This is a genomic window from Bradyrhizobium zhengyangense (assembly GCF_022012435.1).
GTDB lineage: Bacteria > Pseudomonadota > Alphaproteobacteria > Rhizobiales > Xanthobacteraceae > Bradyrhizobium > Bradyrhizobium zhengyangense.
The window spans coordinates 1-43,859 of sequence record NZ_JAKLUA010000028.1; the positions used below are offsets into that span (position 1 = coordinate 1).

At 63.7% G+C, this 43,859-nt stretch carries 39 protein-coding genes, 3 tRNA genes and 3 pseudogenes; 26 read left to right on the forward strand and 19 right to left on the reverse strand.

All coding sequences use genetic code 11. The features are described 5' to 3' along the window. Nucleotides 1–70: 70 nt before the first annotated feature. Both L6637_RS38960 and L6637_RS38965 read right to left on the reverse strand, forming a co-directional pair. Nucleotides 71–448: pseudogene (locus L6637_RS38960) on the reverse strand (IS5/IS1182 family transposase); the annotation flags it as partial. A gap of 103 nt (nucleotides 449–551) precedes the next feature. Continuing rightward, nucleotides 552–764 carry a hypothetical protein gene (locus L6637_RS38965; RefSeq protein ID WP_237861324.1) on the reverse strand — a complete coding sequence of 71 codons (213 nt, stop codon included), beginning with the start codon at nucleotides 762–764 and terminating at the stop codon, nucleotides 552–554. Nucleotides 765–1,443: 679 nt separating this feature from the next. On the opposite strand from L6637_RS38965, the gene L6637_RS38970 reads away from it, so the two are divergent. Both L6637_RS38970 and L6637_RS38975 read left to right on the forward strand, forming a co-directional pair. Then, on the forward strand, nucleotides 1,444–1,611 hold the full coding sequence (locus L6637_RS38970) for a hypothetical protein (RefSeq protein WP_237861325.1): 168 nt from the start codon (nucleotides 1,444–1,446) through the stop codon (nucleotides 1,609–1,611). Between the two features lie 165 nt (nucleotides 1,612–1,776). Beyond that, nucleotides 1,777–1,941, forward strand: coding sequence for a hypothetical protein (locus tag L6637_RS38975; RefSeq protein WP_237861326.1), 165 nt, complete (start codon nucleotides 1,777–1,779; stop codon nucleotides 1,939–1,941). 1,447 nt (nucleotides 1,942–3,388) lie between these two features. Here the strand turns inward: L6637_RS38975 and L6637_RS38980 are convergent. Both L6637_RS38980 and L6637_RS38985 read right to left on the reverse strand, forming a co-directional pair. Beyond that, on the reverse strand, nucleotides 3,389–4,588 hold the full coding sequence (locus L6637_RS38980) for an IS256 family transposase (RefSeq protein WP_237861327.1): 1,200 nt from the start codon (nucleotides 4,586–4,588) through the stop codon (nucleotides 3,389–3,391). 780 nt (nucleotides 4,589–5,368) lie between these two features. Beyond that, the gene (locus L6637_RS38985) at nucleotides 5,369–5,665 is read right to left on the reverse strand and encodes a helix-turn-helix domain-containing protein (protein WP_237861328.1); all 297 of its coding nucleotides are present in this window, start codon (nucleotides 5,663–5,665) and stop codon (nucleotides 5,369–5,371) included. 53 nt (nucleotides 5,666–5,718) lie between these two features. On the opposite strand from L6637_RS38985, the gene L6637_RS38990 reads away from it, so the two are divergent. Further along, the gene (locus L6637_RS38990; RefSeq protein ID WP_237861330.1) at nucleotides 5,719–5,910 is read left to right on the forward strand and encodes a hypothetical protein; all 192 of its coding nucleotides are present in this window, start codon (nucleotides 5,719–5,721) and stop codon (nucleotides 5,908–5,910) included. After that, nucleotides 5,891–6,958, forward strand: a pseudogene (locus tag L6637_RS42900) (recombinase family protein); the annotation flags it as partial. The gene L6637_RS38990 and the pseudogene L6637_RS42900, both read left to right, overlap by 20 nt. A gap of 565 nt (nucleotides 6,959–7,523) precedes the next feature. On the opposite strand, the gene L6637_RS38995 reads toward L6637_RS42900, so the two are convergent. Together L6637_RS38995 and L6637_RS39000 are read right to left on the reverse strand one after the other, a co-directional pair. Then, a tRNA-Thr gene (locus tag L6637_RS38995) sits at nucleotides 7,524–7,598 on the reverse strand. 165 nt (nucleotides 7,599–7,763) lie between these two features. Next, the gene (locus L6637_RS39000) at nucleotides 7,764–8,216 is read right to left on the reverse strand and encodes a hypothetical protein (protein ID WP_237861332.1); all 453 of its coding nucleotides are present in this window, start codon (nucleotides 8,214–8,216) and stop codon (nucleotides 7,764–7,766) included. A 304-nt stretch (nucleotides 8,217–8,520) separates the two neighbouring features. Between L6637_RS39000 and L6637_RS39005 the strand changes: the two genes are divergently transcribed. Both L6637_RS39005 and L6637_RS39010 read left to right on the forward strand, forming a co-directional pair. Further along, nucleotides 8,521–9,006, forward strand: a complete 486-nt coding sequence (locus L6637_RS39005) for a hypothetical protein (RefSeq protein WP_237861333.1) — start codon at nucleotides 8,521–8,523, stop codon at nucleotides 9,004–9,006. A gap of 41 nt (nucleotides 9,007–9,047) precedes the next feature. Then, nucleotides 9,048–9,548, forward strand: a complete 501-nt coding sequence (locus tag L6637_RS39010; RefSeq protein ID WP_237861334.1) for a hypothetical protein — start codon at nucleotides 9,048–9,050, stop codon at nucleotides 9,546–9,548. Nucleotides 9,549–9,610: 62 nt separating this feature from the next. Here the strand turns inward: L6637_RS39010 and rlmB are convergent, their stop codons facing one another. Next, entirely contained in the window at nucleotides 9,611–10,441 is an 831-nt protein-coding gene (rlmB, locus tag L6637_RS39015; RefSeq protein WP_237874037.1) for a 23S rRNA (guanosine(2251)-2'-O)-methyltransferase RlmB, read from the reverse strand. A 207-nt stretch (nucleotides 10,442–10,648) separates the two neighbouring features. Here rlmB and L6637_RS39020 point away from each other — a divergent pair. After that, nucleotides 10,649–10,734: transfer RNA gene (locus tag L6637_RS39020), tRNA-Tyr, on the forward strand. A 114-nt stretch (nucleotides 10,735–10,848) separates the two neighbouring features. Here L6637_RS39020 and L6637_RS39025 read toward each other — a convergent pair. Beyond that, a complete protein-coding gene (locus L6637_RS39025; RefSeq protein ID WP_271605984.1) occupies nucleotides 10,849–11,172 on the reverse strand; it encodes a GNAT family N-acetyltransferase in 324 nt (107 codons plus the stop codon). Here L6637_RS39025 and L6637_RS39030 point away from each other — a divergent pair. Together L6637_RS39030 and L6637_RS39035 are read left to right on the forward strand one after the other, a co-directional pair. Further along, a complete protein-coding gene (locus tag L6637_RS39030; protein ID WP_237861336.1) occupies nucleotides 11,121–11,528 on the forward strand; it encodes a hypothetical protein in 408 nt (135 codons plus the stop codon). The genes L6637_RS39025 and L6637_RS39030 overlap by 52 nt on opposite strands. Before the next feature lie 75 nt (nucleotides 11,529–11,603). After that, nucleotides 11,604–12,386 carry an efflux RND transporter periplasmic adaptor subunit gene (locus L6637_RS39035; protein ID WP_237861337.1) on the forward strand — a complete coding sequence of 261 codons (783 nt, stop codon included), beginning with the start codon at nucleotides 11,604–11,606 and terminating at the stop codon, nucleotides 12,384–12,386. Between the two features lie 58 nt (nucleotides 12,387–12,444). Here L6637_RS39035 and ppk2 read toward each other — a convergent pair whose 3' ends face one another. From ppk2 to L6637_RS39055, 4 genes are all read right to left on the reverse strand, one after another. Further along, complete coding sequence (ppk2, locus tag L6637_RS39040) at nucleotides 12,445–13,578, reverse strand: polyphosphate kinase 2 (protein ID WP_237861338.1); 1,134 nt, start codon at nucleotides 13,576–13,578, stop codon at nucleotides 12,445–12,447. Nucleotides 13,579–13,663: 85 nt separating this feature from the next. Continuing rightward, nucleotides 13,664–14,695: an LLM class flavin-dependent oxidoreductase gene (locus L6637_RS39045; protein ID WP_237861339.1), complete on the reverse strand. Its 1,032-nt coding sequence runs from the start codon at nucleotides 14,693–14,695 to the stop codon at nucleotides 13,664–13,666. Between the two features lie 96 nt (nucleotides 14,696–14,791). Beyond that, complete coding sequence (locus tag L6637_RS39050; RefSeq protein ID WP_237861341.1) at nucleotides 14,792–15,772, reverse strand: NADPH:quinone oxidoreductase family protein; 981 nt, start codon at nucleotides 15,770–15,772, stop codon at nucleotides 14,792–14,794. A gap of 56 nt (nucleotides 15,773–15,828) precedes the next feature. Next, nucleotides 15,829–17,886 (reverse strand): ATP-dependent helicase, encoded by a 2,058-nt coding sequence (locus L6637_RS39055; RefSeq protein ID WP_237861342.1) that lies wholly within the window; start codon nucleotides 17,884–17,886, stop codon nucleotides 15,829–15,831. Between the two features lie 138 nt (nucleotides 17,887–18,024). On the opposite strand from L6637_RS39055, the gene L6637_RS39060 reads away from it, so the two are divergent. Then, entirely contained in the window at nucleotides 18,025–18,615 is a 591-nt protein-coding gene (locus L6637_RS39060; RefSeq protein WP_237861343.1) for a TMEM175 family protein, read from the forward strand. A 15-nt stretch (nucleotides 18,616–18,630) separates the two neighbouring features. On the opposite strand, the gene L6637_RS39065 is transcribed toward L6637_RS39060, so the two are convergent. Further along, nucleotides 18,631–19,017, reverse strand: a complete 387-nt coding sequence (locus L6637_RS39065; RefSeq protein WP_237862547.1) for a YciI family protein — start codon at nucleotides 19,015–19,017, stop codon at nucleotides 18,631–18,633. Nucleotides 19,018–19,222: 205 nt separating this feature from the next. Between L6637_RS39065 and L6637_RS39070 the strand changes: the two genes are divergently transcribed. Then, complete coding sequence (locus L6637_RS39070; protein WP_237861344.1) at nucleotides 19,223–19,402, forward strand: hypothetical protein; 180 nt, start codon at nucleotides 19,223–19,225, stop codon at nucleotides 19,400–19,402. Between the two features lie 22 nt (nucleotides 19,403–19,424). Here L6637_RS39070 and L6637_RS39075 read toward each other — a convergent pair whose 3' ends face one another. Beyond that, on the reverse strand, nucleotides 19,425–20,138 hold the full coding sequence (locus L6637_RS39075) for a substrate-binding periplasmic protein (RefSeq protein WP_237861345.1): 714 nt from the start codon (nucleotides 20,136–20,138) through the stop codon (nucleotides 19,425–19,427). Nucleotides 20,139–20,472: 334 nt separating this feature from the next. Here L6637_RS39075 and L6637_RS39080 point away from each other — a divergent pair, with 334 nt between their 5' ends. The 3 genes and pseudogenes from L6637_RS39080 to L6637_RS42505 form a co-directional block, all read left to right on the forward strand. Continuing rightward, nucleotides 20,473–22,878, forward strand: a complete 2,406-nt coding sequence (locus L6637_RS39080) for an ATP-binding protein (RefSeq protein WP_237861346.1) — start codon at nucleotides 20,473–20,475, stop codon at nucleotides 22,876–22,878. Between the two features lie 348 nt (nucleotides 22,879–23,226). Beyond that, nucleotides 23,227–23,300 (forward strand) — tRNA-Gly (locus L6637_RS39085). 130 nt (nucleotides 23,301–23,430) lie between these two features. Further along, nucleotides 23,431–23,601: pseudogene (locus L6637_RS42505) on the forward strand (HlyD family type I secretion periplasmic adaptor subunit); the annotation flags it as partial. 88 nt (nucleotides 23,602–23,689) lie between these two features. Here L6637_RS42505 and L6637_RS39090 read toward each other — a convergent pair. From L6637_RS39090 to L6637_RS39105, 4 genes are read right to left on the reverse strand one after another with little or no spacing between them, the layout of a single operon-like run. Further along, nucleotides 23,690–24,679, reverse strand: a complete 990-nt coding sequence (locus L6637_RS39090) for an ABC transporter substrate-binding protein (RefSeq protein WP_237861347.1) — start codon at nucleotides 24,677–24,679, stop codon at nucleotides 23,690–23,692. A gap of 33 nt (nucleotides 24,680–24,712) precedes the next feature. Beyond that, nucleotides 24,713–25,834, reverse strand: coding sequence for an ABC transporter permease (locus tag L6637_RS39095; RefSeq protein ID WP_237861349.1), 1,122 nt, complete (start codon nucleotides 25,832–25,834; stop codon nucleotides 24,713–24,715). Then, on the reverse strand, nucleotides 25,834–26,757 hold the full coding sequence (locus L6637_RS39100; RefSeq protein ID WP_333909341.1) for an ABC transporter permease: 924 nt from the start codon (nucleotides 26,755–26,757) through the stop codon (nucleotides 25,834–25,836). Before L6637_RS39100 ends, L6637_RS39095 begins: the two co-directional genes overlap by 1 nt. Beyond that, the gene (locus L6637_RS39105; protein WP_237861351.1) at nucleotides 26,747–27,580 is read right to left on the reverse strand and encodes an ABC transporter ATP-binding protein; all 834 of its coding nucleotides are present in this window, start codon (nucleotides 27,578–27,580) and stop codon (nucleotides 26,747–26,749) included. Before L6637_RS39105 ends, L6637_RS39100 begins: the two co-directional genes overlap by 11 nt. Before the next feature lie 198 nt (nucleotides 27,581–27,778). On the opposite strand from L6637_RS39105, the gene L6637_RS39110 reads away from it, so the two are divergent. From L6637_RS39110 to L6637_RS39140, 7 genes are read left to right on the forward strand one after another with little or no spacing between them, the layout of a single operon-like run. After that, on the forward strand, nucleotides 27,779–28,657 hold the full coding sequence (locus tag L6637_RS39110; protein ID WP_237874040.1) for an FAD binding domain-containing protein: 879 nt from the start codon (nucleotides 27,779–27,781) through the stop codon (nucleotides 28,655–28,657). Beyond that, on the forward strand, nucleotides 28,647–29,138 hold the full coding sequence (locus tag L6637_RS39115) for a (2Fe-2S)-binding protein (RefSeq protein ID WP_237874042.1): 492 nt from the start codon (nucleotides 28,647–28,649) through the stop codon (nucleotides 29,136–29,138). The genes L6637_RS39110 and L6637_RS39115 overlap by 11 nt, the downstream gene beginning before the upstream one ends. Then, nucleotides 29,135–31,480, forward strand: a complete 2,346-nt coding sequence (locus L6637_RS39120) for a xanthine dehydrogenase family protein molybdopterin-binding subunit (RefSeq protein WP_237874044.1) — start codon at nucleotides 29,135–29,137, stop codon at nucleotides 31,478–31,480. The genes L6637_RS39115 and L6637_RS39120 overlap by 4 nt, the downstream gene beginning before the upstream one ends. Beyond that, nucleotides 31,477–32,592: a cyanuric acid amidohydrolase gene (gene atzD / locus L6637_RS39125; protein ID WP_237874046.1), complete on the forward strand. Its 1,116-nt coding sequence runs from the start codon at nucleotides 31,477–31,479 to the stop codon at nucleotides 32,590–32,592. The genes L6637_RS39120 and atzD overlap by 4 nt, the downstream gene beginning before the upstream one ends. After that, nucleotides 32,593–33,795 (forward strand): FAD-dependent monooxygenase, encoded by a 1,203-nt coding sequence (locus L6637_RS39130; RefSeq protein WP_237874047.1) that lies wholly within the window; start codon nucleotides 32,593–32,595, stop codon nucleotides 33,793–33,795. A gap of 12 nt (nucleotides 33,796–33,807) precedes the next feature. After that, nucleotides 33,808–34,314 (forward strand): VOC family protein, encoded by a 507-nt coding sequence (locus L6637_RS39135; protein WP_237861357.1) that lies wholly within the window; start codon nucleotides 33,808–33,810, stop codon nucleotides 34,312–34,314. Between the two features lies 1 nt (nucleotide 34,315). Further along, entirely contained in the window at nucleotides 34,316–35,695 is a 1,380-nt protein-coding gene (locus tag L6637_RS39140) for an amidase (protein WP_237874048.1), read from the forward strand. Nucleotides 35,696–35,745: 50 nt separating this feature from the next. On the opposite strand, the gene L6637_RS39145 is transcribed toward L6637_RS39140, so the two are convergent. Further along, nucleotides 35,746–38,121, reverse strand: a complete 2,376-nt coding sequence (locus L6637_RS39145) for a glucose/quinate/shikimate family membrane-bound PQQ-dependent dehydrogenase (RefSeq protein ID WP_237874049.1) — start codon at nucleotides 38,119–38,121, stop codon at nucleotides 35,746–35,748. Nucleotides 38,122–38,373: 252 nt separating this feature from the next. On the opposite strand from L6637_RS39145, the gene xylB reads away from it, so the two are divergent. The 5 genes from xylB to L6637_RS39170 form a co-directional block, all read left to right on the forward strand. After that, complete coding sequence (gene xylB / locus L6637_RS39150) at nucleotides 38,374–39,819, forward strand: xylulokinase (protein ID WP_237874050.1); 1,446 nt, start codon at nucleotides 38,374–38,376, stop codon at nucleotides 39,817–39,819. Between the two features lie 124 nt (nucleotides 39,820–39,943). Beyond that, entirely contained in the window at nucleotides 39,944–41,467 is a 1,524-nt protein-coding gene (locus L6637_RS39155; protein WP_237874051.1) for a sugar ABC transporter ATP-binding protein, read from the forward strand. Beyond that, the gene (locus L6637_RS39160; protein ID WP_237861362.1) at nucleotides 41,460–42,500 is read left to right on the forward strand and encodes an ABC transporter permease subunit; all 1,041 of its coding nucleotides are present in this window, start codon (nucleotides 41,460–41,462) and stop codon (nucleotides 42,498–42,500) included. The genes L6637_RS39155 and L6637_RS39160 overlap by 8 nt, the downstream gene beginning before the upstream one ends. Nucleotides 42,501–42,594: 94 nt before the next feature. Next, complete coding sequence (locus L6637_RS39165) at nucleotides 42,595–43,542, forward strand: ABC transporter substrate-binding protein (protein ID WP_237861363.1); 948 nt, start codon at nucleotides 42,595–42,597, stop codon at nucleotides 43,540–43,542. Between the two features lie 171 nt (nucleotides 43,543–43,713). Then, nucleotides 43,714–43,859, forward strand: a 146-nt coding sequence (locus L6637_RS39170) for an NAD-dependent epimerase/dehydratase family protein (RefSeq protein WP_237874052.1), incomplete at its 3' end; no start/stop codon positions are given.

Genomic DNA, 43,859 nt, shown 5'->3' on the forward strand with positions numbered 1-43,859 from the left:
ATGACCAAGACCTCCTGCGAGCGTTGCTGTTGTCCTGGTCCGATGCGCTGGCTAAATGCTGGCGGCGATCTCGCTCAGCGACCGCCTCGAGTTTGTCCACTTCGAGCACTTCTTTGGCTTGCTTCGACATCCGAGCAAGCTGCCCACGGTCGTTGCCGACGTTTATGACCTCATGCGTAACAATCAGATGGTGTTCGGTGTCCACCGCGACCTGGACATTGTAGCCGACGACACCCGATCCGCGTCCGCTGGTGGCCATCGAACGGGCATCCGGGTCGGTCAGCGATATCTGTTGATCCGGCGTGTTGCGCATCTGCGCATCAAGCACTTCCAGGCGGCTCATCTCCTGCTTCAGCCGAGCGATCTTTTTCTTGATCCTCGTCGTCTTGATGCTGATCGCTTCCGATGGCTCCTGCCGATCGGCGCTATCGAGTTGGCGCAGATACCGCAGATGAATTCTTGCGTTACCTTCAGGACCTCGCTGATGGGGCGCCGGATTCAGTCAAAGCCTGTGCTAGTCGCATTTATGGAATTTTGTAAGTCGTTAAGATTCAATCGTACCAATCTTTTCGGTCACGCGGCAGCACGCGACCACGCGCGTAGCCTGGCGAAGCAAGCTCCTCTAGCCGCCGCTCAAGAAATTCGTTGGCAACGATCAAGGCTTTGACAGCTTCACGCGCGTCTCCGCCGCAAGCTTCTATCGCCTGATCGGCCGCGGCTTCGAGGTGGTCGGAATCGGGCTGGCTCGAAGCGGAAACAGGCATCCGAGGAGTGTACCAGTTTTGTTCATGTTCGCAATATGTTCTTATGAGAGGTGGGGCGCTGGCCTATTTCCGAGCGCAGTGATCTGCCTCACGGCACGTTGCGCGGTGGGGCATCTAGTCTCCTCAACCTAACGAGGCGGGTGGTCGCTTCGTTGAACAACAGGAGACAGAGACATGGAACGCGAAATCAATCTGCTTTCGTGCGACGAACTGGAAATGATTTCGGGCGGGGAACCGAATCTTCTCCTCCAGATCCATATTCCTGGGTTTGATTTCAAGTACTATGATAACGGGTCAGGAATAGGCTATTCGTGGGGGCATGTGTGCGCCACCAACGGATCAAGCATAAGATGCGATTAGCAGATAAATGGGCGCTGAAAGAGGCCGCCTCAGTTGGCGGCCTCTTTCACTTAAAGACGACTGATTTATCCGCGCGCAAAACAAAGGCCCCGGTACTCGCGATAGCCGGGGCCTTATCCGCGAGTGGGGGTTGAGAGCATCCCACCCGTCCCCGGACAGCCTGAGGCTAGCCGTCGTCTCCTAATTTCAGGTTATGAATGCTGCGTGGTCGAAGGACGAGAGGGTGTTGGCGCGAAGAATCTGCGTCTTACTACGGATTGCGCGTCTGTCTACGAGCGGTTCATCGTTTGCTTTTTTCATGGCAACTGGATTGCGCCATATGAGCGTGAAGGCGATGCTGGCCAAACTTCTTGAAAGCGAGCTTGCCGCACGTGGCGTGAATTCGCTCGCTCCATCTGATTGCGAAGAAATTGTAGAGCGGCTGATCGAACGGCTAACCGATTTGGAGCTAAGTCTGGCGGCCAACAAAATCAACGGCGAGTCGTGACCTGATGTCGGCATCCAACTCGCGAGCATTTGCAGGAAATACAACTAACGGATAAATGACGAAAATTTGTGCGCCAATGCTGTGAATTGCTTCACAGCGACTTGGCAGACCAAACCTAAAATGGTGTGGCGCAACGAAGCGCCATTTCAGACAGGGAATTTGGTCATGGCAATTGCACACACCATTCCGTCTTCTGTTCGCAGCCACGATGGCTTGATTATTCTCGGCTACATCGCATTCGCAGGAGTTCTACTCGCCGCAATCTATTTTGCATCGGGCGGTCCAAGCTTCAGTGATGCCGATCTGTCAGTAATGGCGATGGTGCCGTGATACGATTGGCAGCGTGGACCGTTTTCAGCGCGCTTGTCTTGTCCCTCGCTATCTGGGCTCTAGTCGGCCCGCCAGAGGCCGACGCGACAAGCGTGCTTCCGGTCATTGCAAGATTGCGCTGAGCAGGGGTCGCGACGCTGTAGCGAGGTTCTTACGTACCAAAGTGCACAGTCGATCCGAAGGATTCATCTGCCGGTAGGAACGACGGCGGCGCTCGTCCTGTTGGGCGGTTGGTGCGCTAGTGTATTCGAGTTGGCGCGCTCGCGGCGCCGGCGTCCCCGTTCCTCTGCCCCTCGCGGCGCTGGGGGCCGTCGCGCTTACTTGGTGACGATATAAACGATGTCCCCCTGCGCGTTCATCACGCAAGCGCGTGTTGCCTTCTTACGCTCGGCTAGAAGGGTGTGCGCTGTCTTGCGCGCTGCGAGTGGGTTGTTGGCCCAAACGGTCGTTCGGTGAATAAGCCACTCTGAACCGTCTAAGGCAGTCCCGTAGATTTCGACCGTGAACGTCATTGACGTGAACGGGCCCATGCTGAACTGGTTCCCGGGCCAAGTCAGGAGCGCGCGATCTGTCTCGGCAGGGATGGCAATCGTGTCGACCCTCCGACAGGGCAAGCAGCGATACGCGTAGGGCTGCAACTCTATTTGACCCTTCGTCGAAATTGACAAGTTCATTCGGCTTCGTGCAAGCCGAGAGGGCTGGGGGTGCAGATGGGATGGATTGCGAATTGGCTTCGCCTGCCGGATGTCGGAGTGAGGCCACGGAAAGGCGCGCAGGTAGACCTGCTACGCTCTCCAAGCGCGGCGGCCGATGGCTAAAGCACAATCTTTTTCGTTTCCCAGGTGCGGTGTGGTCTCGCAAGCGCGGCTGCTTAGAATTGGCAGAGGGCGACGTGATCGCGCTTCATCTTGTCGTCGAGCGGCTGCGGGAAGCTGGGGTACGAGTGCGGTTCGACGGACGCCTGCGACGCTGGGACGGTGCGTCACCTGTTTGGACGTTGCTTGTGCGGGGAAAGCGCTAACGAAGAAGAAAGGGCCGCCTGATCGGACGACCCTTTCCGCTGGTCAAAATGATCGGTCTTAAATCCAGCCCCGGGTGAAATACGTTTAAGGATGAAATCTCGCTCCCGGACGTACGGATTGAAGCGGCAGATTGTTTCAGGATGATTTCGTCGCACATTAAATCGTTGTTCCGTCAGAGGAACACACGTCGGTGTGGCGATTTTAGCACGCCGCTGAATTACTAGCTGTACGGCATTGCTCTCGATTCCAGACTCAGACTTCTTTTGGTTGGGGTCGGAATTGGGGGGACTCGCGTGCACGGCGAAGCCGGATGCATCGTTTGCTGCCGAGCCAGAGCGCTGATTGCGCTTTTTCCGATGATCGTGTCCCGTTGCGTGGTGTAGCTGGCGTCGGGGCACCGCATTCACCGGCAGGAGCCGGGCAGGTCAGCTGGCGATCGCCGGAAGGCTGACGGTTGGATCATCGCTCAATGGCGCGATGGTTTCCAGTGTCATGTAGCGGGCTCGCTGGACGGCCCATTCATCGTTCTGCTCGAGCAGGATCGCGCCGATCAGTCGCACGATCGCATCTTCATTGGGGAAGATGCCGACCACCTCGGTCCGCCGCTTGATCTCGCCGTTGAGGCGCTCGATTGGGTTAGTCGAGTGCAGCTTGGTTCGATGCTGCGGCGGGAAGGTCATATAAGCGAGCACATCGGTCTCGGCCTCATCGAGGAAGCTGGCAAGCTTGGGCAGCTTGGGGCGGAGCTGATCGGCGACCTTCCGCCATTGCGCCCGGGCCGCCTCGGCATCGTCCTGGGCAAAGGCCGTGGCGATGAAGGCTGAGACGACGCGTCGTCCGCTCTTGCCGGCATGGGCCAATGCGTTGCGCATGAAGTGCACGCGGCAGCGTTGCCAGCTGGCATTGAGCACCTTGGCGACGGTGGCCTTGATGCCCTCATGGGCGTCGGAGACGACCAGCTTGACGCCGCGCAGGCCGCGGCGGGCGAGCTTGCGCAGGAACGCGGTCCAGAACGTCTCGGCTTCGGACGGGCCGATATCCATGCCGAGAACCTCGCGCCGGCCGTCACTGTTGACGCCGACGGCGACGATCACTGCGACCGAGACGATGCGGCCATTCTGCCGCACCTTCACGTAGGTTGCATCGATCCACAGATAGGGCCAGTCGCCCTCGATCGGACGGGCGAGGAAGGCCTTCACCTTGTCGTCGATCTCGCCGCACAGCCGGCTGACCTGGCTCTTGGAGATGCCGGTCATGCCCATCGCCTGCACCAGGTCGTCCACCGAGCGGGTCGAGACGCCCTGCACATAGGCTTCCTGCACCACGGCGGTGAGCGCCTTCTCGGCCATGCGGCGCGGCTCCAGGAAGCCCGGGAAATAGGAGCCCTTGCGCAGCTTGGGGATGCGAAGCTCGACCGTGCCGGCCCGGGTCTCCCAGATCCGGTCGCGGTAACCGTTGCGCTGGGCCAGACGCTCGGGGTTCTTCTCGCCGTAAGCCGCCCCGGTCTGGCCTTCGACTTCCAGCTCCATCAGGCGCTGGGCAGCAAAGCCAATCATCTCGCGCAAGAGATCGGCATCAGGGGTCTTCTCCACGAGCGTGCGCAGGTTCATCATGTCGTCGGTCATCGGTGGTTCCTCGGTTGCGTTGGCGTGTCGCAACCCGATCCTACCGGAGAACTGCCGGTGACCACCGCAAAGCCGCCCGCCCGCTACGGCGCTATTTGGGGGCGCGCGTCCGGGCGGCTTTGCTCTACCCAGCTACACCACCCTCGGGGACACGACCTTTTCCGATGGCTGAAGGATGCGAGCTAAAGCTCTATGAATGTGCTGGCTGTGCTAGCAGCATGTGGCTAATCACTAGAGCATCGACGCCGAAGCGCGCGAGAGCAGAAGTGCAGTTCACGACAATCGACGCTGCGTTCGAGGCAGCGGCCTTCCAAGTACGCAGAAATCCTACCGCGCTGGTATAGGGATCGTGTCGACCCTCAGGCAGGGCAAGCAGCGGTAGGCATACACAGCCGGCAAACCTGCAATCTTTGGGAGTGTCGCAAGGTACTCCATGGGCCGCCTGCATTGCCTGCAAATGAGAATAGGAGGATCGGCCCGCCTCATTCAAATGCCCTTAAAAAGCGGGCACCTTAAGGTTTTGGAATTCCGAGCGCACCTCCGGTCGAATACTGCCGATTATCGAAAATTGGCAGCATCTGCGGGGTCCGGGCTTTGCGCTCTGCGCATAGTAACGATGAGTTAGCTTGAACGTGGAACGTGAGAGAGTGCAGGCGCGTTCTGCTGGCCCCATCCTGCTGAACGCACCTTCTGGAAATGAAGCCCTAGCTCTGGCCGGAGCTAGGGTTTTTCCGTTTTCGGTTTGGCGTGGTGTCTCGGGACAGGCCGTCCTGCAGGCGATCACTTCTTCTTCGGGTTCTTGATACCGGCTGGCACATAAGCCTTCGGCGGCCACTTCCGAAACTCAACGCCTGTCTCTGTGAAGACGACACCCGCTGCGGCTAGCTCGCTCATTAGAACCAACAGCGTCGCTTCATGCGGCTCGCGCTTGCCAGTTTCAAGATCGGCTAGCGTGCTGCGATGTATCTTGCAGCCTTTGGATAGGTAATCCTGCGACCAACCAAGCAACCCGCGCGCGGCCCTAATCTGCGCTGCCAACAGGGAGAAATCTCGCTCAACCATTATTTCTGCGGACACATTGAAATCCGACCAATCGTCGGATAATGAATCGGACGATTATTGGAGAAAATATGCAGCCAAATCAATTGCCGACACCGGCCAATAACAATGTTTCTCCGGCCTTTTTGTTTGCCGGGAGCGCCGTCTTAGATGCTCACCTGGAAACCGCGTTGGATCAGTTCGTAATTGCGCTCGCCCGCAACCAAGCCCGTATCGACCACCTTCAGGCAATGAGCGCAGCCGATGACAACACGATCCACTAAGCGGGCCGCGATCTACTCGCGTTATTCGTCTGACTTGCAAAACGATAGGTCTATCGAAGACCAAATTGCTGTCTGCGAAAAGTTTGCAGCGAAGCAGGGCTGGAAGGTCGTAGGAAACTTCTATGATCGCGCCGCGTCGGGTGCTTCGATTTTTGGTCGGCCCCAGTTCGCAAAGATGGTCAGTGAAGCGCACGCAGGATCGTTCGATATTATCCTATCGGAAGACCTAGACAGACTGTCGCGTAGCCAGTCGGATATTGCACAGCTATTCGAAGATATGAATTTCGCGGAAGTGGAGATTCATACGATGGCTGACGGTCTGATCAATGAAATGCACATTGGTGTCAAAGGCACCATGAGCGCCTTGTTCTTGAAGGGGCTTGCTCAGAAGGTTAGGCGCGGACTCGGTGGCGTAGTTCGTCAGGGGCGTAGTGCGGGCGGCGATCTATACGGCTACACACCACGAAAGGGCGAAGCCGGCGTTCTCGATATCAATCCGGAGACCTCCGCAATCGTGCAGCGCATCTTCGAAGAATACGCTGCCGGTTCGTCGCCGCGCGCCATAGCTGCAGGGCTGAATGCGGACAACATTCCCGCGCCTCGTGGCGGTAAGTGGAACGCTTCCACGATCAACGGCAACACCGCGCGCGGGCAGGGCTTACTTCTAAACGAGCGGTACGTGGGTCGTGTGGTTTGGAACAAGAGGCGGTCGATTAAAGACCCAAAAACCGCGCGACGCGTGACCCGAACCAATCCTGAAAGCGAGTGGGTTGTTCAGGAGGTGCATGCGTTGCGCATCCTTGACGACGAACTGTTCGACGCGGTCCGAGCACGACGCCTTGAGGCTGGAACGCCTGCCTCTCGCAGGCGGCCTAAGTCTACCCGCCTTCTGTCTGGTTTGCTCTGCTGCGGTGCCTGCGGTTCCGGCATGTCGTTGATGGGCCATGACCGCTCCGGCCCGCGCGTCCAATGCACGCGCCATCGGGAAAGCGGTTCCTGCGACAACGGCACGCGGTACTATGTCGAGAAAATCGAGGGGCTTGTTCTTACCCGGCTGAAAGCGCAGATCGACAACCCCAAGCAAATGGGCAAGTTTGTCGAAGCCTATCTCGCCGAGAGGAGGGCGCTATCCGCGAGCGCGCGCCGCGATAGGACAAAGATCACGGCGCAGATTGTGGGCTGTCAGAAGGCAATCGACAACTTGATTGCCGCCGTCGAGAAGGGGCTCCTCGGAATGGAGGAAATTGCTTCTCGGCTGGAGCCTCAACGCGCTGAGAAGGCGCGGTTAGAGCGGGAGTTGGCAACGGCAGACGAGAAGATCGTTTCGGTAGACCTGCATCCCACTGCCGTGGCTCGCTTTAGGCAGAATTTGGAGCAAATCGCCGGTGCTGGGGATCGCGCAGACCCTCAAATCGCGGCCAGCTTTCGGGAGCTAGTTGAAAGCGTCGTGGTGCTGCCCAGAAAGCCCGGTGAGCCTTACACAGTGGAAACCCGTGGCCGGCTGGCAGCATTGATTGGGGCGCCCGTTGGGCGCCCTGAGGCCGTGCAGGCGGCCTTAACTATGGGGGGCAGATCGGCCCGCATAGGTAAGTCCGTTGTGTCGGCTAAACCAATGGTGCCGGCTGAGGGGATTGAACCCCCGACCTTCGGTTTACAAAACCGCTGCTCTACCGCTGAGCTAAGCCGGCGACGCGCTTGAGGAAGCGGGCAGGGGCCAGCATGTGCCGGGCCGCCCGTCCGCGCGTCGCAATACCAGACTTGTTTGCCAAGTGCCAGAACCCGCGGCGGCGATTTACCCGGCATGAAACAGGCGGCCCCTCGGCCGCCTGAACCATTTCGCCTGACATCGGGCCTTACTGGCAGAGGTGCTGCCGGCCGTCATCGCCCTTGAACCAGGTGCCGGGTCTGCACACGATGCCGTTGCGGGCGGCATAAGCGTTCCAGTCGCCGTACCAGGCAGGTCCGCCGCGGTCGTAGCTCGCGTAGGAATTGCCCCAGCCCTGGAACGGGGCGCTGGCGACCGCTGCCGCGGTACCGACGGCAGCGCCGGCCACTGCATCCGCGGCGTCGAGCGGCGCGAATCCCGATTGTGTTCCATCATTCGGATTCATCTGCCGATGCGCCATGTGCCGGCGGCGATAGGCGCGGTCATTGGCGGGATGGCCTGGACCGAGATTCTGGCAGCTGGGATCCTGGAAGAGACCTGCGCAGCGGGCCGCATTGTCAGCCGCGGTTTGCGCGAGGGCTGGCGTCGCCAGCGCAGACGCGACGATTGCGGCCAAGCCAACTAGCTTCAGGCTCGTCATGGCACTTCCTCCACGTTTGTTGAGATCAGTGCTAAGTACGACCTGCGGTAGTCGTTCCGCACCTTCTTCGCAGCTGGGGTCACATCGACGTGAGCGCGCCCAGGATGTGAAGTCTATGCCGCGCAACTGCAGGCACATCGGCGCCGGGATGGCGTGTCCCGTTAACACTTCGCTAGTGCGCGTCACGGCATTTGAGCAGTGCGAGATCCTTACGCGTTAGGCTTACCTGAATTTGGTCAGCTGTCCTTAACCCTCTCTGCGTCGCGATCGGATAGTTTGCGGGCCGGATAACCGGGACTCTTTCATGCGCGCATCCGCGCTCGCAATCTTTCTGATCGGACTGCCCGCGACGGCCTTTGCCGGCGGCGGCTTCGACATCGTCGTGCCCGGCCGTCCCGGCGTGCCCATCATCATCAACAATATCGATGCGTCCTACGCCGTGGTCGAAGGTGTCTGGGGCCTGGGCAAGAACGTCCAGGTGCAGCCCACGATCTATGGCGGGGTGTACGTCCCGGAACGGCAGCCCTCCGACGTCGGCCATTATTATCCGAGCCTGGGCCTGCAGCCCGGCTACGGCCGCCTCGAGGTCGAGCCGCCCGCGAACCGCAAATTGCCAAAGCCCGCGGAGAACTACCACCAGAGCTGGGGCGCATCGTCGGCGCCGCTGCCGCCACAGATGGATGTGCCGGTCAACCCGCCGCCGGTGATCCTCGCGCCGGAGATCAACGACCAGCCGCGACCACCACGGCCACGGCCGCGTACAGGAATGCCCGGCAGGCCGCCGGGTTAAGAAACGTCAGACAACAAGACGGAAATCAACAGGAGAGAGTAATGCGTCAGATGATTTCAGGACTGGTCGCGGCAGCTGCCGTGATGTTTGTGGGCGCTGCGCCCGCGATGGCCTGCGGCTTCAACCCGTGCCAGCCGGTTGCCCCGGTCTATTCCGGCTGCAACACCGGTTGCGGCGGTTATGGCTACGGCGCCGGCTATGGTTATGGCTATGAGCGCCTCGCCGAGCCGACCTCGCAGTATTACTACGTCAACCAGGGCCCGACCTACACCGGTCCGGGTGCCTTCGCGCCGACCCCGACCTACCAGGAAGACGCGGTCGTCGCGCCCGCCAATTATGGCTACGGCTATGGCTATCGCGCGGCTGCCGTTGCGCCGTACGCCTATCATCACCGCCCGTACTACCGTCCGTATCGCTACGGCTACGGCCCGCGCTACGGCTATCTGCCGCGCCCGCATTACGGCTACGGTCGGCGCTATGGCTACGCCCATCGCTACGCGCCGTACTATGGCGGCCATCGCGTGCTGCGCCGCTATTACTGATCTCTGATCGGCTGAGCCAACGAAGCGCCCGTTCGCGTGGATGCGGACGGGCGCTTTGCTTTTTAGCGCTTCATCAGCCCCAGCCTGACAGCACCGACATAAAGCGAAAGCACGGCGGCATTCGAGACGTTGAGGCTCTTGATCTCGCCGGGCATGTCGAGCCGTGCCACGACGCTGCAGGTCTCACGCGTCAATTGCCTGAGGCCCTTGCCCTCGGCGCCGAGCACCAGGGCGAGCGGCTCGCGCAAGGTCACGTCAGAGAGATCCGCGCTGCCCTCGCTGTCGAGGCCGACGGTCTGGAAGCCGCGCTCGTTCAGGGCGGTCAGCGCACGGGCGAGGTTTTGCACCGTGACCATGGGCACCAGCTCCAGCGCGCCGGAGGCGGCCTTGGCGAGCACGCCGGTTGCTTCCGGACTGTGACGCGCGGTCGTGACGATCGCCTTCACCGCGAACGCCGCGGCCGAGCGCAGGATGGCGCCGACATTGTGCGGATCGGTGATCTGGTCGAGCACCAGCACCATGCCTTCCTGCTTCAAAGTCTCGATGTCGGGCGAGGGCAGGGGATCGGCCTCGGCGAGCAGCCCCTGATGCACGGCATCGGGCGAGAGCAGGCGGTCGATCTCCTGGGGACGGACGATCTCGGGCGCGATCCGGGTTTGGATGTTTTCATCGGCCAGGCGCCGTGCGGCGTTCTCGGTCAGCGTCAGCTTGCGGATCCGCCGCTGCGGGTTTGCGAGCGCCATGGTGACGGTGTGCCAGCCGTAGAGAATGACGGGCCTATCGGGGTGCGAATCGCGCTCGCGCCAGGCCGGCCGGCCAGCCGATTTTCCTGTTCTGTTGAAGGGCTTAGCCCCGCCACGGGGCCCCCTCGGGGCAATCTTTTTGTCCTTCATGGGCTCGCTTGTGTCACGGGTGCCGGAATATGGCAATTTGGGTGCCTTCAAGGGCGATTTTAGCTGTTCGCCTCGGTTGACTTTGCCCCACCGCATCGCCCATAAACGCGCCCGGTCGCGCCCCCATCCGGGCTGTCGCGGCCTTCACGTTCCATGGCCGTCTTCGGTCCGCCGGCAAGGTCCGGCCCGATTGTGCTGCCGTCGAGCGGGGGAGTGTCCCGAGTGGCAAAGGGAGCTGACTGTAAATCAGCCGCCTCATGGCTTCGCAGGTTCGAGTCCTGCCTCCCCCACCAGCCTTCGCTCGCTTCGCGAGCTACGGCTCGGCAGGCCAGCCCAGATGCTCGTCGCGAAGCTAGCGAAGGCTGCCGCGCCGTAGCCCGAAGGGCGCAGGCGGGCTGTGTACCGGCTCATTCTACCCTTCGTTGCGATCCGTCGACGCTCCATGCGAGCTCGGTATAGAGCGGAAGCGCACCGACCGGCGCGAAGCCGAGACGCAGATAGAGCCGCAGTGCCGCGGGGTTGCTGGATGCGACCTTGAGGCGGATCTCGCGGTTTGTCTGTCGCGCTTCCTCCATGAGGGACTGCAGGATCGCCGTGCCGATGCCGCGGCCGCGCATCTCTGGCACGATCGCCCAATCGACGATCGCGATATGATGACCAGCACGATCGGTGACCAGCCGTGTTCTCTGAACTGCGGCGGTACCAGGCCTATGCCGAGGCGCAGGCTGCACTCGGACGCATCTATGCGACGCTGGGCGTCGATCCGGTGCCGAGCGCGGCCGCTTCCTATGACGTCATCGAGCTGTCCAGGGAGATCAGGCGCGGCATGCTGGAATGGCAGCGCGGCCAGATCGCTGAGCCGGTGGCGGATGCAGGGCAGGGCGCCGCGCCGTCCGACGTTGCCAGCACGGCAACCGCCAAGACTGCAACGACCAAGCCGGAAACCGCCAAGCCGGAAGCGGTGAAGTCAGAAACGGTCAAGTCGGAGACCGCCAAGACCGTTCCGCCGAGCGCCGCGCCATCCAGCGTCGCCACCGCCACCACGGCTGCACCTCCGGCGTCCGATCAGAAGACCGGCGTCAACTGAGCAGGGGCGATGCCGGCGCATGAGCAGAAATGCGGGGCAGATCGAGCAGTCAATCTGCCCACGCGACGCCGCGGCGTGAAGCGCCGCTTTGCTCGGCTCGCTGCACTGGCGGTCCTCCTCGGCGTCTCGGCACCAGGCGCGCGTGCCCAGGCTCTGCCTGATGGCCCGGATGCTGCCGTGCTGGAATCGGGCCAGGAAATTCGCGCCCAGCTCACGCCGCGCCAATACACCACGCTATCGAGCGAGATGGCGGCGCGGATCGATCGCATCGCGACCCGGGTCGGCGAGCGCTTCAAAAAGGGCGATGTTCTCGTGGCTTTTGACTGTGCCGCCCAGAAGGCGCAGCTGGCGCATGCCCAGGCGGTGCTGACCCAGGCTGAGAAAACCTTCGTCATCAACCAGCGGCTGATGCAGCTGAAGTCGACCGGCCAGCTCGAGCTCGATATCGCGGCCGCGGAGGTCGAGAAGGCCAAGGCCGATCGCTCCGCCGCCGAAGCCGCGGTGGCCAAATGCACCATCATCGCACCCTTCGACGGCATTGCTGTGGACCAGAAGGCGCGCGAATTCCAGTACACCAATGCCGGCCAACCTCTGCTCGACATCCTCGATGACCACGGCCTCGAGGTCGAATTGATCGCGCCGTCGCGCTGGCTCGCCTGGCTCAAGCCCGGCATGGCTTTCAAGGTCGAAATCCACGAGACCGAGAAATCCTATACCGCAAAGGTGACGAGGCTCAGCGGGCGGGTCGACCCCGTCAGCCAGACCATCAAGGTGATCGGCGAGATCTCGCAGACCGCGCCGGAACTGATGGCCGGCATGAGCGGCCGTGCGGTGATCGCCCCACCGAGCGGGCAGTGAGGCGCGGCAAACATTTGCCGTTCGCTCGCTGTTACGCCGAATATCGGCCGTTCTCTTCCTATCTTGCGTGCTCTTCGCGCTCGTGGATCACGTTGGCGCGCCCGACCAGGAGATCGTCGACCATTCCGATCCGCTTGGTGTCCTTGCCGGCATAGGGCATCGCATGCAGCACGTAGCGCATCGCATTGAGCCGCGCGCGCTTCTTGTCGTCGGACTTGATGACGATCCACGGGCAGTCCGCCGTGTCTGTGTGGAAGAACATGCCTTCCTTGGCCCGCGTGTAGTCGTCCCATTTGTCGAGCGAGGCGAGATCGATCGGCGACAGCTTCCACTGCTTCAGCGGATGGCCCTCACGCTCCTTGAAGCGGCGCCGCTGCTCCTCGCGGCTGACGGAGAACCAGAACTTGATGAGATGCAGGCCGCTGCGAACGAGGTTGCGTTCGAATTCCGGAACCTGGCGCAGGAATTCATCGTATTCCGTCGGCGAGCAGAAGCTCATGACGCGCTCGACGCCAGCACGATTGTACCAGCTGCGGTCAAACAGCACGATCTCGCCGGCGGTCGGCAGATGCTGCACATAGCGCTGGAAATACCATTGCCCGCGTTCGACATCGCTTGGCTTTTCCAGGGCCACGACGCGGGCGCCGCGCGGGTTGAGATGCTCCATGAAACGCTTGATTGCGCCGCCTTTACCGGCCGCGTCGCGGCCCTCGAACAGAAGAACGAGGCGTTGCCTGCTCTCTTTCATCCAATTTTGCAGCTTCAACAACTCTGTCTGAAGAACGAACTTCTGCTCTTCGTAGTCGCGGCGGTACATCCGGGACTTGTAAGGGTAGCCGCCAAACCGCCAGTCGTCGGCCAACTCGTCGCTGGTGGTCCGCTTGGCACGCTTGGCTTCCTTGCCAACCAGAAGCGCCTGCAGATGCTTCGCATCGTCGGGCGCCGCGCCCGTGAGAATGGCTTGTACCGGCTCGCTATCCGGTCCGAGGGCCGGCGGCCCCGTCAAGACGCTGTCGAGTGCGGCCATCTCGGCCTGCAATGCGCCGGCGGATGATTGCTCGGCGAAGGAGCGCTCGATCGGAGTAAGCTCGATCGCTTGCGTCCGCGCGGCCGCTGATTTGGCCCGCCGGACCGGCTTGACGTCATTCTTTCGAGCGCGAGCCTGCCGGGACTGCCGGGGAAGAGATGTCATTCGTCTGCCTGCCCTGAGATGCGCCGGAATCCGCTTCTACCCGGAAATCGCCCGCATGCGGCTTGACGTGGATCAAACGGGAGCTTCAGGCGAGCATCTCCCTGACCATCGGCACCACCTTCCGCCCGTAAAGCTCGATGCCCTTCATCAGCTTTTCGTGCGGCAGCGGCCCCGCCGAATATTTCAGCTGAAACCGCGCAATGCCGAGCGCCTTGGCCGTCTTCGCGATCTTGCGCGCCACCGTTTCCGGTGAGCCCACATAGAGCGAGCCGTGCTCGGCCTCGCTGACGAACTCGTCGCGACCCATCGGCGGCCAGCCGCGCTCGCGGCCGATGCGGTCGCGCATCGCCTTGTAGTCGGGCCACAGCTCCTCGCGCGCCTGCTCATCCGTTTCGGCGACATAGCCGGGCGAATGGACGCCGATCGACTGCGCCGGACGGCCGAACTCCTTGAAGGCACGGTGATAGAGATCGACGTAAGGCGCGAAGCGCTCTGGATCGCCGCCGATGATGGCGAGCATCAGGGGCAGATCGTAATGCGCGGCGCGCACCACCGATTTCGGACTGCCGCCGACGCCGATCCAGGTTTTGAGCTGGCCGTTCTCGACCGGCGGATAGACCAGCTGCTCCTTCAGCGGCGGGCGCAGCTTGCCTTGCCACGTCACCGGATTCTGCGCCAGCAATGCGGCGAACAGATCGAGTTTTTCCTCGAACAGCTCTTGGTATTTGCGCAGGTCGAAGCCAAACAGCGGGAAGGACTCCGTGAACGAGCCGCGGCCGAGGATGACCTCGGCGCGTCCATTGGAAAGTGCATCCAGCGTCGCAAAGCGCTGGAACACGCGGATCGGATCGTCCGAGCTCAGCACCGTTACCGCTGAGCCGAGATGAATGCGCTTGGTGCGCGAGGCGACCGCCGCGAGCACGGTCTCCGGCGAGGAGATCGCAAAATCAGAACGGTGGTGTTCGCCGAGGCCGATGAAGTCGAGGCCGAGCTCGTCGGCCAGCACTGCCTCGTCGACGACGTTGCGGATCACCTGCGCATGCGGAAGCATGTTGCCGGTGGCGTCCTTGGTGACGTCGCCAAAGGTATCCATTCCGAATTCGAGCGGTGCGGTCATCGATCAGGTCTCTGTGGGGAGGATCGACCAGATTTAATTGATAGCCGCGACGTCACAAGGCTGCATTCCGGAAATGCTCGGTTTCCGTTTGTGCGTCTATTTCGAGATGCGCACGACCATCTTGCCGAGCGCCCCGCGTGTCTGCATCGTCCTGAACGCCTCGCGAAAGTCTTCCAGCGAGAAGACGCGGCCGACGACGGGCTTCAGCTTGCCGTCGGCGAGCCAGCCGGTCAGCTGCGCCATCAGGCGCTTCTGCACATCGGGCTCGCGTGTGGGGATCTGCGCGAGGTCGACACCCAGCAGGGCGCCGCCCTTCAGCAGCGGCAGATTGAACGGCAGCGCGGGGATCGCACCGCCGGCAAAGCCGACCACCAGGTGGCGCCCGCGCCAGGCGATCGAGCGAAAGGCCTGCACCGAGATGTCGCCGCCGACGGGGTCAAAGATCACGTCGGCGCCATGTCCTGACGTCAATTCTTTCAGCGTGTCGCGCCAGCCGGCCTGCGTGTAGTCGATGACAGCATCGGCACCGTGCGCCAGTGCGAATTCGCGCTTCTCCGGCGTCGACGCCGCTGCGATCACGCGAGCGCCGAGCAGCTTGCCGATCTGCACCGCCGCGATGCCGGTGCCGCCCGCTGCCCCCAGCACGAGTAGCTGCTCACCCGCGACGATTGTGGCGCGCGCACTCAGCGCATAGAGCGCCGTCAGATAATTGGCGCGAAACGAGGCGGCGACCTCGGCGGCAACGCCGTCCGGCAGAGGATAGACCGCCGACGGGTCGACGACGATTTCCTCGGCAAGTGCGCCCGACCGCGTCATTCCCACCACGCGCATGCCGGGCTGAAAGCCGCCAGGCCTGCCCGGAGCCTCGGCCACGACCCCAGCGAATTCAGTCCCGGGAGTGAAGGGCAGTGGATCCTTGGTCTGATAGCGTCCCTCGATCTTCAAGCCGTCGACAAAGCCGATTCCGGCTGCTTCCACCCGAATGCGCAGCTGCCCGGGCTCCATGATCGGGTACGGGATGTCCTTCAGCTCGATTTGATCGATGGGCGCGTATTGCTCGACGACGACAGCTTTCATCTCGGACCTCAGTTGTTCCAGTCATCCTAGCAGATCCCGAGACCAGCCTCTTGCGTCTACCGCCACATCCCCCGCATCCGCGCCCCGATGTCAATCTTCGGCCCCTGTGATCCGGTGCGCGCGGCTCCCGCAGCGGCCTTCGGCCAGGCGGTACGCTCGAACAGATAGACGAGCTGCTCCGGGATGAAGCGGGTGCGCGAGGCGTAGACATGACGATCGCCCTTGGCGGCCTGGCCGTGCACGAAGAAGCGCTGCGGCACGACGAGATGCAGATCATCCTTGGCGCGGGTCATCGCGACATAGAGCAGGCGGCGCTCTTCTTCCAGCTCGGCGCTGGTGCCGGCGCCGAGATCGGAGGGCATGCAGCCGTCGACGACGTTGAGCACGTACACCGACTTCCATTCCTGGCCCTTCGCTGAGTGAATCGTGGAGAGGATCAGATAGTCCTCATCGCGGAGCGGAGGTCCGGATTTGTCGCTGGTCGCGTCAGGCGGATCGAGCGTGAGCTCGGTCAGGAATTTCTCGCGCGAGGAATAGCCGCTCGCGATCTGCTCGAGCTGCATCAGATCGGCGCGTCGTGTCTCGGAATCCTCGTGGATGCGATCGAGATGCGGTTCATACCAGAGCCGCACGCGCTCGAGATCCACAGGCCATTCCGAGTAGCGCAAATTCTCGACCGTGCGGACGAAGCTGGTCCAGTCATCGCCGGTGCGCGCCGGCACCGGGAGATGGGCGAGCGCGTGCAGCGGGTCCATACTCTCCGCCATCTGGTCGAGCACGCGCTGCGCGGTGGCTGGGCCGATGCCCGGCAATAGATGCAGGATGCGAAAACCGGCGACGCGGTCGCGCGGATTTTCGGCGAAACGCAGCAAGGCCAGCACGTCCTTGACATGCGCGGCGTCGAGGAATTTCAGCCCGCCGAACTTCACGAACGGAATGTTGCGGCGGGTCAGCTCGATTTCGAGCGGGCCGGAGTGCGAGGACGTCCGGAACAGTACCGCCTGGTGCTTGAGCAACGCACCTTGCTCGCGGTTCGCCAGCACCTGCTCGACGATATAGCGCGCCTGGTCGGCCTCGTCATGGACGGTGACGAGCTGCGGCTTTTGCGTGGAGGTGCGGTCGGTCCAGAGGTTCTTGGTGAAGCGCTCGCGCGCGAGGCCAATAACGCCGTTTGCCGCCGCCAGCACGGGTTGCGTCGAGCGGTAGTTGCGGTCGAGCGTGATCATTTCCGCGCGCGGCGAGAAGCTCTGCGGAAAGTCCAGGATGTTGCGCACGGTCGCAGCGCGGAAGGAGTAGATCGACTGCGCATCGTCCCCGACGACGGTGAGCCCGCGGCCGTCAGGCTTGAGCGCCAGAAGGATCGAGGATTGCAGGCGATTGGTGTCCTGATATTCGTCGACCAGCACATGATCGAAGCGGCCGCCGATCTCGTCGGTGATCAGCGCATCGCTCATCATCTGCGACCAATAGAGCAGGAGGTCGTCGTAATCGAGCACGTGCTGCGCCTGCTTGGCCTCGACGTAAGCGGCGAACAGCCCCTTCAATTCGGCCGCCCAGCCCGCGCACCAGGGATAATGCTGACCGAGCACTTTCTCGATCTCCATCTCGGCATTGACGCAGCGCGAGTAGATCGACAAGCATGTGCCCTTGGCCGGGAAGCGGCTCTCGGTCTTCGACAATCCACGCTCGTGCCGGACCAGGTTCATAAGGTCCGCGGAATCCTCGCGGTCGTGGATGGTGAAGGCGGGATCGACGCCGATGCGCTCGGCATATTCGCGCAAGAGCCGCGCGCCGATGCCGTGGAAGGTGCCGGCCCAGGTCAGCGCGTCGCGCATGATCGCGGCATTGTTCTCGCCCAGCACTTTTCGGGTGATGCGCTCGACGCGTCCGGCCATCTCGGCCGCGGCGCGGCGGGAGAACGTCATCAGTAGGATACGGCGGGGATCGGCGCCGGCGACGATCAGATGCGCGACACGATGGGCGAGCGTATTGGTCTTGCCGGAACCGGCGCCGGCAATGACGAGCAGGGGTGCGCCCACGGTCGCGCCATCGGCCACGCCATGCTCTACGGCGCGGCGCTGCTCCGCATTGAGCGTGTCCAGATATGACGTCACGAATCGCCCCGATGAAGTGGTCAGAATCAACGATCCCCCGCCGAATCGCAATGCGGCTGGACGCCAGTCGCCTGAGGATTTAGGGGAGAGGGCAGCTCAAGTTCCAGTCCGGACGGATTGCAGACGCGGATTGCAGACATGGCCGATCCCACGCCCGACCTTTTCGAGATGCGCCGGCTGGAATCGCTGAGCAACACCATCTTTGGTGTGGCGATGACACTGCTCGCCAACGATCTGCCCAAGGCCGGCGAGTTCAAGGCCATGCCCACCTGGAGCGATCTCGCTCAGCTTTATTCCGGGCGCCTGACCGGATTGATCCTGAGCTTCATCATCGCGGGCGTGTTCTGGATCAGCCATCACCGCCGGCTCGCCCGCCAGCCGGAGGCGGGCCGCCATATTGTGCTGCTCAACCTTTTGTTCCTGCTGTCGATCGTGCTCTTGCCGGTGACCAACGGCCTTTACGGCAATTACGGCGCAAGCAGCGCCGTGGCCGTGCTGTTTGGCCTGCATCTCACTGTCATCGCCGGCCTCAATGCCGCCCTGTGGTGGCTCGTGATGCACGGCTTCCGCCACCAGCTGATCGCAGCCCTGTTTCCGCTGGCCGTATTTTTGCCGGGAACCATCGTGGCTGCGTTTGCCCCGCAATACGCATCCTATTTCTGGTTCCTGGCTTTTGGCGGACTGCTGATCCGCCGCCGCCTGGATACGGCGGCGGCCGGCAAGACCTGACGGCGCGGCTGTCGGTCATCCCTTTGACGGTGTCGCACCGAACCCGTCGGCCGGCACGTAAAGCTTGACCGGCCGGATCTCGTAGACCGCACTCGGGTTGACCTCACGCAGCTTCCGCGCCGCCGCGATCGCCTCTTCATCCGTGTCGTAGTTGACGAGGTGGAAGCCGAGAAGCTGCTCCTTGGTCTCGGCAAACGGGCCATCCAGCACCATGCCTGCGCCTGGGCCGCGCAAGGTCCGGGCCTTTTTGGTGTCATCCAGACGAGCGGCCGGCCCGAGATGTCCGCTGGCCCGCAAGGGTGCCTGAACCTCGATGACCTTGGCGACGACCGCGGCGTCCTGCTGCGGCGTCCATGCCGAAAGCTCGTCTTCCACGTGGTAGGCCAGGATCGCGTAAAGCATTCTCACCTCGCTTGTTTTTTTGGCGCGCAACCGGAAGGATGTATCACCGCCGCCGATGCCGGCAATGGCCGGTGCGCAAAATATTGCGTCACGGCGATGCTGACGAAACCATTCTGAAACCCGATTGCGGCCCGGCACCGTGAACGCCGGCCAAACGCGGGGCGACTGATGGCCACCAAGAGCAATCAAGGACTCGGAGGCGGCCATGTCGACCATCAAGATCATCTGCGACGCGCGGCGGGCGGGGAAGTCGGAGCCGGCTGATCTGCATGACCAGGCAGGCCATCACCGCTACTACGGCAGCTCGGTCGAGAACGGCGGCGAACGCATTGTCGAGAGCCGCCGCGGCAAGCGCGCGTCCGTGCTCGCCATCTTCGGATTTTGAATCGCGCTTTCAGCCGGCATCGTCAGGGCGTGTTCAGCACCTGCTTGACGAGCGCCTCACGCAGCGTCGCCAGCTCGCCGCTCGCCTCCATCTGCGCAATCACCTGTCCAACCTTCGGCACCAGGTCGCGGTGGCTTTCGTGCAGATAATGGAAGATGCGGATACGCTCCAGCGGCGGCGAGAGCGGATAGATTCTCGCTTGCAGATTGAGCTTGCGGACCGCGACCAGCCCGCTGAAGAGGTCGGTGACCATCACGTCGAAACGATCCGCATCCAGCATCGTGATCATGTTCTCGATGCCGGTGGTTGCCGTGACGCGGTCCATGCCGCGCGTGCCGGCTTCCGACGAGCCGACGCCGCGGACGATGCCGATGCGGTAGTCCCGGATCGAATTCCAACCGTCCACGACGAAATGGAGTTTGGTGGTGAACACGGCCGGCTCGATGTAGTTGATCGAGGGCGTCACCTGCAGCAGCGTCGGGTAATCGCGCGACAGCGTTCCGATGCGCTGGATTTCGCCGTCGACCTCGCCGGCGCTAGACAGCGCGAGCGCCCGCTTGCCGGGGACGTCTACGAATTCGAGCTTGATGTTCAGCTTGGCGTAGACGGTGCGCAGCATTTCGCCGCCGACATATTGATCCGGGATGTCGGCGATCCGGGCCAGCCGGATCACCGACTGCGCCTGGGATGCGCCGGCTGCAAACAGCGACAGGCAGACGACGATGATCCGCCACATTAGCGCCTCTCGGCCGTTCCTTGCTACCATTGAGTTCTGATACGAGCGCGATCTACCGGAGATGGCGGCGGCGCGGAGCCACAACGCTCACCGCTCGCCCGCCATGCGCGCGAATCCCTGATATCACCAATGTCATTCTAGCACGCGAAGTGGTAGTTTGCGCGAATATCCTGCTGCTGGGCGCGAGATATGACCCCGCCGACCTCAGATCGCCCAAGGGCCGACAGGATTGCTGCGCGCACCGCGTGCTGAGGAAGATTCAAAATCGTCGAATCGCGTGCGGCTGCGACCAGCAGGCCGAAGAGGAGTGTCGCCATTTTTCGGGGCGGGGTTCATGGGCAACGCAGGTAAAGAGAGTCCCGATCGCAGCCGCGCTGTTGCGCCAGCGGCGGCGAAGCAGGATTTGAGTGGCATCGGAGCTGCGTTCACGTCCCCGATGCTCGCGAGCCTGTCGTCGCGGGCATTCAACTGGTCGCGCAGCGGTATCGGGCCACGCCTGCTTGCGGCCGTGCTGCTGTTCTCATCGATCGTGACGCTGACCCTGACTGCGCTCCAGCTCTATCTGGACTACGATCGCGAAGTCGGCATGATCGAGACAAGGCTCGGGGAGGTCGGCCGCAGCACTACGGGCAGCCTCGGCGAGAGTCTGTGGAGTCTCGATCAGAACCAGCTCAAGCTTCAGCTCGAAGGAATCCTGCGGCTACCTGGTCTGCGCGCCGCCGAGGTCCGCGAGATCGCCGATCGGCCCAACCCTATCAGTGTCGCCGTCGGCGAACGAGGTCGCCGCTCGGTCGTCACGCGCGACTATCCCCTGATTTACACGGTTCAAGGGACCGCACGCCGAATCGGCGTGCTCCATGTCGAGGCGACGCTCAGCGACGTCTATCAGCAATTGCTGAACCGGGCCCTCGTCATCCTGGCAAGTCAGGCCGCAAAGACGTTCCTCGTCTCGCTGTTCATCATCTATATGTTCCACGTTCTGGTGACGCGACACCTGGTCGCCATCGCCGAGTTCGTCAGCAAATACAGTCTGGCGCGGCCGCCTCCTCCATTGCATCTGGAACGCCGGCCCCCTTCCGATCCCGACGAGCTGGACAAGGTAATCGACGCGTTCAACGGCATGTGCACCAACCTCGAGCGTGCCTATGGCGAGCTGCGCGAGGCCAATGCGAATCTCGATCGTGATCTGAACATCCGCCGGCGCGCCGAAGAGGATGCGCGCGCGAGCGAGCAGCGCTTTCGCGACTATGCCGAGACCGCCTCCGACTGGTTCTGGGAAACCGGACCGGATCACGTCTTCACCTACATCTCCGAGCGGGCCGATGCCTTCGGAATGGACCGCCAGGCCCTGATCGGCAAGCGACGTCCGGATGCCGCCTTCGACCAGAACGCCGAAGTGGAGAAGTGGCACGACCACATGGCGACGCTGGACCGCCACGAGCCGTTCCGGAAGTTCGAGTATCGCGGCCGCGACGGGGCCGGGCGTCTGCATTGTTTCAGCGTCAACGGCCAGCCGGTGTTTGGCGACGGCGGACATTTCATGGGCTATCGCGGCTCCTCCACCGATCTCACCGCGCAGCACGAGACCGAGGAGCGGCTTCGCCAATCCCAGAAGATGGATGCGATCGGCCAGCTCACCGGCGGCGTCGCGCACGACTTCAACAACGTGCTGACCGTCATCACAGGCACCATCGAGATCATCCAGGAGGGGCTCGCGGACAAGCCCGAGCTCGCCGCGATCGCCCAGCTGATCGACGACGCGGCCTCGCGCGGCGCCGAGATCACCTCGCAACTCCTGACCTTCGCGCGGCGCCAGCCGCTGGAGCCGCGCGAGATCGATGTCAACGCTCTCGTCGCCGAGACGGCGAAGCTGTTGCGGCCGATCCTCGGCGAGCATGTCGAGATCGTGACCCGGCTCGCTGACGATGCGTGGCCAGCCATGGCCGATCCGTCGCAGCTTTCGTCGGCGATCGTCAATCTCGCGGTCAACGCACGCGATGCGATGCCGGGCGGCGGCAGACTGACGCTCGAGACCGTAAACCGGGAATTCAACGGCACCGACAATGGTGAAGGCGAAGCGGGCTCTTACGTCATGATCGCGGTGGCCGACACCGGTCACGGCATTCCTGCCGAGATTCGCGACCGCGTGTTCGAGCCGTTCTTCACCACCAAGGGGGTCGGTCGCGGTACCGGACTTGGATTGAGCATGGTCTACGGCTTCGCCAAGCAGACCGGTGGCACCGTCGCGATCGAGAGCGAGGAGGGGCGCGGCACGGTGATGCGGCTGTTCCTGCCGCGATCGGCGGGCGAGGCGACGGCGCGGACGGAGCCGGCTCCGACGCCGGCGCTGACGCGTGGACACGAGACCATCCTCGTGGTCGAGGATGATCCGCTGGTGCAAGGCTACGTCATCGCCCAGCTCGGCAGCCTCGGCTATCGCACGCTGACGGCCAGCGAGGGCGCAACCGCGCTGGCGTTAGTCGACCGGGGAGCGAGCTTCGATCTTCTGTTTACAGACATCATCATGCCCGGCGGCATGAACGGGCGGGAATTGGCAGAGTCCGTCCGGCTCCGCCGGCCGGACGTGCGGGTGCTCTACACCTCCGGCTATACCGACAACGCCATCGTTCACGAAGGGCAGCTCGATCCCGACGTGGCGCTGCTCCGCAAGCCATACCGGAAGGCTGACCTGTCGCGAAAGATCCGAGAGGTGCTCGGGGGGCGGGGGCGCTCTGAGTGAGGGGCGCGATATCAGCGAAAATGGCCTGACCAAAGAAAAGGCGCGGCGGGGAGACCCCGTCGCGCCCGATTTCTTGCTCGCTGGTCCAGGGCTGAGAGCGCCCCGATGCCAAGCCCAATCCAAGGCTTAGCGGGCGATCCCAGCGAGGTGACAGCGCTTGGTAAAAGACACTGGATCACCTCCTTTCGTTGATTGCGGGAGACCTCAATATAGGGCGGAAGTCCGTACCTGTTAAGGGGGCGGCAGGCCGAGCGGAACCGGCTCCTGTGCGCAAAGGGCGGAAAGCCCGCGAAAGCCGTCCTGGGGGCAGTTGAGACCGCCGCCCGGCCGTGTTAGGGAGCCCCTGTCGCGGGTGTAGCTCAATGGTAGAGCAGCAGCCTTCCAAGCTGAATACGAGGGTTCGATTCCCTTCACCCGCTCCAGACTTTTCATAGACTTCGCTCAAAGACTTGGCGGGTGGTCGGATTTCATTCTGACCACTGGGCCGCTTGACGCGTTCTGACGCGTCTTTCCCATTGCGTGTTTTGCGTGTCGCTTGATGTATAATCCCGCTCAGCGCGCGTCTCGCTCGACCGAACCCAGATGCAGGTTGACGAAAACATGGTCAACCGGTCACTAGGCATGGCCGTCACTGTTGAAATCAAGACCGGCTCGCGCGCCGTCATCACACATCTGCTCTCGCCACTCCTGCGACGTAAGCAGAAGGCCTTGCGTGAGAGGTAATAGCGACTTGGTGTCGGCTCTCGACTGATCCCACCACATCCCAATTGATCTGGAGGACGGGACGCCGCGCGCCCGTCCTCCCGTTGGGTTACTTCTTCATCGCTTCGATGACGGCGAAGCTGTAGGCGCCTTCGGGCTTCTTGGTGATGACGGGATCGGAACCGCCCGACATCAGCGTGGCCACGGTACGCTCATAGTCCTTGACGTCGAGCTTGCCGTCGGTGTCCCCAAGCAGCTTGCTGATCTCGCCCATCATCCGCTTCTGATCCTTCTCGGTCTTGGCGCCGGTCGTGTCGGCGGCGAGGATGATCTTCACGGCCTCGTCCGGGTGCGCCTTGGCATATTCCCAGCCCTTCATCGAGGCCTTCACGAACTTCGCCATCTTGGCGACGAAGGCCGGGTCCTTAAGGTTCTTCTCCAGCACGTAGAGGCCGTCCTCCAGCGTGGCGACGCCTTCGTCCTCGTACTTGAAGACGACGAGCTGGCTCGGCTTGTAGCCGCCGTCGATGACCTGCCAGTACTCGTTGTAGGTCATCGTGGAGACGCAGTCGGCTTGCTTCTGCAGGATCGGGTCGACATTGAAGCCCTGCTTGATCACCTTGACGCCGCCCGCCGAGCCGTCGGTCTTGAAGCCAAGCTTCGACATCCAGGACAGAAACGGATATTCGTTGCCGCCATACCAGACGCCGAGCGTCTTGCCCTTGAGGTCGGCCGGCTTCTTGATGCCGGTGTCGGCGCGGCAGGTCAGCTCCAGGCCGCTCTTCTTGAAGGTCTGCGAGATATTGACGAGCGGCACGCCCTTCTCGCGCGAGGCGAGCGCGGACGGCATCCAGTCGACGGTCACGTCGGCGCCGCCGCCGGCGATCACCTGCGGGGGCGCCACGTCGGGGCCGCCCGGCTTGATGGTGACGTCGAGGCCGGCCTCCTTGTAGAAGCCCTTGTCCCTGGCGACGAAGTAGCCGGCGAACTGCGCCTGGGCGACCCATTTGAGCTGGATGGCGACGGGTTCGGCTGCTTGTGCGTTCGAAAGCGTCAGGCCGAGCGAAAGAGCTGCGGCCAGTGCCAATGCGTGCTTCATGCAAGACTCCAATTCAACGTGGACCTCGCCGACCTAGGTCCGATAGGACGGATGCCAGAACGTTGTCGCGCGTTCGGCCAGCGTGACAATGCCGTAGAAAGCCATCCCGGCGAGGGCGGCCAACGCGATCTCCGCCCAGACCATGTCGATGGCCATGCGGCCGGCCTCGGTGGAAATGCGAAATCCGATACCCTGCGTCGGAGTTCCGAAAAATTCTGCAACGATCGCGCCAATCAGGGCAAGCGTGGCGTTGATCTTGAGCGCGTTAAAGATGAAAGGCAACGCGGCGGGCAGATGGAGCTTGGTCAGCGCCTGGGCATGGGTGGCGCCGTAGGAGCGCATCAGGTCGCGCTCGATATGGCCGGCTGCATTCAGCCCCGCGATGGCGTTGACCAGCATCGGGAAGAAGGTCACGAGCACGACCACGGCGGCTTTCGACGGCCAGTCGAAGCCGAACCACATCACCATGATCGGCGCGACGCCAACGAGCGGAAGCGCCGAAAAGAAGTTGCCAAGCGGCAACAGGCCGCGGCCGAGGAAGGCGTAACGGTGCGCCAGGATCGCGACAAGAAGCCCGGCGCCGCAGCCGATGACATAGCCCGCCAGCACGCCGCGCACGAAGGTCTGGACGAAGTCGGCCCCGAGGATCGGCAGCGAATGGATGAATTTGGTCGCCGCCGCGCTCGGTGACGGCAAAAGCACGGCTGGCACGCCGAAGCCGCGCACCGCGACCTCCCAGAGATAGAACACGGTGAGGCCGAACAGGAGCGGGACCAGCAGATCGACCGCGCGCCGCCGCCTACCCCGGGCTTGATGCGTCCCGGCGAGATTGACCACGCCAAGTGCCGCCGACAGCCAGCACGCCATCACGATCATCCAGAAGCTGGCACGTGCGGTCCCCGCCATGGCCGGATCCTCCAGCAGGATGAGTGAGGCGGCGGCGGCGAGGATCGCGCCGGCAAGACCGAGAATGGTCGCCCGCTGATCCGACAGCCAGGCCGCCAGCAGGAACAACAAGCCGGCTGCGCCGACGACGGGCCAGAGGGCGGGGCGAGCCGACAAGGGCAGCGATTGCGGCGCGAGCGGAAGGGCGAAGGCGAGCGCCAGAGCGGCGGTTGCGGCGATGAACCCCAGCCTCAGCTTGCGCGGATCCATCAATGCACTCCCATGCGCCGGCCGACGGTTCGTTCGATCAGTCCGATCAGCGCGATCAAGGCGGAGGAGAGGACGGCGGCGGCGACCAGCGCGGACCAGAGTTGGACCGTCTGGCCGTAGTAGGAACCCGAGAGCAGCCGCGCGCCGATGCCGGCTTCGGCGCCGGTCGGCAATTCCGCGACGATGGCGCCGATCAGCGAAATCGTCACGGCGACCTTGAGGCTCGCAAACAGATAAGGCACCGAGGCGGGCCAGCGCAGTTTCCACAACACCTGGCGCGGCGTCGCCGACCATGTCCGCATCAGTTCGAGCTGGAGCGGATCGGGCGAAGCAAAGCCCTTCACCATCCCGATCGTGATGGGAAAGAAGCACAGATAGGCCGAGATGATCGATTTCGGCAGCAGTCCGTGCAGTCCCAGCGCCCCCAGCACCACGATGAAGATCGGCGCCAGCGCCAGCACCGGCACCATCTGCGAGCAGATGATCCAGGGCAGTAAGCTCCGCTCCAGCACCCGGCTGTGCAGGATCAGCAGCGCCAGCACGATCCCGAACAGCGCGCCGAGCAGGAAGCCAAGCAAGGTCGCCGACAATGTCACCAGCGAGTGGTAGACCAGGCTGCGCGGCGCCAGCGGCGGATAACCGAATACGGAATCGAGGAACGCGGCGGCGATCTGGTGCGGCGCCGGCAGCAATGGCCGCTCGGCATCCATCGTGCCCGCGAGCACGTCGCTCATGGTATAGGGCGTCTCTTCGCGCTCGAAGCCGTCGCGGACCAGCGACCAGTTCATGGCAACGGCCGCGACGTACCAGATCGCGACCAGCGCCAGCACCATGGCGAGAACCGGCGCGTAACGCGTGACCAAGGGATGGTCCCGAAGCGCGCGCGAGGGACGCAAGGGCAGGGCGAGCGTGCTACTCGTCATAGGAGTGCCCGGCGCGCAGGCCGTTGCGGACGCGCTGCGCCACCTTCAGAAATTCCGGCGTCTCGCGGATCTCCAAGGATCTCTCGGTCGGGAAATCGCAGTCAATGACATCGATGATGCGGCCCGGGCGCGGCGACATCACGACGATCCTGGTCGACAGGAATACGGCTTCCGGAATCGAATGGGTCACGAACAGCACGGTCTTGCCGGTCGACTTCCATAGCTGGAGGAGTTGCTCGTTGAGGTGATCGCGCACGATCTCGTCGAGTGCACCGAACGGCTCGTCCATCAGCATCAGCGCCGGATCGAACGACAAGGCGCGCGCGATCGAGACCCGCTGCTGCATGCCGCCGGAGAGTTGCCAGGGGAACTTACGCTCGAAGCCGGTGAGGTTGACCATCGACAGATAGCGCTCGACCCGCTGCTGCTGCTCGATCTCGGAATAGCCCATGATCTCCAGCGGCAGCTTCAGGTTCTTCTCGATGGTCCGCCATGGGAACAGGGCCGGCGCCTGGAACACATAGCCATAGCTGCGGGCAAGGCGCGCCGCTTCCGCGCTCATGCCGTTCACCGTGAGCGTGCCGGAGGAGGGCTGCTGCAGATCGGCGATCACCCGCAGCATCGTGGTCTTGCCGCAGCCGGACGGCCCGATGAAGGAGACGAACTCGCCCTCGGCGACTTGCAGGTTGACGTCGGAGAGCGCCTCGACCCGGCCGTCGGCCGTGTCGAAGGTCAGCGAGATGTTTTGGGCGTCGACGACGAGCCGCCCCGGTCGGGAGTCGGCGAGCGGTTCGTCGGGTACGGAGAGACTTGGCTTTGGCATGGCGATGCGAAATATTGTCGCAAAAGCGGATTGTCGTGGCGCGCCCAATGTTTGCGCAGGTGAGGCGCATAATAAGCAGGTTCTTGTCCGATTTCGAAGCAATTGACGCGCGGGTGGCTTTTGACTTGCGTTGTTCACAGCAGATAGTTTCGTGTTCGCTTTCGCAACAAGCGCGCGAGCCCTCGATATGCGAGCCATATGAAGCCTGCTCCGTTCAAATATGTCCTGGCGTCGTCGCTCGACCATGCGCTTGCGCTGAAGGCCGAACATGGCGACGAAGCGCGCTTTCTCGCAGGTGGCCAAAGCCTTATCCCGGCAATGAATTTTCGCCTGGCGCGGCCTTCGGTGCTGATCGACATCAACGGGCTCACCAGCCTCGCCGGCATCGATCGCCCGGAAGCGGGGCAAGTCAGGGTCGGTGCTCTGATGCGCTACCGGGCGCTCGAGCGGGATGGCGAGTTTCTCAGGAGCTGTCCGCTGTTTGCCGACGCGCTGCCGCATATCGCGCATCCCCAGATCCGTAACCGCGGCACCATCGGCGGCAATCTCTCCCACGCCGATCCGGCCTCGGAGCTGCCGGCGCTGGCGGTCGCCATGCAGGCGAAGATGCGGATCAGGTCGGCAGCGGGCGGGCGAACGGTGGCGGCGTCCGACTTCTTCGCCGGCCTGCTCACCACCGACCTTGCCAGCGACGAGATGCTGGTCGATATCACTTATCCGGTCCTGGCCCCGCGCAGCGGCGCCTGCTTCATGGAAGTCGCGCGCCGCCGCGGCGATTTTGCCATCGCCGGCGTTGCGGCTGTCGTGACCTTGGATGAGGAGCGCCGCTGCGCGAGTGTCCGGCTCGCGCTCTGCGGTGTCGGAGAGACGCCGGTCGATGCCGGCGCGGCAGCATTGCCCATGGTCGGCAGCCGCGTGACGGGCGAGTCGATCGACGCAGTCGCCGCGGGCGTGCGGGAGCTGATCGCGCCGTCCGGCAATGTTCACGCCAGCGCCGACTACCAGCGGCATGTGGCCGGCGAGCTGGTCCGGCGCGCCATCCGCACCGCTCATCAACGGATCAGCCATGCAGCCTGACCAGCACGAGATTGAGCTCACGGTCAACGGCACCCGATATCGGCGCACGGTCGAATCGCGCATGCTGCTGTCCGATTTCCTGCGTCACGAGCTCGGGCTGGCTGGTACCCATGTCGGCTGCGAGCACGGCGTCTGCGGTGCTTGCACCATCCTTCTCGAAAGTGATCCGGTTCGCTCCTGCCTGATGCTCGCGGTGCAGGCCAATGGCCGCGCGCTCGCGACGGTCGAGGGGCTGGCGTCTGCGGACGGGGAGCTGCATCCGGTGCAGCAGGCAATGCACGCGCATCATGGCCTGCAATGCGGCTATTGCACGCCCGGGATCCTGATGACCATGACGGCCTATCTGACCGAGCATCCGTCCCCCTCGGAGGACGAGGTGCGAGAGGCGCTATCAGGCAATCTCTGTCGCTGCACCGGCTATCAGAATATCGTCGACGCGATGATGGACGCGGCCGCGCGGATGCGGGAGGAGGCGTCATGAGCACCCGCTTCTTCGGCGCACCGGTCAAGCGCAATGAGGACAGGAAGCTCCTGACCGGGCAGGCGCTGTTCATCGACGATGTCGAGCTGCCGGGTATGCTGCATGTCGCCTTCCTGCGCAGCCAGGTCGCGCATGCCCGCCTGAAGCATATCGACGTATCGCGCGCGCGGAAGCGGCCGGGCGTCGTCGCGGTCTATGTGGCCGAGGACTACGGCGACTATTGGCAGCCCTGCCCGCTTCTGGTGCAGCCGCCGCCGATTCCGGGAAGCACCTTCAATCCGCGCACCCAGGTGCCGCTCGCAAGGGACAAGGTGCGTTATGTCGGCGAGCCACTCGCTGTCGTCGTCGCGGAAAGCCGCTACCTCGCCGAGGATGCACTCGACGATATCGACGTGGAGCTGGAGTCGTTGTCCGCGGTCGTCGACATCGAACGGGCGCTGAAATCCTCATCGGCGCGGGTCCACGACGATCTCGGCTCGAATATCGCGGCGCATGTTCACCAGATGAAGGGCGACTATCGCAAGGCCGCCGCGAACGCGCAGATCATCGTCAAGCGCCGCTTTCGCTATGAGCACGGCATCTCGTCGCCGATCGAGACCCGCGGCGTGGTCGCGCACTGGAATGCACGGGGCCAGCAGATGACGATCTGGGACACGACCCAGGCGCCGGTCTTCATCCGCAACGGCCTTGCCGCCATGCTTGGCCTCGGCGAGCGGCAGGTGCGCGTCATCGCGCCCTTCGTCGGCGGCGGCTTCGGGCCGAAGATCATGATGTTCTATCCGGAAGAGGTGGCGCTGCCGTGGATCTCCATGCGGCTCAACCGTCCGGTCAAATGGATCGAGGACCGGCTCGAGCATTTCGTTGCGACCACGCACGAGCGCGGTCAGATCCACGACGCCGAAATCGCGCTCGCGGCCGACGGACGGATCCTCGGGGTCAAGGACGTCTTCCTGCACGACACCGGTGCCTACAACACGTACGGCCTGACGGTGCCGATCAACAGCCAGTGCACAATGCTCGGGCCCTATGTGATCCCGGCCTACGACAGCACGTTCACGGCCGTGTTCACCAACCTGCCGATCGTCACGCCCTATCGCGGCGCCGGCAGACAGCACGGGGTGTTCGTGATCGAGCGGTTGCTGGATCTCGCCGCACGGGAGCTCGACATCGATCGCGCCGAGATCCGGCGGCGCAACCTGATTCCGCCAGACGCCTTCCCGTACAATAACGAGATCATCTTCCAGGACTTTGCCCCGCTCAGCTATGACAGCGGCAATTACGAGCCTGTTCTCGCCAAGGCGCTCGACGCGATCGGATATCAGCGCTTCCTGAAGGAGGAGCAGCCGAAGTTTCGCGAGGAAGGACGCTGTGTCGGCATCGGCATCGCCTGCTACGTCGAGGGGACCGGCATCGGTCCCTATGAGGGCGCCAAGGTGCAGGTGCAGGCCAACGGCAAGGTCAATGTGGCGACCGGCATCGGCACCCAGGGGCAGGGGCATTTCACGAGCTTCGCGCAGATCGTCGCCGACCAGCTCGGCATCGATCCTTCCGATGTCGATATCGTCACCGGTGATACCGACCAGTTCTACTGGGGCGCCGGCACCTTTGCCAGCCGCGGCGCGGTGGTGGCGGGCAACGCCGTCAACGAGGCGTCGGCCGCGGTCAGGCGGAAAGCCCTGAAGCTCGCGTCCGACGCCTTCGAATGCGCCGAGGAGGACCTCGTTCTTGCCGACGGAAAGGTGTCTATCGCGGGGATTCCGGGAAAGTTCATCCGCCTCGGCGAACTTGCGCAGCGCGCCAATCCGATGCGCGGTGCGGTGAGGCCGGGCACCGAACCCGGTCTCGAGTCCACGCAATATTTTGGCCCGCCCTCAGGCGCCACCGCCAACGGTGTTCATGCTGCGATCGTCGAGATCGATCCGCTGACCTTCGAGCTGAAGGTGCTTAGATATGTCGTGGTCCATGATTGCGGCACGGTGATCAATCCGATGATCCTCGAAGGCCAGATCCACGGCGGCGTCGCGCAGGGCATCGGCAATGCTTTCTTCGAGAAACTTGCTTTCGACGATCAGGGCCAGCTTCTGAACGCGTCGCTCGCCGACTATCTGCTGCCGACTGCGCTCGACGTCCCGCGCATGGAGCTCGACCATACGGTGACGCCGTCGCCGCTCAACCCGCTCGGTATCAAGGGCGCCGGCGAGGCGGGAGCCATTCCGGTCGGGGCCGTGTTTGCACAGGCGATCGAGGATGCGCTGCAGCTCACCTCGCGCAAGATCGAGCTGTTGGAGATTCCGCTGAGCCCGAGTCGGCTGTTCGAGCTGACCCGACAGGAGGGCACATGAGAACGGCGCGCGTGTTTCGCCTGTCAATGGCCCATCCCGGCGACCTCTCCGAGCTCGACGAACTGATCGTGCGCGGCACGATCAAGGCGGCCGATGTCGCGGCCATCATCGGCAAGACCGAGGGCAATGGCGGCGTCAACGATTTTACCCGCGGCTACTTCACCCAGACGCTGATGGCGCTGCTGTCGAAGCATCTCGGACGGCCGGCCGCCGAGCTGATCCGCGAGGTTCCCTGCGTGCTCTCCGGCGGCACCGAGGGGGTGATGAGCCCGCATTACAGCGTCTTCTGTGTCAGAGAGGGGGAAGCCGCAACGCGATATCCGTCCGCGCTGGCAATCGGAACCGCCTTCAGCGCGCCGGTGCCGGCCGAAGAGGTTGGCCGACGCGCCCATGTCGAGAGCGTGGCGGCGACCGTGCGCGCCGCCATTGTCGATGCCGGAATTGAGAAGCCCGAGGACGTACACTTCGTCCAGGTGAAATGCCCCTGCGTGACGGTGGCGCGTGCGGCCGCGGCTATCGCAGCCGGCAAGGCGCCGCTCACCAGCGATCCCAACAAGTCGATGGCCTTTGCGCGCGCCGCCGGTGCCTTTGGCGTCGCGCTCGGGCTGTCCGAGATCAAGCCGGATGACTTCTCCGATGCCTCGCTGCTCGCCGATTTCTCGATCCAGTCGCCGCGTGCCAGCATTTCTTCGGGCGTCGAAGTCGAGAGCAACGAGGTCGTGGTGCTCGGCAATAGCCCGAGCTGGGCGGGCGATTTGCGCATCGCGCACCGGCCCATGATCGATGCGCTCGACATCGGTGCGGTCGTCGACGTGCTCGCCGATCTCGGCATCGCGGCCAGCCCGCAGGTGTCCGCCGCGGACTCGGAGCGCATCGCTTCGGTTCTGGTCAAGTGCGAGCCGGACCGTCGCGGCCGGATCCGCGGCCGCCGCCACACCATGCTCGACGACACCGATATCAACGCGCAGCGCCATATCCGCGGCGCGGTTGCCGGCCTCGTGGCCGGCGTGATCGGCGATGGACGGATTTTTGTGTCGGGCGGCGCCGAGCATCAGGGGCCGGATGGCGGCGGCCTGATCGCCGTGATCGCGTCGCAGGAGGGGGCTGGCTAGATGCGGATTGTCATCATCGGCGCCGGCGTCGCGGGATGCGTGATGACACGCAAACTCGCAGCTCTCGACGGCGTCGAAGTCGTCTGCCTCGAGCGGGTCAGCCGCGACGACCATTCCGAGGCCGGCACCGGGCTCAATGTCGGGCCGAATGCGGTGAAGGCGCTCAGCGCGGTCGATCCGGAGCTTGCCGCGCGCATCACCGCTGCGAGCTTTGTCTGGGCGAATTGGCGCATCTCGCTGACCGACGGCACCGTGCTGTTCGACCTGCCGCTCAAGGACGTCGCCGAGGGGCCCGGCTGGCGCATTCGCTGGTCGGAGCTCTATCGCGTTCTGCGCGAGGCGGCCGGTGAGCGCGTTGCCTATGGCTGCGAGATCACGCATATCGCACGCGATGCTACCGATCCGCGCAAGACGGAAGTCGCCTGGCGCCAGGATGGCCGCGAGCATCGGCTCGACGGCATTGATCTTTTGATTGCCGCCGACGGTCGTTACTCCGATGTGCGGCGGACCATCTCCGGCGAGGTGCCGGTGCGCCTCACGGGCGTTGCGATCTCGCGCCTGCTGGTGCCGGACAGCTCGCGCGGCCTGATCGATGACTATGAGCAATGGTTCAACGGGCCGAACCGGCTTTTGGCGTTCCGCGTGCCGCCGGATCACGTCTATCTGGCCGGCACGTTCCCGATCGAGTCCGAGATCCCCGAAGCCCGCAAGGCGCCCGAGGCGCTGCGCGCCGCCTATACGCCGGCTCAAGCGCCGCCGAGCGATCAGGCGCGCTGGCTGATCGACCAGCTCTGCAGTGGTGTCACTGATACGCATTGGGCACGGATGCAGGAGCATGATTTGCTTTACCGCGCCGCCGACTGCAACGTGTTATATCTTGGCGACGCCGCCCATGGCATGGTGCCGACGCTCGGCCAGGGCGCGACCCAGGCGATCGAGGATGCGGCTTGCGCTGCTGCGCTGATCACGCAACGTCACGAGGTCGGCGCCCGTGACGTCGCGCGTTGGCTGAGCGAGATCGAGGCGCTGCGGTCTGATCGTATGCGCTTCGTGATGGAGTTTTCGCTGGCCGCGAGCGACACGATTCTCGCCGGCGGAAATCCGGTCGCGGGGACGCGCAAGAAAAGCGACGAGCCGTTTCGCAGCAATCTGAAGGCGCTGTATCGTCAAATCGGCCTGCCGGTCGACGGCGGCCAAGCGTGAGGAGATATTGAGATGACCGATCTGCCGCTCGCGACCGTCCATGGTCTCTATCACATTGCGATCAAGACCGATGATCTCGCAGCGACCCGGACGTTCTGGACCGCGATCATCGGGCTGCGCGAATTTCCTCGGCCCGATTTCGGCTATCCCGGTGCCTGGCTCGGCTGCCCCCAACCGGGCGGGCTCGGCATCATCCATGTCTATGCCGGCGGTCCCGCGCTCGGGCCCGAGGGCAAGGCGCCGGCCGGCACGGCGGCGATCGATCACGTCTCGCTGTCCTGCTCGGGCTATCGCTCCTATGTATCGCGCTTCAAGGCAGCCGGTCTCGACTGGCGCGAGTTCATCGTGCCCGGAACCTCGCTGTGGCAGCTCTTCGTCTACGATCCCTCCGGTGTGCAGCTCGAACTGACGTTCGAATGCGGTGGCGAAGGCGAGGAGAAGCCGGATATGTCGCCGGGCCGCAAATATGTCGCGGGCGCGAGCTTCTTCGACAAGGCGACCTATCCGAAGCTCGCTTGAGATGGACGATCGCGCTCCGCTCTGGGCGATGTCGGCGTGTGAGTTCGCGCGTGCCTTTGCGGATGGCCTTTCGCCGCGCGCGGTGATCGAGGCGACGCTCTCGCATATCGCTGCGACCAATCCGCGCGTCAATGCGATAGTCACGCTGGATGCTTCAGGCGCGCTCGCTGCGGCCGATGCAAGCGCGAAGCGTTGGCGCGACGGCCGCCCCGCAAGCGCACTAGACGGCGTGCCTGTTACGGTCAAGGACAACATCCTCGTCGCGGGGCTACGTGCGACCTGGGGGTCAAAGCTCTATCGCGATTTCGTGACCGGCGAAGACGAATTGCCGGTGCGTCGGCTGCGCGAGGCTGGCGCCATCATCCTCGGCAAAACCAATGTGCCTGAATTCACCGTGCACGGTTACACCGACAATGCGCTGTTCGGTACCACCGGCAATCCCTGGGATCCGGCTCTGACGCCAGGTGGTTCGAGCGGCGGTGCGGTGGCAGCGGTCGCCAGCGGCATGTGCGCGCTTGCGCTCGCCACCGACGGCGGCGGTTCGATCCGGCGCCCGGCCGCTCATACTGGCCTCGTCGGCTTCAAACCCTCACGCGACATTGTGGCGCGCGGCAAGGGCTTTCCGGCGATCCTGGGTGAGTTCGAGGTCATCGGCCCGATCGCGCGCTGCGTCGAGGATATTCGCGCTGCTATGGAGGTGATTGCTGCGCCTCTGTGGTCGCGCCTCATGGCCGAGCCGACCCTGCCGCGGCTGCGCATCGCCTATGTGCCGACATTCGGCGATGCGCCCGTCGACCCCATCATTCGCGACGTGATCGAACGCACGATCGTGCAGGCTCGGGCCCTCGGCCTCGACGTCGAGACCGTCGCGCCGTTCACACTGGCCGATCCGCTTGATGCTGTATGGCCCGTGATCAGCCAGACCGGTATTGCCTGGCTCCTGGAACGGCATCCGGGTTGGCAGGGCCAGGTTAGTCCCGCCATCGTCGAGATGGAGGCGGCCGGGCGCAGCTTGTCAGCGCGCGACTATCTCAATGCACTTGACCAAGTCGCGGCGTTGCGGCGGTCTTTCGATGCGTTGTTCGCCCAGTACGACTTCCTGATCACGCCGTCCACCGCGGCGATGCCGTGGCCGGCTACCGAATCCCATCCCGCCGTCATCGACGGCCAACCGGTCGGGCCGCGCGGCCATGCCGTGTTCACGGCGATCGCAAACGCGCTCGGCCTGCCTGCAATATCTCTTCCCTGTATCATCCCGGACGGTGCACTTCCTGTCGGACTGCAAGTGATCGCGGACCGCGATCATGATGGCCGGCTGATCAGGTTTGCCCGTGAATACGAAGGCCGGTTGTTCGTCCACCGATGGCCGAGTTCACCCTGATGGCTGCTGTGTAACGGCGTGGTTCGGCAGTCTCCAGACGCCCCGGCGGGTCAATCCTTCAACGCGTAGGCGATGACGTAATCACCGCGCTTGGTACCGAACGAGCCGTGACCGCCGGCTGCGGTGACGACATATTGCTTGCCGCCCGCCTCGTAGCTCATCGGTGTCGATTGGGCGCCGGCGGGCAGGCGGTCTTCCCAGAGCACCTTGCCATTGCGCACGTCGTAGGCCCTTATCGTGTACTCGTAGGTCCCGGTGTAGAACGCGACCCCGCCGGCGGTCGTGATCGGCCCGCCCAGCATCGGCACGCCCATCCTGAAAGGCAGCGGCAGCGGCGTGGTGTCCCGGATCGTTCCGTTGGGATGCTGCCAGACAATCTTCATCGTCTTCAGATCGATTGCGGCCATCGAGCCCCATGGCGGCCGGTAGCACGGCACGGAGAGGGGCGAGAGGAAGCTCTGGATATCCACGCCGAACGGCGTGCCATACATCGGCTGGGTGCCGACCTCGCTGCCGACAGGCTTATCGGCCGTCGGCGCGGGCGGATTGCCGGGGCCGCGCGGAATGAGCTTCGAGACGAAGGGCAACGACATCGGATTGGCAATGGCGATCTGTCTCACCGGATCGATCGCGATGCCGCCCCATTCGAACATGCCGAGATTGCCGGGAAAGACGAGCGTGCCCTGCAACGATGGCGGCGTGAACGTGCCCTCGTAACGCAGCCGGTTGAACATGATCCGGCACAGAAGCTGGTCGAAAATCGTGCCGCCCCACATGTCCGCTCCGGTCAGCTTCGCCTCGGGGCGGAATGTCAGCTCGGAGAACGGCTGCGTCGGCGCAGTACGGTCGCCGGGCGCGGGGCCTTGCGGCACGGGGCGCTCCGGCGCCGGCACGATCAACTCGCCGGTCCGTCGATCGAGCACGAAGATGTTGCCCACCTTGGTCGGCTGAACGATGGCGGGAACAACGCCCCTGGCCGTGGTGACATCGACCAGACTCGGCTGCGAGGGAACGTCCATGTCCCAGAGATCGTGATGCACCGTCTGGTATGACCAGACGCGTTTGCCGGTGTTGACGTCGAGTGCAACGATCGAGCTGGAGTAGCGCTCGACCAGCCCATTGCGATTGCCTCCCCAGATGTCGGGCCCGTTATTGCCGGTGGGGATGTAGACGAGGTTCAATTTCGGATCGAACGAGGCGGTGATCCACGAATTCGGCGAGCCGTTGGTGTAGTGACGCGTCGGCGACGGCAGCTCATTTTCATCGGCTGCACCGGAGTCCCAGGCCCAAACCAGTTTGCCAGTGTAGACGTCGAAGCCGCGGATGACGCCCGACGGCACGTCGACCGCATAATTGTCAATCACAGCGGCGGCGACGACCAAAATCTTGTCGCTGACGACCGGCGGCGATGTCGGCTCGAAGAAGCCCGCCGTCTTGATCCCCATGCCTTGCTGGAGGTCGAGGCTGCCATGGTCGCCAAAACTCTCGCACAGCTTGCCGCTGTCGGCATCGAGCGCGATCATGCGGCCGTCGTTGACCGGCAGGAAAATCCGGCGAGGGCATTCGGCGGGGGCTGGAGCACCGCCGCTGTCGACGGCGCCTGCCGTGGTTTCGTGGTAAGAGACCCCGCGGCAGGTCATGTGCTGGAACGTCTTGTTGAACACCAGCTTGGGATCGTATCGCCAACGTTCCTTGCCGGTGCTGGCGTCGAGCGCAAACAGCACCTGGTGCTGCGAGCAAAGATAAAGCGTGTCGCGCACCTTGATCGGCGTAACCTCGAAGGTCGTTTCGCCGGAATCCTCTGGCGTCGGCACGTCGCCGGTGCGGAAGGTCCAGGCGACCCGCAGCTTGCCGACATTGTCGGGCGTGATCTGCTTCAGCGGTGAGTAGCGCTGTCCGAATTGTGTGCGTCCATAGGCCCGCCAATCGCTATCCGGTTGAGGGTCGGCTTCGCTTTGCGGCACGGCCGATGCTTGCTCGGCGATCGTGCCGTTGACGTCGTGATAGCTGGACACAAGTGCGATGATAAGGACGACGGACGACGCAGCAACGGCGACCCAGAGTGGCAGCGTCGCGCTTCGATACGACACCGGCTGGTCTCGCAGCAGCCCGCGAACGATCACGGGCATGAGCAGCCAGAGCGCCATGGCGAAGACGATGTCGCCGCGCGATGCCAGCGGCCACCAGTCGAACTGCACTTCCGAGATGGCCCACGCCACGGTGCCGACCAGCACGATCGCAAACAGCCATAGCGACTGACGGCGCTGCGCCAGCAACAACGCGGCCGTCGCGAGAACGCCGACACCGAGAACAATATAGAAGATGGATCCGCCCAGCGCGGCGAGCCAGAGGCCGCCCCCCGCGATCACCAGACCGATCAGAGCATAGACGAGACCTGTGACAAAGACGGCCGTGGATCGCTGCATGGCTGCTCCGGTGCGGCAAGAAGATCGAGCACTGTCAGGTGCAAACGCAGCAGACGGCGCTGAGTTGCAGTCACTGTGGTCCAGTCAACCAGGGCTGGCAACCTTCAACTGCTGCGTCGATGCAACATCTGCAGGCAAAAACTTGCGATCCGATGTGATAAGTCTTTGTTCGGAATTGCGCGCTCGTTGAATACCATCATTGTTGCGCATCGCGTCCTCAGGACTCGCACCACCCCGGGAACCACATTAGTCATGTATCTGGGCATCGATCTCGGCACCTCCGCAGTCAAGACCGTTCTCGTCGACGGCGCGCAGCGCGTCATCGCGAGCGAGAGCCGGGCGCTGACGATCGCCTCGCCGCAGCCAGGCTATTTCGAGCAGGATCCGGCGCAGTGGATCGAGGCGACTTTTGTCACGCTGGACGCCCTGAAGGCCTCGCATGGACAAGAGCTGGCGAGGGTCGAAGGCATCGGGCTGTCAGGCCAGATGCATGGCCCGACGCTGCTCGATGCCAACGACACGCCATTGCGGCCCTGCATCCTCTGGAACGACGGACGCTCTGCCGGGGAGTGTCGCATTCTGGAGCAGCGCTGGCCCGCCTTGCGCGCGATAACGGGCAACAAGGCGATGCCTGGCTTCGCAGCGCCAAAGCTGCTCTGGATCGCAAAGCACGAGCCCGGGATCTTTGCGGCGACGAGGCGCGTCTTGTTGCCGAAAGCCTATCTGCGCCTCGTTCTATCGGGCGAGGCAGTCGAGGACGTCTCCGACGCATCGGGATCGCTATGGCTCGACGCGGCGCGCCGGGACTGGTCGGATGCGGCATTGGCCGCGACCGGCTTGTCACGCGCGCACATGCCGCGTCTGGTTGAGGGGTGCGCGTTGGCGGCCACGTTGCGCAGCGAGCTTGCGCAGCGTTGGGGCATGGTTCGCCGGCCGATGATCGCAGGCGGCGCTGGCGACAATCCGGCCGGCGCCGTCGGCATCGGCGCGATCAGTCCGGGGACCGCGTTCATCTCGCTGGGAACCTCGGGCGCATTGCTGGCGCCGACCGACCATATTGCCGCCAATCCGGACCGCGTGGTCCATACCTTCTGCCACGCAATCCCACGCATGTGGATTCAGGCCGGCGCCATCCTCTCGGCGGCGTCGTGCCTTGCCTGGGCCGCGCGCCTGTTCGGCGTCCCGGAAGCGGATCTGCTGTCCCCGCTGGGGGCGCACCCGCAGGCGCCGTCGCCGGTGCGCTTCCTGCCATATCTTGCGGGCGAGCGGACGCCGCACGATGATCCCGTCGTGCGTGGCATGCTCGATGGGTTGAGCCACGGTACCGACCGCACGGCGATCGTGCAGGCCGTGCTGGAGGGTGTTGCCTTCGCGCTGGCCGATTGCCGGGACGCGCTTGGCGATGCCGGCATTGCAGTGACGGAAGCCGATGTCATCGGCGGCGGTTCGCGATCCAGGTTCTGGCTGTCGGTGCTATCAAACGTTTTGAACGTTCCGATTCATCGCTTTGCCGAAGGCGAGACTGGTGCCGCGTTCGGTGCGGCGAGATTGGGGCGGCTTGCTGTCACCGGCGAGGCAATCGAAGCCGTCTGCACGCCACCGCAACGCGTCGAGACTTTCGAACCCGATCGCGTGCTGGTGCAGGCCTATGCCGAGCGGCTTCCCGCCTGGCGCCAGCTATATCGGCCACGCCACTAACATCGCTTTGGTTGCGCATTTCTCCCTGTTCGCTGTTGCCCTGCGCGATGGCCTTTTGTTTAATGGGCGAACCGCGCCTGAAATGAAACGCGGACAAGAAATGCATTGTGCGCCGGGAGGCACGATGAACGATCCAATCCTCGAGATGCGAGGAGTGTCAAAATCCTTCTTCGGCATCAAGGCGCTGCGTGCCGTTGATCTGACCGTCTACGCCGGCGAGGTCCATGCCTTGATGGGCGAGAACGGCGCCGGCAAATCGACCCTTATGAAAATCCTGTCGGGGGCCTACCGGCCCGATCCCGGCGGCGAGATCCGCATCGAGGGCAAGCCGGTGCGGATCGAAGGTCCGCTCGGAGGCCGCGCCGCGGGCATCTCGATCATCTATCAGGAACTATCTTTGGCCCCCAATCTGAGCGTTGCGGAGAATATTTATCTCGGTCGTGAGATGTCGCGTTCAGGTTTGCTGGCGCGCGGTGCCATGCGCGAAGGTGTTGGTCCGATCCTGGAACGGCTGGGCGCGGATTTCCTGCCGTCGACATTGGTGGCGCATCTCTCGATGGGGCAGCGCCAGCTCGTCGAGATTGCGCGTGCACTGCACGCGCGCTCGAAAATCTTGATCATGGATGAGCCGACCACGGCGCTGTCCGCCGGCGAGAGCGAGCGGCTGTTTGCGCTGATCCGGCAACTTCGCGCCGAAGGGCTTGCCATCATCTACATCTCGCACCGCATGGACGAGGTCTATGCGCTCGGCGACCGCGTCACCGTGCTGCGCGATGGCCGGCTGGTCGGTTCGCTCGACAAGCAGGACATCCGCGCCGACGCTATTGTTCGCATGATGGTCGGACGCGACGTCTCCTCCTTTTACAAGAAGGATCACGATCCCGAGGCCGGGAAGGGGCATCCCGTGCTCACGGCCACCGACATGGCGGATGGGCAGCGCGTCAAGGGTTGTTCGCTCACCGTCCATGCGGGCGAGGTGGTGGGGCTTGCCGGATTGATTGGCGCCGGCCGCACCGAACTTGCGCATCTCATTGTTGGCGCCGCACCGAAGACGTCAGGCCATCTCGAACTCGAAGGTCAGCCGATCGACATCCGCACGCCCGGCGAGGCGCTCGAGGCCGGCATTGCCTATCTGACCGAGGACCGCAAGGCGCTTGGCCTGTTCCTCGACATGTCGTGCCTAGACAACATCAATCTCGCCGTAATCGGACGCGATGCCAAGCTCGGCTGGTTCCTGGATCGCGACAAGGCGCGCGAGCGCGCCGACAGGGCGTTTGCGGGACTCAGCATCCGCGCCGCCAATGCCGGCGTACCCGCAGGAGGCCTGTCCGGCGGCAACCAGCAAAAGGTCCTGTTGTCGCGGCTGCTCGCCATTGCACCGAAAGTACTGATCCTCGACGAGCCGACGCGCGGCGTCGACGTCGGCGCCAAGTCGGAGATCTATTCCATCATCGACAATCTCGCCAAGGCCGGCACCGCAATCCTCGTCATCTCGTCCGATCTGCCAGAAATCATCGGTATCTGCGACCGCGTCCTGGTGATGCGGTCGGGGCATATCGCAGGCGAGGTCAGGCGAACCGAGACAGCGCCTTTGACTCAGGAAGACATCATGGCCCTCGCCACGGGGACGGAGCATCTCGATGCCTGACAACGGATCGACGCAGGCGAAGGCCGCGACTGCAAACGGCCTTGCCGCTGCCCAGGAGACAAAACGTCAGCGCATCAGGCTCCTGATCCGCGCGGCCGGCATGTTGCCGGTGCTGCTATTGCTATGCATCGGCTTCCACTATCTGTCGGAGGGCCGTTTCTTCACCGGACAGAATCTCGGCATCGTCCTGCAGCAGGCTGCCGTCAACACCGTGCTCGCCGCGGGCATGACCTTCGTCATCCTCACCGGCGGCATCGATCTCTCGGTCGGCTCGATCCTGGCGGCGTCGGCAATGGCCGGCCTGACGATGTCCAAACTGCCCGAGTTGAGCGCGCTCTGGCTGCCGGTCGCTGTGCTCACCGGTCTTGGCTTCGGCATCGTCAATGGCGCGCTGATCGCGCTGTTGCGCCTGCCGCCCTTCATCGTCACGCTCGGCTCGCTCACCGCCGTGCGCGGACTGGCGCGGCTGCTCGGCGCCGACACCACGGTGTTCAATCCGTCGATTCCCTATGCCTTCATCGGCAACGGTTCGCTCACGCTGATCCCCGGCGTGGCCTCGATTCCCTGGCTGTCGGTCATTGCGCTGCTCGTCATTTTCGTTTCGTGGGTGGTGCTGCGCCGGACCGTCCTGGGTGTGCACATCTATGCGGTCGGCGGCAATGAGAGCGCGGCGCGGCTTGCCGGCATCAAGGTTTGGGCCGTCCTGATCTTCGTCTATGGCATCTCGGGATTGTTGGCCGGATTGGGCGGCGGCATGCAGGCGGCGCGGCTCTATGCCGCCAACGGCTTGCAGCTCGGACAAAGCTACGAGCTCGACGCCATCACCGCGGTCATCCTCGGCGGCACGTCTTTCGTCGGCGGCATCGGATCGATCTGGGGGACGCTGGTCGGCGCACTGATCATCGCGGTGCTCTCGAACGGGCTGATCCTCGTCGGCGTCTCCGACATCTGGCAATATGTGATCAAGGGCCTGGTGATCATCGGCGCGGTGGCGCTGGATCGCTATCGGTTGCAAGGCTCCGCCAGAACTTGAACGGTTCTGCGCGCATCTGAGCGCGCGGTGTGAAATTCGGTTGCGGCAACTGGTCTGCCGTACCGTCTTTGAAAACAGACCAGGGAGGAAGACAATGTTGAAGATGACCATGCTCGCCGGCGCCGCGATGGCGCTTGCCCTCGCCACCGCACCGGCCTCTGCCAAGGAGCTCAAGTCGATCGGCGTCTCGCTGGGCTCGATGGGCAATCCGTTCTTCGTCGCGCTGTCAAAGGGCGCCGAGTTCGAGGCCAAGAAGACCAATCCCAATGTGAAGATCACCACCGTCGGCTTCGAATACGACCTCGGCAAGCAGGTCACCCAGATCGACAATTTCATCGCCGCTGGCGTCGACCTGATCCTGTTGAACCCCGGCGACCCCAAAGCGATCGGGCCGGCGATCAAGAAGGCGCAGGCGGCGGGCATCGTCGTGGTCGCGGTCGATACCGCGGCCGAAGGCGCCGACGCCACGGTGACCACCAACAACGTCCAGGCCGGCGAGATCTCGTGCCAGTACATCGTCGACAAGCTGGGCGGTAAGGGCGACGTCATCATCGAGAATGGGCCGCAGGTCTCCGCGGTGATCGACCGCGTCACCGGCTGCAAGAACGTCTTCGGCAAGAATGCCGGCATCAAGGTGCTGTCCAGCGACCAGGACGGCAAGGGCTCACGCGAAGGCGGCCTCACCGTCGCGCAAGGCTATCTGACCCGCTTCCCCAAGATCGACGCCATCTTCGCCATCAACGACCCGCAGGCGATCGGCACCGATCTCGCGGCGAAACAGCAGAACCGCAGCGGCATCATCATCACCGCGGTCGACGGCGCGCCCGACATCGAGGCCTCGCTCAAGGATGCCGGGTCGCCGCAGATCCAGGCGTCGGCATCGCAGGACCCGTTCTTCATGGCACGGCGCGCGGTGCAGGTCGGCGTCGGCATCCTCAATGGCCAGAAGCCGGCCTCGACCGTCGAACTGCTGCCCTCGAAGCTCGTGACCCGCGACAATATCAAGGATTACAAGGGCTGGACCTCGGACCGTTCGCAGTAGCGCCTCCGCAGCTTTCGCGGGCTGCGGTCCAATTCGACAGTGGCGCCCGGGAAACCTGCCCGGGCGCTTCTGCGAGGTTGACCTCAGCGATCGATATGTCAAAGAAGGAGGGAATTTTGACAGTGGGGCGACCGTATGGGCGCGCCCACAGGTGCTATCGGGATATTGTGAATGGCAAGCGGACCGTTTGAGCTGAAGGGCAAAAGCGTCTACGTCGCTGGCCATCGCGGCATGGTCGGTAGCGCGATCGTGCGCCGGCTGGTGCGGGAGGACGTGAATCTCGTCACCGTGGACCGTCGCGAGGTCGATCTCTGCAA

Coding starts and splice junctions, on each gene's coding strand:
- L6637_RS38965 (WP_237861324.1), bottom strand. CDS start 764: ATGCCTGTTTCCGCTTCGAGCCAGCCCGATTCCGACCACCTCGAAGCC.
- L6637_RS38970 (WP_237861325.1), top strand. CDS start 1,444: ATGAGCGTGAAGGCGATGCTGGCCAAACTTCTTGAAAGCGAGCTTGCC.
- L6637_RS38975 (WP_237861326.1), top strand. CDS start 1,777: ATGGCAATTGCACACACCATTCCGTCTTCTGTTCGCAGCCACGATGGC.
- L6637_RS38980 (WP_237861327.1), bottom strand. CDS start 4,588: ATGACCGACGACATGATGAACCTGCGCACGCTCGTGGAGAAGACCCCT.
- L6637_RS38990 (WP_237861330.1), top strand. CDS start 5,719: ATGCAGCCAAATCAATTGCCGACACCGGCCAATAACAATGTTTCTCCG.
- L6637_RS39000 (WP_237861332.1), bottom strand. CDS start 8,216: ATGACGAGCCTGAAGCTAGTTGGCTTGGCCGCAATCGTCGCGTCTGCG.
- L6637_RS39005 (WP_237861333.1), top strand. CDS start 8,521: ATGCGCGCATCCGCGCTCGCAATCTTTCTGATCGGACTGCCCGCGACG.
- L6637_RS39010 (WP_237861334.1), top strand. CDS start 9,048: ATGCGTCAGATGATTTCAGGACTGGTCGCGGCAGCTGCCGTGATGTTT.
- rlmB (WP_237874037.1), bottom strand. CDS start 10,441: ATGAAGGACAAAAAGATTGCCCCGAGGGGGCCCCGTGGCGGGGCTAAG.
- ppk2 (WP_237861338.1), bottom strand. CDS start 13,578: ATGACATCTCTTCCCCGGCAGTCCCGGCAGGCTCGCGCTCGAAAGAAT.
- L6637_RS39045 (WP_237861339.1), bottom strand. CDS start 14,695: ATGACCGCACCGCTCGAATTCGGAATGGATACCTTTGGCGACGTCACC.
- L6637_RS39050 (WP_237861341.1), bottom strand. CDS start 15,772: ATGAAAGCTGTCGTCGTCGAGCAATACGCGCCCATCGATCAAATCGAG.
- L6637_RS39060 (WP_237861343.1), top strand. CDS start 18,025: ATGGCCGATCCCACGCCCGACCTTTTCGAGATGCGCCGGCTGGAATCG.
- L6637_RS39065 (WP_237862547.1), bottom strand. CDS start 19,017: ATGCTTTACGCGATCCTGGCCTACCACGTGGAAGACGAGCTTTCGGCA.
- L6637_RS39070 (WP_237861344.1), top strand. CDS start 19,223: ATGTCGACCATCAAGATCATCTGCGACGCGCGGCGGGCGGGGAAGTCG.
- L6637_RS39075 (WP_237861345.1), bottom strand. CDS start 20,138: ATGTGGCGGATCATCGTCGTCTGCCTGTCGCTGTTTGCAGCCGGCGCA.
- L6637_RS39080 (WP_237861346.1), top strand. CDS start 20,473: ATGGGCAACGCAGGTAAAGAGAGTCCCGATCGCAGCCGCGCTGTTGCG.
- L6637_RS39090 (WP_237861347.1), bottom strand. CDS start 24,679: ATGAAGCACGCATTGGCACTGGCCGCAGCTCTTTCGCTCGGCCTGACG.
- L6637_RS39095 (WP_237861349.1), bottom strand. CDS start 25,834: ATGGATCCGCGCAAGCTGAGGCTGGGGTTCATCGCCGCAACCGCCGCT.
- L6637_RS39100 (WP_333909341.1), bottom strand. CDS start 26,757: ATGACGAGTAGCACGCTCGCCCTGCCCTTGCGTCCCTCGCGCGCGCTT.
- L6637_RS39105 (WP_237861351.1), bottom strand. CDS start 27,580: ATGCCAAAGCCAAGTCTCTCCGTACCCGACGAACCGCTCGCCGACTCC.
- L6637_RS39110 (WP_237874040.1), top strand. CDS start 27,779: ATGAAGCCTGCTCCGTTCAAATATGTCCTGGCGTCGTCGCTCGACCAT.
- L6637_RS39115 (WP_237874042.1), top strand. CDS start 28,647: ATGCAGCCTGACCAGCACGAGATTGAGCTCACGGTCAACGGCACCCGA.
- L6637_RS39120 (WP_237874044.1), top strand. CDS start 29,135: ATGAGCACCCGCTTCTTCGGCGCACCGGTCAAGCGCAATGAGGACAGG.
- atzD (WP_237874046.1), top strand. CDS start 31,477: ATGAGAACGGCGCGCGTGTTTCGCCTGTCAATGGCCCATCCCGGCGAC.
- L6637_RS39130 (WP_237874047.1), top strand. CDS start 32,593: ATGCGGATTGTCATCATCGGCGCCGGCGTCGCGGGATGCGTGATGACA.
- L6637_RS39135 (WP_237861357.1), top strand. CDS start 33,808: ATGACCGATCTGCCGCTCGCGACCGTCCATGGTCTCTATCACATTGCG.
- L6637_RS39140 (WP_237874048.1), top strand. CDS start 34,316: ATGGACGATCGCGCTCCGCTCTGGGCGATGTCGGCGTGTGAGTTCGCG.
- L6637_RS39145 (WP_237874049.1), bottom strand. CDS start 38,121: ATGCAGCGATCCACGGCCGTCTTTGTCACAGGTCTCGTCTATGCTCTG.
- xylB (WP_237874050.1), top strand. CDS start 38,374: ATGTATCTGGGCATCGATCTCGGCACCTCCGCAGTCAAGACCGTTCTC.
- L6637_RS39155 (WP_237874051.1), top strand. CDS start 39,944: ATGAACGATCCAATCCTCGAGATGCGAGGAGTGTCAAAATCCTTCTTC.
- L6637_RS39160 (WP_237861362.1), top strand. CDS start 41,460: ATGCCTGACAACGGATCGACGCAGGCGAAGGCCGCGACTGCAAACGGC.
- L6637_RS39165 (WP_237861363.1), top strand. CDS start 42,595: ATGTTGAAGATGACCATGCTCGCCGGCGCCGCGATGGCGCTTGCCCTC.